Origin of the sequence: Rhizobium sp. BK538 (genome assembly GCF_014197575.1) — a bacterium.
GTDB lineage: Bacteria > Pseudomonadota > Alphaproteobacteria > Rhizobiales > Rhizobiaceae > Rhizobium.
The window spans coordinates 55,990-113,660 of the sequence record NZ_JACIFT010000019.1 but is presented as its reverse complement, the minus strand read 5'-3'; the positions used below and the strand labels follow the sequence as shown (position 1 = coordinate 113,660).

Annotated in this window: 51 protein-coding genes and 1 pseudogene (2 of these 52 only partly in view); 33 read left to right on the top strand and 19 right to left on the bottom strand. The window is 61.6% G+C overall.

Annotated features, from left to right (window positions below):
* Window positions 1-513 carry the 5' portion of a TetR/AcrR family transcriptional regulator gene (locus FHX09_RS22320; RefSeq protein WP_132590453.1) on the bottom strand. 174 nt of this gene lie to the left of the window's left edge, so only the first 513 of its 687 coding nucleotides appear in the window; its start codon is at window positions 511-513; its stop codon lies off the left edge, out of view.
* A gap of 142 nt (window positions 514-655) precedes the next feature.
* On the opposite strand from FHX09_RS22320, the gene FHX09_RS22315 reads away from it, so the two are divergent.
* The 11 genes from FHX09_RS22315 to FHX09_RS30050 all read left to right on the top strand — a co-directional run bounded on the left by FHX09_RS22315 (window position 656) and on the right by FHX09_RS30050 (window position 12,232).
* Window positions 656-1,381 carry a hypothetical protein gene (locus tag FHX09_RS22315; protein WP_184450649.1) on the top strand — a complete coding sequence of 242 codons (726 nt, stop codon included), beginning with the start codon at window positions 656-658 and terminating at the stop codon, window positions 1,379-1,381.
* Window positions 1,382-1,580: 199 nt separating this feature from the next.
* The gene (locus tag FHX09_RS22310; protein WP_184450648.1) at window positions 1,581-2,918 is read left to right on the top strand and encodes a Dyp-type peroxidase; all 1,338 of its coding nucleotides are present in this window, start codon (window positions 1,581-1,583) and stop codon (window positions 2,916-2,918) included.
* A gap of 24 nt (window positions 2,919-2,942) precedes the next feature.
* Complete coding sequence (locus tag FHX09_RS22305; RefSeq protein WP_132590458.1) at window positions 2,943-4,061, top strand: DUF4331 family protein; 1,119 nt, start codon at window positions 2,943-2,945, stop codon at window positions 4,059-4,061.
* A 2-nt stretch (window positions 4,062-4,063) separates the two neighbouring features.
* Entirely contained in the window at window positions 4,064-4,846 is a 783-nt protein-coding gene (locus tag FHX09_RS22300; RefSeq protein WP_245505474.1) for an acetoacetate decarboxylase, read from the top strand.
* 63 nt (window positions 4,847-4,909) lie between these two features.
* Window positions 4,910-5,698 carry an SDR family NAD(P)-dependent oxidoreductase gene (locus FHX09_RS22295; protein WP_132590462.1) on the top strand — a complete coding sequence of 263 codons (789 nt, stop codon included), beginning with the start codon at window positions 4,910-4,912 and terminating at the stop codon, window positions 5,696-5,698.
* Complete coding sequence (locus FHX09_RS22290) at window positions 5,695-6,726, top strand: tetratricopeptide repeat protein (RefSeq protein ID WP_132590464.1); 1,032 nt, start codon at window positions 5,695-5,697, stop codon at window positions 6,724-6,726. The genes FHX09_RS22295 and FHX09_RS22290 overlap by 4 nt, the downstream gene beginning before the upstream one ends.
* The gene (locus FHX09_RS22285) at window positions 6,723-8,084 is read left to right on the top strand and encodes an NAD(P)/FAD-dependent oxidoreductase (RefSeq protein WP_183721208.1); all 1,362 of its coding nucleotides are present in this window, start codon (window positions 6,723-6,725) and stop codon (window positions 8,082-8,084) included. Before FHX09_RS22290 ends, FHX09_RS22285 begins: the two co-directional genes overlap by 4 nt.
* Complete coding sequence (locus FHX09_RS22280) at window positions 8,085-9,434, top strand: NAD(P)/FAD-dependent oxidoreductase (RefSeq protein ID WP_184450647.1); 1,350 nt, start codon at window positions 8,085-8,087, stop codon at window positions 9,432-9,434.
* 9 nt (window positions 9,435-9,443) lie between these two features.
* Window positions 9,444-10,169, top strand: a complete 726-nt coding sequence (locus FHX09_RS22275; RefSeq protein ID WP_348649190.1) for a sulfite exporter TauE/SafE family protein — start codon at window positions 9,444-9,446, stop codon at window positions 10,167-10,169.
* A gap of 114 nt (window positions 10,170-10,283) precedes the next feature.
* Window positions 10,284-11,177 (top strand): DUF2092 domain-containing protein, encoded by an 894-nt coding sequence (locus FHX09_RS22270; protein WP_132590470.1) that lies wholly within the window; start codon window positions 10,284-10,286, stop codon window positions 11,175-11,177.
* The gene (locus FHX09_RS30050; protein WP_245505476.1) at window positions 11,177-12,232 is read left to right on the top strand and encodes a hypothetical protein; all 1,056 of its coding nucleotides are present in this window, start codon (window positions 11,177-11,179) and stop codon (window positions 12,230-12,232) included. Before FHX09_RS22270 ends, FHX09_RS30050 begins: the two co-directional genes overlap by 1 nt.
* A gap of 447 nt (window positions 12,233-12,679) precedes the next feature.
* On the opposite strand, the gene FHX09_RS30045 is transcribed toward FHX09_RS30050, so the two are convergent.
* On the bottom strand, window positions 12,680-12,928 hold the full coding sequence (locus tag FHX09_RS30045) for a TetR family transcriptional regulator (protein ID WP_245505482.1): 249 nt from the start codon (window positions 12,926-12,928) through the stop codon (window positions 12,680-12,682).
* A gap of 208 nt (window positions 12,929-13,136) precedes the next feature.
* Here FHX09_RS30045 and FHX09_RS22255 point away from each other — a divergent pair, with 208 nt between their 5' ends.
* The 5 genes from FHX09_RS22255 (at window position 13,137) to FHX09_RS22235 (ending at window position 20,432) form a co-directional block, all read left to right on the top strand.
* Window positions 13,137-14,201: an efflux RND transporter periplasmic adaptor subunit gene (locus FHX09_RS22255; protein ID WP_132590472.1), complete on the top strand. Its 1,065-nt coding sequence runs from the start codon at window positions 13,137-13,139 to the stop codon at window positions 14,199-14,201.
* 1 nt (window position 14,202) lies between these two features.
* A complete protein-coding gene (locus tag FHX09_RS22250) occupies window positions 14,203-15,300 on the top strand; it encodes an efflux RND transporter periplasmic adaptor subunit (RefSeq protein WP_165933110.1) in 1,098 nt (365 codons plus the stop codon).
* On the top strand, window positions 15,297-18,350 hold the full coding sequence (locus FHX09_RS22245) for an efflux RND transporter permease subunit (RefSeq protein WP_132590474.1): 3,054 nt from the start codon (window positions 15,297-15,299) through the stop codon (window positions 18,348-18,350). The genes FHX09_RS22250 and FHX09_RS22245 overlap by 4 nt, the downstream gene beginning before the upstream one ends.
* 1 nt (window position 18,351) lies before the next feature.
* On the top strand, window positions 18,352-19,641 hold the full coding sequence (locus FHX09_RS22240) for an alpha/beta hydrolase (protein WP_132590476.1): 1,290 nt from the start codon (window positions 18,352-18,354) through the stop codon (window positions 19,639-19,641).
* Between the two features lie 128 nt (window positions 19,642-19,769).
* Window positions 19,770-20,432 (top strand): TetR family transcriptional regulator, encoded by a 663-nt coding sequence (locus FHX09_RS22235; protein WP_132590478.1) that lies wholly within the window; start codon window positions 19,770-19,772, stop codon window positions 20,430-20,432.
* A gap of 243 nt (window positions 20,433-20,675) precedes the next feature.
* Here the strand turns inward: FHX09_RS22235 and FHX09_RS22230 are convergent, their stop codons facing one another.
* Window positions 20,676-22,742 carry an FUSC family protein gene (locus FHX09_RS22230; protein ID WP_184450646.1) on the bottom strand — a complete coding sequence of 689 codons (2,067 nt, stop codon included), beginning with the start codon at window positions 22,740-22,742 and terminating at the stop codon, window positions 20,676-20,678.
* Window positions 22,743-23,230: 488 nt separating this feature from the next.
* Between FHX09_RS22230 and FHX09_RS22225 the strand changes: the two genes are divergently transcribed.
* The 3 genes from FHX09_RS22225 (at window position 23,231) to FHX09_RS22215 (ending at window position 26,116) form a co-directional block, all read left to right on the top strand.
* Entirely contained in the window at window positions 23,231-24,115 is an 885-nt protein-coding gene (locus tag FHX09_RS22225; protein ID WP_132590482.1) for a LysR family transcriptional regulator, read from the top strand.
* Between the two features lie 161 nt (window positions 24,116-24,276).
* Entirely contained in the window at window positions 24,277-25,482 is a 1,206-nt protein-coding gene (lldD, locus tag FHX09_RS22220) for an FMN-dependent L-lactate dehydrogenase LldD (RefSeq protein WP_184450645.1), read from the top strand.
* Between the two features lie 148 nt (window positions 25,483-25,630).
* Window positions 25,631-26,116 carry an acetolactate decarboxylase gene (locus tag FHX09_RS22215; protein ID WP_132590486.1) on the top strand — a complete coding sequence of 162 codons (486 nt, stop codon included), beginning with the start codon at window positions 25,631-25,633 and terminating at the stop codon, window positions 26,114-26,116.
* A gap of 166 nt (window positions 26,117-26,282) precedes the next feature.
* Here the strand turns inward: FHX09_RS22215 and FHX09_RS22210 are convergent, their stop codons facing one another.
* Window positions 26,283-27,251 (bottom strand): GlxA family transcriptional regulator, encoded by a 969-nt coding sequence (locus tag FHX09_RS22210; RefSeq protein ID WP_132590636.1) that lies wholly within the window; start codon window positions 27,249-27,251, stop codon window positions 26,283-26,285.
* 134 nt (window positions 27,252-27,385) lie between these two features.
* On the opposite strand from FHX09_RS22210, the gene FHX09_RS22205 reads away from it, so the two are divergent.
* The 3 genes from FHX09_RS22205 (at window position 27,386) to FHX09_RS22195 (ending at window position 29,876) form a co-directional block, all read left to right on the top strand.
* Window positions 27,386-27,799 (top strand): organic hydroperoxide resistance protein, encoded by a 414-nt coding sequence (locus tag FHX09_RS22205; RefSeq protein ID WP_132590488.1) that lies wholly within the window; start codon window positions 27,386-27,388, stop codon window positions 27,797-27,799.
* 13 nt (window positions 27,800-27,812) lie between these two features.
* Window positions 27,813-29,096, top strand: coding sequence for an epoxide hydrolase family protein (locus tag FHX09_RS22200; RefSeq protein WP_132590490.1), 1,284 nt, complete (start codon window positions 27,813-27,815; stop codon window positions 29,094-29,096).
* 480 nt (window positions 29,097-29,576) lie between these two features.
* The gene (locus FHX09_RS22195) at window positions 29,577-29,876 is read left to right on the top strand and encodes a hypothetical protein (protein ID WP_210301578.1); all 300 of its coding nucleotides are present in this window, start codon (window positions 29,577-29,579) and stop codon (window positions 29,874-29,876) included.
* A 66-nt stretch (window positions 29,877-29,942) separates the two neighbouring features.
* Here the strand turns inward: FHX09_RS22195 and FHX09_RS22190 are convergent, their stop codons facing one another.
* The 10 genes and pseudogenes from FHX09_RS22190 to iolG all read right to left on the bottom strand — a co-directional run bounded on the left by FHX09_RS22190 (window position 29,943) and on the right by iolG (window position 41,788).
* A complete protein-coding gene (locus tag FHX09_RS22190; RefSeq protein ID WP_184450644.1) occupies window positions 29,943-31,268 on the bottom strand; it encodes a S8 family peptidase in 1,326 nt (441 codons plus the stop codon).
* The gene (locus FHX09_RS22185; RefSeq protein WP_184450643.1) at window positions 31,195-32,274 is read right to left on the bottom strand and encodes a S8 family serine peptidase; all 1,080 of its coding nucleotides are present in this window, start codon (window positions 32,272-32,274) and stop codon (window positions 31,195-31,197) included. The genes FHX09_RS22190 and FHX09_RS22185 overlap by 74 nt, the downstream gene beginning before the upstream one ends.
* Before the next feature lie 7 nt (window positions 32,275-32,281).
* On the bottom strand, window positions 32,282-33,256 hold the full coding sequence (locus FHX09_RS22180) for an ATP-binding protein (RefSeq protein ID WP_245505477.1): 975 nt from the start codon (window positions 33,254-33,256) through the stop codon (window positions 32,282-32,284).
* Between the two features lie 800 nt (window positions 33,257-34,056).
* Window positions 34,057-34,979: pseudogene (locus tag FHX09_RS22175) on the bottom strand (IS256 family transposase); the annotation flags it as partial.
* Between the two features lie 420 nt (window positions 34,980-35,399).
* Window positions 35,400-36,284, bottom strand: coding sequence for a MurR/RpiR family transcriptional regulator (locus FHX09_RS22170; protein WP_132590496.1), 885 nt, complete (start codon window positions 36,282-36,284; stop codon window positions 35,400-35,402).
* 161 nt (window positions 36,285-36,445) lie between these two features.
* Window positions 36,446-37,570, bottom strand: a complete 1,125-nt coding sequence (locus FHX09_RS22165) for a Gfo/Idh/MocA family oxidoreductase (RefSeq protein WP_132590498.1) — start codon at window positions 37,568-37,570, stop codon at window positions 36,446-36,448.
* Window positions 37,563-38,531 (bottom strand): hydroxyacid dehydrogenase, encoded by a 969-nt coding sequence (locus FHX09_RS22160; RefSeq protein ID WP_132590500.1) that lies wholly within the window; start codon window positions 38,529-38,531, stop codon window positions 37,563-37,565. The genes FHX09_RS22165 and FHX09_RS22160 overlap by 8 nt, the downstream gene beginning before the upstream one ends.
* A complete protein-coding gene (locus FHX09_RS22155) occupies window positions 38,531-39,337 on the bottom strand; it encodes an aldolase/citrate lyase family protein (RefSeq protein WP_132590502.1) in 807 nt (268 codons plus the stop codon). The genes FHX09_RS22160 and FHX09_RS22155 overlap by 1 nt, the downstream gene beginning before the upstream one ends.
* Before the next feature lie 9 nt (window positions 39,338-39,346).
* Window positions 39,347-40,777: an NAD-dependent succinate-semialdehyde dehydrogenase gene (locus FHX09_RS22150; RefSeq protein ID WP_184450642.1), complete on the bottom strand. Its 1,431-nt coding sequence runs from the start codon at window positions 40,775-40,777 to the stop codon at window positions 39,347-39,349.
* Window positions 40,778-40,780: 3 nt separating this feature from the next.
* Window positions 40,781-41,788: an inositol 2-dehydrogenase gene (gene iolG, locus FHX09_RS22145; RefSeq protein ID WP_132590506.1), complete on the bottom strand. Its 1,008-nt coding sequence runs from the start codon at window positions 41,786-41,788 to the stop codon at window positions 40,781-40,783.
* 103 nt (window positions 41,789-41,891) lie between these two features.
* On the opposite strand from iolG, the gene iolD reads away from it, so the two are divergent.
* Genes iolD through FHX09_RS22120 form a run of 5 tightly spaced genes read left to right on the top strand, consistent with a single transcriptional unit; the run spans window position 41,892 to window position 47,695 of the window.
* Window positions 41,892-43,763: a 3D-(3,5/4)-trihydroxycyclohexane-1,2-dione acylhydrolase (decyclizing) gene (gene iolD, locus FHX09_RS22140; RefSeq protein WP_132590508.1), complete on the top strand. Its 1,872-nt coding sequence runs from the start codon at window positions 41,892-41,894 to the stop codon at window positions 43,761-43,763.
* 1 nt (window position 43,764) lies between these two features.
* Window positions 43,765-44,658 (top strand): myo-inosose-2 dehydratase, encoded by an 894-nt coding sequence (iolE, locus tag FHX09_RS22135; protein ID WP_132590510.1) that lies wholly within the window; start codon window positions 43,765-43,767, stop codon window positions 44,656-44,658.
* On the top strand, window positions 44,655-45,470 hold the full coding sequence (locus tag FHX09_RS22130) for an SDR family oxidoreductase (RefSeq protein ID WP_132590512.1): 816 nt from the start codon (window positions 44,655-44,657) through the stop codon (window positions 45,468-45,470). The genes iolE and FHX09_RS22130 overlap by 4 nt, the downstream gene beginning before the upstream one ends.
* A 3-nt stretch (window positions 45,471-45,473) precedes the next feature.
* Complete coding sequence (locus FHX09_RS22125) at window positions 45,474-46,535, top strand: sugar phosphate isomerase/epimerase (protein WP_132590514.1); 1,062 nt, start codon at window positions 45,474-45,476, stop codon at window positions 46,533-46,535.
* Window positions 46,536-46,561: 26 nt separating this feature from the next.
* The gene (locus FHX09_RS22120; RefSeq protein WP_132590638.1) at window positions 46,562-47,695 is read left to right on the top strand and encodes a Gfo/Idh/MocA family oxidoreductase; all 1,134 of its coding nucleotides are present in this window, start codon (window positions 46,562-46,564) and stop codon (window positions 47,693-47,695) included.
* Window positions 47,696-47,756: 61 nt separating this feature from the next.
* On the opposite strand, the gene FHX09_RS22115 is transcribed toward FHX09_RS22120, so the two are convergent.
* On the bottom strand, window positions 47,757-48,794 hold the full coding sequence (locus FHX09_RS22115) for a LacI family DNA-binding transcriptional regulator (RefSeq protein ID WP_245505478.1): 1,038 nt from the start codon (window positions 48,792-48,794) through the stop codon (window positions 47,757-47,759).
* Between the two features lie 189 nt (window positions 48,795-48,983).
* Between FHX09_RS22115 and FHX09_RS22110 the strand changes: the two genes are divergently transcribed.
* The 6 genes from FHX09_RS22110 to FHX09_RS22085 all read left to right on the top strand — a co-directional run bounded on the left by FHX09_RS22110 (window position 48,984) and on the right by FHX09_RS22085 (window position 54,833).
* Complete coding sequence (locus tag FHX09_RS22110; RefSeq protein WP_132590518.1) at window positions 48,984-50,015, top strand: sugar ABC transporter substrate-binding protein; 1,032 nt, start codon at window positions 48,984-48,986, stop codon at window positions 50,013-50,015.
* A gap of 99 nt (window positions 50,016-50,114) precedes the next feature.
* Window positions 50,115-51,071: an ABC transporter permease gene (locus FHX09_RS22105; RefSeq protein ID WP_132590520.1), complete on the top strand. Its 957-nt coding sequence runs from the start codon at window positions 50,115-50,117 to the stop codon at window positions 51,069-51,071.
* Window positions 51,072-51,088: 17 nt separating this feature from the next.
* Window positions 51,089-51,865, top strand: coding sequence for an ATP-binding cassette domain-containing protein (locus FHX09_RS22100; protein WP_132590522.1), 777 nt, complete (start codon window positions 51,089-51,091; stop codon window positions 51,863-51,865).
* Window positions 51,865-52,839 (top strand): ABC transporter permease, encoded by a 975-nt coding sequence (locus FHX09_RS22095; RefSeq protein WP_132590524.1) that lies wholly within the window; start codon window positions 51,865-51,867, stop codon window positions 52,837-52,839. Before FHX09_RS22100 ends, FHX09_RS22095 begins: the two co-directional genes overlap by 1 nt.
* A 10-nt stretch (window positions 52,840-52,849) precedes the next feature.
* Window positions 52,850-53,860, top strand: coding sequence for a Gfo/Idh/MocA family oxidoreductase (locus FHX09_RS22090; RefSeq protein WP_184450640.1), 1,011 nt, complete (start codon window positions 52,850-52,852; stop codon window positions 53,858-53,860).
* Window positions 53,861-53,873: 13 nt separating this feature from the next.
* A complete protein-coding gene (locus FHX09_RS22085; RefSeq protein ID WP_132590528.1) occupies window positions 53,874-54,833 on the top strand; it encodes a sugar phosphate isomerase/epimerase in 960 nt (319 codons plus the stop codon).
* Between the two features lie 525 nt (window positions 54,834-55,358).
* Here the strand turns inward: FHX09_RS22085 and FHX09_RS30040 are convergent.
* The 4 genes from FHX09_RS30040 to FHX09_RS22065 all read right to left on the bottom strand — a co-directional run.
* Entirely contained in the window at window positions 55,359-55,613 is a 255-nt protein-coding gene (locus FHX09_RS30040; RefSeq protein WP_245505479.1) for a nuclear transport factor 2 family protein, read from the bottom strand.
* 106 nt (window positions 55,614-55,719) lie between these two features.
* Window positions 55,720-56,496 (bottom strand): SDR family oxidoreductase, encoded by a 777-nt coding sequence (locus FHX09_RS22075; RefSeq protein WP_132590530.1) that lies wholly within the window; start codon window positions 56,494-56,496, stop codon window positions 55,720-55,722.
* A gap of 120 nt (window positions 56,497-56,616) precedes the next feature.
* Window positions 56,617-57,510 carry an NmrA family NAD(P)-binding protein gene (locus FHX09_RS22070; RefSeq protein WP_132590532.1) on the bottom strand — a complete coding sequence of 298 codons (894 nt, stop codon included), beginning with the start codon at window positions 57,508-57,510 and terminating at the stop codon, window positions 56,617-56,619.
* Window positions 57,511-57,577: 67 nt separating this feature from the next.
* On the bottom strand, window positions 57,578-57,671 hold the final stretch of the coding sequence (locus tag FHX09_RS22065; protein ID WP_132590534.1) for a MarR family winged helix-turn-helix transcriptional regulator. It continues 332 nt past the right edge of the window; 94 of the gene's 426 nt are visible here — the last part of the coding sequence; its start codon lies off the right edge, out of view; its stop codon occupies window positions 57,578-57,580.

Below are 57,671 nucleotides of genomic sequence, written 5' to 3'. Positions count from 1 at the left end.
AATCAGTAAGGCGCCATTGATCTTACGCTCGTTTTCCGCGGTGTCCGGAATGAAGCAGCCAAGAGCGCCGCCGCTTATTGCCCCCGCGACCAGCGCCTTCATGTTCTCAGCCGCGTTTCTTTCGATAGCAGGACGTCGGTTGTCCTGATCCATAAGGTAGCCGCCGAACATCAGTCTGTAGAGCGCAGGATTGTTGACGCCGCCGCAAACATAGGCACGCGCCATGGCTGCCAGCCGCTCGCGCGGACCATTGAGTTCCTTCGTGGCATCGGTCATCCGCTTTGCCAGGAGCTCGAACCCTACCGCCGAGACGGCCGCCAGCAATTCACGCTTGTCGGCGAAGTGCTTGTACGGGGCGTTGTGGCTTACGCCCGCCCGCCGGGCGAGCTCCCGAAGCGAGAACTCCGTGCTTTGGGATTCGCTGAGGACATCGATGGCAGCATCGACGATCGCTCGTTGCAGGTCACCGTGGTGGTAGGGGCGTTGGTCTGTTGTGGAAATGTCCTGGGTCATATTTGTCTCATTTACGTTTCTAAGTTGCTTGTGTCAACATTTTTACTGGAATGATGTTGACATTGGCCACTCTAGCCTTTAAGTGGGCGTTGTCAACATCGGGCATGCCCCGTAACTCGCGCTCATATTTGGAGACTACAAAATGACCCATGAAGACCGCAGCCAAATGGATCTGTCGCAACACAGGACGAGCGCCAGCGGGTGGGGCCTGCGTTACCCGGGCCTTGTTATGGGCAAGGGCGGCAAGAACGAAGTCAAGGAGTTCACCGGCATGTGGGGGCTGAAGTCCGACGCCGACCTGGTGGCGTTCACGGACACGCTGAGCCGCGAGGTCCCTGTCTGGGGCGGACCTGGAAAGACCTTCTCGGAGGCGACGACGATGCTTGGCCTGATCCGGACGGCGCGTTGGTTCGTCGCCAGAACCCAGGACTTCGACGGTTACACTCTGTTCTTCATCTCTCAGTTCGACGGAACTCTCGAGAAGTACTTCGACGACTTCGTTCTCAACGGGAAGGAGAACCTGACGAAGATCTGGGGCCATTGCGTTGGGTGTCCGACGGGCCCGGATGCGACGGCACGTGACATCGTGGACTATATCGCACGTGGTCAGATCAAGACCCTGGCCTGTTACGATGTCGCTCCGAGCCTCAGTCTCGGCCAGATCTACAAGGCCGCCGACTGGTACGAGAAGACCCAGAAGTTCCAGCGTGCAGTCGCCAAAGGCGACGTCGATCTCGAGGACGCCGTGAACGCGTTCTTCGGGGAGCTGGCCGAATCCTACAAGCAAGTGCCAAGCGCCGCGATGATCGACACGGATGTGGCTCGCCAGTGGCAGTACGAGGACGTAGCCGAACACATCGGCAAATGATGACCGCGAACACCGTCAGAACCATCTGACTTCCAGAAGATGAGGTTGACCGCTGCTCCAGCCTGGGCGGCCTCATCTCCCGACGATTGCGTCGAACATACTGCGACAAGGATTGCCCACAATACCCACTCTAGGTTCTCAACCTGGCCTGACCTCTGCTGACCTAAAGGCCAACCTTCACGACATCCAGGACAATGTCGTGACGCCTATTCTCCTGCGATACGGGCGTCACATTTTCCTGAGGTTCAACGACGGGGCGAAGTCGCGAGCATGGCTGCGCAACATGTTCCAACGCGTGAATGCGCGACAGAGGGAGCATGGGACCGGGTTTACGATCAATATCGGGTTCACCCATGAAGGGCTGAAGGCGCTTGGACTCTCCGAGCGAGCGCTGAACACCTTCCCCGAGGCATTCCGAGTAGGCGCGCGGGGCCGTGCGAATGTTGTCGGCGATGTCGGACCGCACGCGCCGGAGCGCTGGGAAGGCGGCCTTGGGGGTCCTGACATACATGCCATGGTCTTGGTACGAACCGATTCCGATAAAGGTCGCGAAGAAGCAACGCGGATCCTTCAAGAGGAAATGGGTTCGGCCGGCGGGCTCGAAGTCCGGTTCATTCAAGATACGATGGCGACGAATGAAAGCGGAATCGGATCTGAGGGCGAGCATTTCGGTTTTGCCGATCCAATCTCGCAACCGCCGATCGAGGGCGCCGACACGCCCTCCTATCCCGGTGACGGCGTGCTGGAGCGCGACGGCACATGGCGCCCGCTGAAGCCGGGCGAGTTCCTGCTCGGTTACGAGGACGAGGTCGGGCCTGGCGGCACGCAAATGCCCGAACCGTTCGAACTGCGTGTGAACGGGACATTCGTGGTATTCCGCAAGCTCTATCAGGACGTGGCGGTCTTTCGCCGATATCTAGCGACGGCCGCCCGGTCGCTCTATGGCAGCGACGATCAGCATAATCGGGACCTGGTGGCGGCCAAGATCATGGGGCGCTGGCCCAGCGGCTGCCCGCTCGATCTGTCGCCCGACAAGGACGATCCGGCCATCGCCGCGGACCCTGACCGGCGCAACAACTTCACCTATGAAGGGGACGACGAGGGTTTGCGATGCCCGCTCGGCTCGCACCTGCGGCGCAGTAACCCGCGTGCCACTCCGCTGAAACGGGCGACTGCCGTGAGGCGGCACCGGCTGCTTCGGCGCGGCGTCGAATACGGCCCACATCTTAAGGATGACGCCCTTGATGACGACGGCGTCGATCGCGGCTTGATCAACCTGTTCATCCAGGCCGACATCGAACGGCAGTTCGAGTTCGTCCAGGCCGAATGGATGAAAGGCGGCGAATTCCTCGGGCTCGATCCCAGCGAGCAAGACCCGATCAATGGGGTCGGCGGCGAAGGCTCGCAAATGTCAGTGCCCGGTGCCAAGCGACCGTTCCTGTTCGACCTGCCGACCTTCGTCACGGTGAAGGGCGGGGAGTACCTGTTCGTGCCCGGGCTGAACGCGCTCCGCGGCATCATCGACCAGAAATACTGAACAACGGAAAGAGAGGTGAACGCAATGTCAGATCATTTCAGCGGTCCCGCAGTGATGGACGATCCCGCAGTGGACATCACCGATTTCTACGCTTTTCCCAGCCCGGAACACCCGGGAAATCTCGTCCTGATCATGAATGCGTTTCCAATGGCCACATCGCAGTCCTTCTTCAGCGATGCTGTGACCTATCGTTTCCGGTTGCGGCCGCTGACCCGCTCGGGCGGCAGCTTCATGCACGGCATGGCGCAACATACGATCGATGTCCGTTTCAATGACGTGGCGGACGGGATGTCGGTTCAGAAGGGCACCGTCGTCACATCGGACGGGTGCGAGACAGCCTTCGTTACCGGCGCGCCGTTGGAACTCGATGGCATGCGAGTCTATGCCGGACTGGTCAGCGACCCGTTCTTCATGGATGTCGAGGCAACTATCCGCACCGACATCTCCGGCAAGCTGTCCTTCGGAGCGACGGGCACGAATACCGTCCAGTTTCGCGACGTCTTGACGATCGTCGTCGAGGTGCCGTTCGCCCCAATCCTCGAACGCCTGGACGGTGTCACGCTGATCGCCGCCGTGGCGGAGACGCTGGTCGCGCGCCGCGGCAAGCCGATCCGGCTCGAACGCGTCGGCCGGCCGGAGATCAAGAACGTCATTCTGTCGAACGCGACACGCGATCCAAAGGGCGTCGAGCTGCGGGATCTTTACAACAGGGAGGACGCCTTCGCCCTCTCCAGGGAATATCGGCCGCTCTACGAGGCACGTGTCGACGCAACGCTTGCGTTCTTCGACGGTCTCGATGGCGAGATTGCCTGGCCGCCGGAAGCGGACGGACGGCATCCCATGCGCGATATGCTCATGGGCGACTACCTGGTCCTGGACCTCGCTCATCCCTTCGGAATAGGCAATTTCCTGGAGATCGAACGGGCAGTGCTCGAGGACCGTCCGCACACGAACGCGGGCGGTCGCTGGCTGGACGACGACATCCTGGACGAGATGCTCACGTTGCTGGTGAACGGCGGGCGTGGCGAGCGGCTGGGCGATGCGGTCGACGGTCCGACCCAGCCGGCCGCTCCTGTCTTTCCCTACGTGCGTCAAGCCAACCAGCGGACGGACCTTCCCGTGCCCGCATTTGTGGAGAAATGAACATGGACAACATGAAAGACAATGGAAGCGTCACTGACTGGTTCCTGGAATATCCGGTAATGTCGACGCTGAGGCCCAGCTACCCGCGCGGGCCGTGGCACTACAAGGACATGCACCAGCTCATCGTCACCTACGAGAGCACGGCAGAGGCCGTACGCGCGGTCGTCCCGCGACCTCTTCAACCCGCCGAGGGCAACCGCGTCACCATAGAGTGGCGGAACATGACAGAGGTCAGCGGATTCGGGCCGTACGTCGAGATCGGCCATTCGGTGGCCTGCACCTTCGAGGGCAAGCCAGTCATCTACGTGTTCCAGGCCTTCCTCAACAGCGAGTCGCCGACGCTCGCCGGGCGGGAGATCCTCGGCTTCCCGAAGCGACACGCCGAGCCCGAGCTTAAGGCCGTCCGGGAGGTGCTGACCGGCACGCTCTCCCATGGCGGCACCCAAGTCGCACTGGCGACCATGCCGTACCGCATGATCGACCTGTCTGATCGCCTGGCCGAGATCGAGCAGGAGCTGCAGACAACCCAGCTCGTGCTGAAGCTGCTTCCCGATGTCGACGGTCGCACGCCGAAGGTCGCCCAGCTCGTGAAGGTCAATCTCTACAATGTCCGGCTGAAGGGCGCATGGGGCGGACCCGCGGAGCTGTTCATGGTCCCGCATGCCGGCTGCCCGGTCGCAGCACTTCCGGTCGTGCGGGTGCTCGAAGGCCGCCAGCACCTATGGGACATGACGCTGAGCGACGGAGAGGTTGTCTACGACTACCTGGAAGCCCAGCGGCGCTAGGATTGATCAGCCAAGCTTATGCGGCGGCCAAACCATCCCACCACCATCAAAGGAGAAGAGAGCATGAATGAACTGAAGGGCAAGGGCGCCGTCGTGACCGGTGCCGCATCCGGCATAGGCAGGGCGATCGCGACGGCGTTCATCGAAGCGGGCGCGAGCGTGCTGTTCTGCGATCTCAATGCGAAAGCGCTTGACGATGTCACCCGCGAACTGGGTGATCGCGCCATCGGCCGGATCACCGACGTTTCCGATGAGGCACAGGTCGAGGGCGCACTGCACGCCGCACGCGATGCTTTCGGATCGCTGGACATAGTGGTCAACTGTGCCGGGTTCGGTGCGATCACGCCAATCACCGAACTGACTGCCGAAAAATGGCATTCCGTCCAGGCCGTGACGCTCGGCGGGGTCTTTTTTGGCGTCAAGCATGGCGCCCGGATCATGATCGAGCAAGGCCGTCCGGGTGTGATCATCAACATCTCCTCGGTGAACGCACGGCAGGCCGGCGAAGGCCAGGCCGCCTACTGCGCGGCGAAGGCCGGAGTGGACATGATCACACGCTGCGGTGCCCTGGAGCTGGGCAGTCGCGGCATTCGGGTCGTCGGCATCGCTCCGGGTCTGGTGGAGACGCCATTGACCCGGAAGGAGCTGGAAAATCCTGCGATGCGCGATCTCTTCCTGGGCGTCATCCCGATGAAGCGCGCCGTTGCAGCGGAAGAGATCGGCGCGGCCGCCGTGTTTCTCGCGTCCGACAAGGCAAGATCGATCAATGGCGACACGATTGCGATCGACGGTGGTTCGCTGACGCGCGGCTATCCGGCACTGCTGACGGGCATCAAGGACGCCGCCGCATGATGATCGATCCCCGGCGCTATACGAGCGGGCGGATCGCCGTCGCCAACCTGTCGGCGTCAATCGACAGCCTTGAGCGCGACCGCCGCGACGGTGCAAATCCGGACAGCCTGCTGTCGCTCTCGAAGCTCCTGTTCCTTCGTGGCGACTTGTTGGGCCGCATCGCCGACCACGACCGCGCCGAGACAATCGCCGGCGAGGCCGTCACTGCGCCGGGGTCCGCAAGAGCACTCTATGTTCGCGCCCAGATCGCCGGTCGTTTCCACCTGTTCGAGAAAGCAAAAGGGCTTCTCGCTCAGGCGTTCCTGGCTGGATATTCAAAACAGGAAATCGACGCGGAACGGGTGGCGCTGCTGCAGGCGACGGGGCACTACAACGAAGCGCTGGTCCTGCGTGAAAGGCTGGCCAAGCGCGATCCGGGTATTAACACGTTGGGAAGCCTCGCGACGCTCTTGGCGGAAATGAATGAATGGAGCGCGGCGGAAACCTCCTATGCCGCCGCGCTTGATGCCGACGAAGGTGTCTCGCCTTTTCCGTGCGGCCAACTCCTCTTCGAATGGGGCGTGAGCGCGATGCGTCGCGGCGACCTGGATCGTGCGGAGGGGATCTTGGCAGAACTCGAGGCGATCCTGCCGGCACATGTTCCAGGACGCGGACATCGTGCCGAAGTAGCGTTGGCGCGCGGAGAGCCGGATCTTGCGGAAGCTCTCGTCGCACCGCTGGTCGAAACCTCCGACGATCCCGAGTATCGCGCGGTTCATGCGGAGATCCTCGCCGCCCGCGGCGACGGCGATGCCGTAAGGGAAGCGGTACTTGCAGGCGAGGCATATGAGCGGCTCCTGGCGCGTCGGCCGGAAGCCTATGCGGACCATGCTTCTGCTTTCTTCATGGGAATCGGCAATCGACCGAAAAGGGCCCTCGAACTTGCCTTGGCCAATTTCAAAATCCGCGACACGCCGAGGTCGCGTAAGCTCCTTGCCAAGGCGAGCGCTGCCAAACAAGCCAATCTGGCCCGAGAGGTCGCCGTATGAACGCTCGCCTCACCGTCGCGACAAACCAGACATCGGGGTGCAAGATCGTTGTCATCGGCGCAGGTTTCGCCGGCCTGGCAGCCGTCCGCGCCCTGCGCGACAGCAACGCCGACATCACGCTCGTCGACCGCAACAATCATCACCTGTTTCAACCGTTCCTCTTCCAGGTCGCCACCTCGATCCTGGAGCCGGCGGAAATTGCGACGCCAATCCGATCACTTCTGCAGGAGATGCCGAACGTCCGGGTGGAAATGCGCGAGGCGACGCGTATCGACCTGTCCAGCCGGGTTGTCGTCATGAACGAAGGCGACGATCTGGCCTATGACATCCTGGTGGTCGCGACGGGAGCGCAGACGAGCTATTTTGGTCACGAGGCGGAATGGGCGCCGCACGCGCTTGGATTGAAATCGCTTGGCGACGCCGTCACCGCCCGCAATCGACTTTTGAAGGCGTTTGAGCGAGCCGAATTGGAGCCCGACCCTCGGAAACAGGCGCGCGATATGACAGTGGTCGTCGTCGGCGGTGGGCCGACGGGCGTCGCGATCACAGGCACGATCAGCGAGTTTACCCGAAGGACGCTCGCATCCGACTTTCGAAATATAGACCTCGGCAAGGCGCGCGTCGTACTCGTCCAGTCGGGACCAAGATTGCTGCCGGCATTCAGCGAACGACATTCAGCCTACGCGGCCCGCGCGCTGGAAGGCCAAGGGGTCGAGGTAAGGCTGGGCGTTCCCGTAACTCACGTGGACGCGGCGGGCGTCGCCATCGGTGGCGAGCGCATCGCGGCTGCGACCGTATTGTGGTGCACCGGCGTCCAGGGTGTGCCGCTGGCGCGCACGCTCGGCGCGCATGTCAAACCAGACGGAACGGTAGCGGTCCTGAAGGATTTATCAGTGCCGGGACATCCCGAGTGTTTTGTTGTCGGCGATGCGGCCCATGTCATCGGGCCCGACGGCCGGGCGATGCCGGGATTGGCGTCGGTTGCACAGGATCAAGGCAGATACGTCGGCAGGCTTATCGCCGCCCGGCTTGCAAACACCATTCATCCCAAGCCTTACGTGTCCTTCACGCCGAGCAAGCTGGCAACCATTTCTCGGAATGTCGGCGTCGCGGAATTTCGCGGGCGTTCGATTATCGGCTTTCCCGCCTGGTTGTTGTGGGGGCTGCTGCATCTTCGAACCTTGTCCGGCGGCGGTCATGCAAGGCTGTCGATCCTGGCGAACTGGGTGCGCCTTCTAACCACCTACCGCCGCAGCGGACGGCTGATCGTCGAGCCGTGCGAGCTGGCAGCCGGTCGGGGCGGGCACGCTCCGCCAATCAGCCAAATTCCCGAAGACACTGCGATCTGGAGAAGATAGATGTCGAAACCATCCACACCGTCCGACAAGCCCCAGAGATACGATCGCGACCACGCAGGCACGCCTTCAAGGCCCCACCGGATCGTGGTCGTCGGTGGCGGAATCGCCGGGCTTGAAATTGCCTCCAAATTGCCGGGAAGCATACGCAGAACCTCCATCGCCGTGACGCTGGTCGACCGGGAGCCTGCCTATGTATGGAAGCCGATGCTGCATACGATCGCTGCCGGAACCACGGACGTCTCCCAGCAGGAAACCTCCTACATCTCCCATGCCCGCAACCGACGTTTCGTGTTCGAGACGGGAGAACTCAAGGGCATCGACCGGAAAGAGCGGAAGGTCCATCTGAAGCCCTTGGAAATCGAGGGTCGCTCCATCTTGCCGGAGCGCGCGATCTCCTATGATACGCTAATCCTGGCGACGGGCAGCGAGGCGAACGACTTCGGAACGCCAGGCGTGCGCGATCACTGCCTGACGATCGACAGCCGTTCCCAGGCGATGAAATTCAATCGCGAGGTAATGAGGCACATGCTCGAAGCGCTCGCGGCCAACAGCACCTTGCACATCGCGGTGGTCGGAGGTGGTGCTACAGGAGTCGAACTCGCCGCAGAGCTTGTCCAGCTCGCCGATACCTCCGCCTGTTACGGCGCAGCAGGACTACGCGACCAGGTCAAGGTGACGCTGATCGAGAGCGGGCAAAATCTGTTGGGTGCGTTTCCCGACCGTGTGGCGATCGCCGCTCGCGAGCGTCTCGAGAGGCTTGGCGTCGCCGTCCTGACGGGCGCGCGGGTCGTCGCCGCCGAGGCAGATTGCCTTCGACTGGCGGACGGAAGACAGATCAACGCCAAGCTGAAGGTATGGGCGGCCGGTGTGAAGGCTTCGGACGCCTGTGCCTCGTTCGATGGCCTTGAGGTGACACGCAACAATCAGATCGTGGTGAGGCCCACTCTGCAGACGACGCTTGATCCCCGGATCTTTGCCGTCGGGGATTGTTCCAGTCTTTCTGTGGGAGACTCCGGCAAGCCGCTACCGCCGGCAGCACAGGTTGCTCATCAGCAGGCTTCGCATTTGATCCGCCATCTTCCTGGCTGGCTGGAAGGGAAGCTGCCCTCGTTCTCCTACAGGGACTTCGGTTCGATCGTATCGCTAGGCGGCTATGGCGCCTATGGCTCGCTCGGACAATTCGGACTGTTCACGGGCGGCTTCATACGCGGACGCGTGGCTCAGCTCGGGCACGTTCTCCTCTACCGCAGCCATCAACAGCGGTTGCACGGGTTCTGGCGCGGCGGGTTGATATGGCTTGCGGACATGATCAATTCCCACGTCCGAGCCCGCATTCGATTGCCCGACTGATGATGCGCCGTGGCCGAACAAACGCTTCGTGCCACGCTGGATCGCGCTGCCCGACCGCTAGGCGAATTCCACCGCCCCAAAGGCTACGACATGACCCCCTCCTTTCTGATGACCCTTCTGGCCTCCGGGCTCCTCGCAGGCATTGTGCACGTGGTTTCGGGCCCGGATCACCTTGCCGCCATCGCACCATATGCCGTCGACGCCAAAGCTCGGGCCTGGCGGACAGGGATTCGATGGGGGGTCGGACACAGCGCCGGCGTCGTTGGCGTGGGGTTGCTCGCGCTATTGCTGCGGGGCGCTCTGTCCATCGACATCGTATCCGCCTGGGGCGAGCGTTTCGTGGGCGTCATGCTCTGCGGCATCGGCATCTGGGGACTACGGGCAGCAGTTGCCGACAGGGCCGAAACTCATTCCGACGGGTATCGTGGGCATTTGCATGGGCACCGGCACAAGCATCCGGCCTTTGCTGTTGGCACGGTGCACGGACTCGCCGGGAGTTCGCACTTGCTCGGCATCGTGCCGGCGCTGGCATTGCCCACCAATACCGAAGCGGCAGCCTATCTCCTCGTGTTCGGTCTCGGCACCATCGCCGCGATGGCAACGTTTTCAACCTTCATCGGCTGGCTTGCGGGTCGGCCGGGCGCCCAAAGCGTCAAAGTGCAAAATGTCCTCATGGCCTCGTTTTCGATCCTCGCCATTGTCGTCGGAGGCGTGTGGTTCTGCCAGGGCATCTGAACATTCCAATCCTGGACGGCCGCAACGCTCCAGCACGCGAACGACATCTACTTGGCGGGAAGCCGCATTGGGCTGCCTGCCATCCATGAATCTATAATTGCAAAGGAAATGAAAATGGAAATGTGCACTGGCCCGAACCGGGGCCTATTGAAGGCCCTGCGCCGTTCGGTCGCCGGGAATCCCATTGTCGACGGCGCGAGCGGGGGAGGTTTGAATGCGATACTTCGGAATGCCGTCCATGCCGTCGCGCTTGTCGTGTGCGTAGGATTCGTCGCGCTGCCGACAGCGCGCGCGGATGAGCCGACCCCGCCGATCAAACCGGCGATTAGCGACGAGGCCGCCATCGCCGTTTCGCAGATGGGCAAGACGCTCATGGCCAGGGACCTATCGATTACGGCGAGAACGACCAGCGTTTACCTGGACCAGTCCGGACAACCGCTTCACATCTTCCATACGATGAAAATTGCCGTGCGCCGTCCCGATCGGATCGCCGTCGAGTTTATCGGCGATGACGGCAGGCACGATCTGTTCTATGACGGCAAGGCGGCCTCGGTCTTCTTTCCCGACAGCAAGAAATACGTGACGATCCCGGCATCGGGCGACATACCATCTGCTCTCAGCGAGGTCGCAACCAAGCTGGACGTCGATTTTCCGCTCGGCGCCCTTTTTGCAGACTTTCCGGACAAAGTGCTGCTAGGGGACGCCTTGGCCGCCTCGCAGGTAGGGACTGCCAATGTCGACGGTGTCGAGTGCCGGCATCTGCTTTTCTCTCAGAAGTCCGGCATCGATCTGGAATTGTGGGTCGAGAAGAATGATGAGGCGACGCCACATCGCCTGATCGTGACCTACCCGTTGCTGCAGGGCCAACCAAGTTTCGTTGCCGAATTCACGAGCTGGAAGACCCAGCCCCCTCTGTCGGATTCCGAATTCACCTTTGAACCTCCCGCCGGTGTGAAAAAGATCGTCCTGACACCCGCCGTCGCGCCGACAATGGAAGGGAGCAAGTGATGAACCGTCTGAAGCGCACCTGTCTTGCTTTTCTCGCGATAACGACCATTACATCGGACGCTGCCTTCGGTCAGTTTGCGCCGCCACCCGGCGGTCCACCGCCGCTGCCATCCGGAGGGCCGCCGCATCTCCCGTCGGGAGGGCCGGGAGGGCCGCCACGTCCGCAGATGGGCAGCATACGGCATCCGCCGACGGCCAGCCATGGCCGTCCGCCGATGAGCGTGCAGAACCGTCCGCCGGTGAACCCCCGTATGCCAAATGTCGGTGGCGCAAAGGGACGGTTGGCAGAAGGACCCGGCCGCGAAGGCAGCAACGTGTCCGGAAACATCCGCAACACGCTGAATTCGGGCGGTAACATCAACGGGAACCGCGCTTTCATGAACTCCGGAGGCAATATCGTCGCAAAGGACTCGGGCAACCTCACCGTCAACAACTCCGGTGATCTCAAGGTCTCGGGCAACGGTAACGGATACTTTGGCCGTGGATACTATCGTCGTGGAGACCACGGCGTCGGCGACTACGGTGACGGAGAGTATGGCGGTGGAGACTATGGGCGTGGATACTATCGCCGCGGAGCCTACGTTCTGGGCGGGTATGCGGCAGGCGTCGTCGTCGGTGCGGCAGCCGCCTCGAGCACCGGCGGAACAACATATTCTTCCTATAGAGATCAGTCTGGATCCGCTGCGGGCTCCTCTGGCGCAGCGTCCTCGGGTTCGTCCCACGGGGGCTCTTCAGGTTTGTCCCACGCCAGTTCTTCAGGCTCTTCTGGCGAGGTATATGCAAGCTCTTCCGATCAGAGCCGCTCCGGCCCGGCCGTTGCAGGCGGGATGAACCGGAGCGGCGGCAACAGCAGCTCCCAGTCTGTGAATCCTCTGATCGCCGGCCTGTTTGAGAGCCTTCCACCGGAAGGCACGGCATGGACGTCGGAAGAGGCGGTCGGCTGGCTTCAGGCCGCGGCCGCCAATTTACGGATCGTCTACAGGATCCAGGGAAACATCGTGGTCTCGGGCGAAACGCCGCCGTCGGATTACAATCGCGCACCTGGTGGGAACTAGATTGAGCTCAGCATGAGGAAAAGGTTCAGGCCGGACGTCGCACGACCCATCCGGCCTTTGCCATGCGCAGAAAACCACACGGCTCTGTCGGCTCTGACCTACCTGCTCAAATCGCGCGGCTCGTCCCGAATGCTGCAGACCGACCCATAACGAGGTCGATGTGCCCTCCATAAGCGCCTTGCCGTCGATCGGCTTTCGATCCGCAAACATCAGACGCCAGACGCCAGACGGCAACGTGAAAAATCGAAGTCGCGAGCACGTCCGGCGTGTCGGCCGCCGCATCCTGTATAAACTCTCGCGATGCCTTGCTCGACCAAGCCCGTAAGGGCTGCAAGCGTCGGTGCGATGAATTGCTCATGAAGGCAATCGACCATTTCGGGAAAACGAGTTCCTTCGGCGATGGACAAGCGCAGGAGTTCTCTCGTCTTTCCCTCGTTGGCCGTGTTTTCATAAGCGATCAGCAGCAGGTCGCGAATTCGGTCGGCGCGGGATCCCCGAAGGCTGCCGATGGCGGTCAACAGGTGCGGGATGAAGCCGACATGTGGCGAAACATCTCCTTGCGACGTCTTCTACTCGCGTTGCCGCGTAACCGTTTGCCGCAAACTCCTCGAACGCGGCCTCCAGTATTTGATGGGGACGCCGCGCCTTCAATTCCGCTCGCGATATTTTCTCACAGCTAAATTCATAACATCCCATTGAAATTGCTTGATATCCAGCGGCTGTCCGCATCTGGTCACCTGTCTCCATGTTGTATGTGTCAACATTTTTTGGCCAACCAAGTTGACATCGCCCACTTTAGACACTAAGTGGGCGATGTCAACATCAGGCGATCGCCTGGTCCAAGTAGAAGATCGAAGCTGGCCGCTCAACAACGCGTCTCTTCGCAACCATACCGGAGCAAAACATGCAGTCCTTTCGATTGCTGGGAATTGGTCTCGCCTGCGCAGTTCTGGCTGCCTGCGAGGAGAAAGCTGAAGTGGCGCCGCCGCCGCAGCAGGTTCGCGCCGTCTCGGCCGCGGAGGCGCAGTATCAACCCGGTGCGGAAATCACCGGCGAGGTGAAGGCAAGGGTCCAGACTGAACTTTCCTTTCGCGTCAGCGGTAGAGTTCTCGAGAGAAAGGTCGATGTCGGGTCGCATGTCCACGCCGGCGACGTCCTGGCCCAGCTCAACGACACGGAGCAACAGGCCGACGTCAGTGTCGCCCGCGCAGCACTGGAGTCGGCGCAGGCGGTCCTCGCGCAAAAGACGCTCGCCTTCAACCGGGCGACGTCACTCCTGCAGTCACAGGCGGTCCCGCGGGCGATCTTTGACGATGCCCAGAAAGAGCTTCTGAGTGCGCAGGCTTCCCTCGAGGCCGCCGAGGCCGCGCTCGCGACGGCGAAGGACGCGCTGTCCTACACCGAGTTGAGAGCGGCCGCGGACGGCATCATCACCGCGCGCAGCATTGAAGCCGGGCAGGTCGTCTCAGCGGCGCAATCGGCCTTCACGATCGCCCACGACGGTCCAAGAGATGCGGTGTTTGATGTCTTTGAAGCATTCTTTTTGGACGGCCGTCCTTTGAACGACGTCGTCGTCGCACCGGTTTCGGACCCCACGCGAGACGTCCACGCCAACATCCGCGAGGTCTCGCCGGTCATAGACGCAAAAGCAGGCACCATCCGGATCAAGGTGGGGCTCCAGGAGAGCACGCCGTGGCCGCTTGGAACGCCCGTCGTGGGCAAGCTGCGCGCCGCGCCGCGGGACGGTATCGTGCTGCCCTACACCGCGATCGCATCAGCCGACGGCGAACCCGCCGTCTGGCTCGTCAACACCCAAAACCGTTCCGTTTCGCTCCGCAAGATTTCGGTCGGCCGATACCGCCAGAGCGACTTCATCGTCACCAGCGGCGTCGCCCCACAAGACCTGGTTGTCACCGAAGGCGGAAAGTTTCTCAAGGAAGGCCAGGCAATCGCCTGGGAAGGCAAGTGAGATGACACTCGTGCGCATAGGTACCTCTCTTCCATTTCTCTTGTCGATTTCTCTGCTTGTTGGCTGCGATCAAAGGTCGGAGGCAGGAGAGCAGGCAACGCCCCGTCTGGTCAAAGTGGTCATGGCTGAGGTCGAACAGAACAAAGCGACAAGCTTGCCCGGCGTCGTGCGAGCCCGCATCGAGACCGATCTGGCGTTCCGGACTCTTGGGCGGATGGTGTCTCGCAAGGTCGATGTTGGCGATCTGGTGCACAAGGGCGATGTCCTAGCGGAGATCGATCCGCTCACGCTGCAGCTCGCCGTCAAGAGCGCCGAAGCCGATCTGCGCAACGCTCAGGCACAGTTGGAGAACGCCGCGACGACCGAGACGCGAAAGAGAAAGCTGATGCAGAGCAATGCGGCAAGCGTTGCCGATCACGATCTTGCCGAACAGCAGCTCAAATCGGCTACCGCCAATGCTGCCAAAGCAGCGGCCAGCCTTGCGAAGGCGCACGAGCAACTTGGCTACGCCGAACTGAGGGCCGAATTCGATGGCGTCGTCACGGCCACGTCCGCAGAAACGGGCCAGACCGTCTCGGCCGGCCAGCCGGTCTTGAGCCTCGCACGCCTCGAACAGCGCGACGTGGTCGTCGACGTTCCGGAGGCGCAGCTCAGCAACGTTCGCCAGGACGACCGCTTCAATGTGGCCCTCCAGCTCGACAGCAAAATTCAAGCCATTGGCGTCGTTCGTGAGATCGCGCCGCAGGCCGATCCGAATACCCGCACCTATCGACTGAAGATCGCCATCGATCAGGCGCCCGACATCTTCCGCCTCGGCGCCGTGGTCACCGCGACGCCGCTTGTCGGAGAAAGGAAGCAGGCGATCGCGCTGCCGCTCTCCGCCATCCGCCATGAAGGCGGTGCCAGCCAGGTCTGGGTGGTGGATCGCTCGACAGCCACGGTGGTTCCGAGAGCGGTTGAACTCGACGGCCCGGAATCTGGCGCCCGTTCCGTCAGGGTTCTATCGGGCCTGCGGGAAGGCGAAGCGATCGTCGTCGCCGGAATCGATGAACTCGTCGATGGACAGAAAGTGAAACTCGGACAGGAGCAACGCCCGTGAATAAATTCAACCTTTCGGACTGGGCACTCGAGCATCGCTCTCTCGTCTGGTATTTCATGATCATGTTTGCGCTAGCGGGCGCCTTTGCCTATCTCGGCTTAGGTCGCGAGGAGGATCCGTCCTTCACGATCAAGACGATGGTGATCCAGGCCCAGTGGCCTGGTGCATCCGCCGAGGAGGTGACGCAGCAGGTTACCGACCGCATCGAAAAGAAGCTGCAGGAACTCGACAACCTCGAACATACCCGCAGCATCACGACAGCCGGTCAGACGATCGTCTTCGTTGACCTGCTGCCGGATACAAATGCACGGGACGTGAAGCCCACCTGGTCGCGGGTCCGCAACCTGATCGACGACATCAGGCACGAGTTTCCACAGGGCGTTGTCGGACCCTTCTTCGACGACCAGTTCGGCGACGTCTATGGCAATATCTTTGCCTTTACGGGCGACAGCGGACTGAGCCAGAGGGAGCTGCGCGACTACGCCGAGACCGCCCGAACGCAGATCCTCAAGATCCCCGACGTCGGCAAGGTCGATATCGTCGGAGCGCAGGATGAGGTGATCTACCTCGAATTCTCCACCCGCAAGATCGCCGCCCTCGGCATCGACCGCTCCGCGATCATTGCCACGCTGCAGGCGCAAAACGCCGTCACGCAGTCCGGCTTCGTGGAAACCGGGCCCGAGCGCGTCGCTTTGCGGGTCGGCGGGCGCTTCATCTCCGAAGACACCTTGCGTGGGATCAATCTTCGGGTCAACGACCGCTTCTTCCCGCTGACGGACGTCGCAACGATCACCCGCGGCTACGTCGACCCGCCGACGTCGCTTTTCCGCTTCAACGGAAAGCCGGCCATCGGCCTCGCGATCGGCATGAAGACGGGCGGCAACCTGCTCGCGTTTGGGGAAACGCTCGAAAAGACGATGGGCAACATCGTCCAGGAGCTTCCGGTCGGCGTCTCCGTCGAAAAAGTCTCCGATCAGCCGAAAGTGGTCGACGAGGCGGTTGGGGGCTTCACCAAGGCCCTGTTCGAGGCGGTCGCGATCGTGCTCGCGATCAGCTTCATCAGCCTCGGGATGAGGGCCGGCCTGGTGGTGGCAATCGCGATCCCGCTGGTGCTCGCCATCACCTTCCTGGTGATGCTCTACACGGGCATCTCGCTGCAGCGCATCTCGCTCGGAGCGCTGATCATCGCGCTCGGCCTCCTCGTCGACGACGCCATGATCGCCGTCGAGATGATGGTCGCACGGCTGGAAGCGGGCGACAGTCTCACGAAGGCCGCCACCTACGTCTACACATCGACTGCGTTTCCGATGTTGACCGGCACGCTGGTAACGGTCGCGGGCTTCATCCCCGTCGCTTTCAACAAGAGCAACGCCGGCGAGTTCACCTTCACGCTCTTTGTCGTCATCGCGGTTTCGCTCGTCGTTTCATGGGTCGTCGCGGTCGTGTTCACGCCGCTGATCGGGGTGACCATTCTACCGAAGACCATGAAGAAGCACGCCGAGCACAAGGGGCGCGTTGCCAGGGTGTTTTCAAGCCTGCTGCAGTTCTGCCTGCGCTGGCGCTGGATGACGATCGTCGCGACGGTTCTTCTCTTCGCCGGATCGATCGTCGGCCTGTCGATGGTGCAGCAGCAGTTCTTCCCGAGTTCCGATCGTCCGGAACTGATCGTCGACTGGAACCTGCCGCAGAACAGTTCGATCGCCGAAACAAGCCGCCAGATGGCCCAGTTCGAGCATGAGATGCTGGCCGACAATCCTGGCGTCGAGCATTGGTCGACATACGTCGGCAGGGGTGCGCCGCGCTTCGTCCTGTCCTTCGACGTGCAGCCGGCCGACGTGTCCTTTGGCCAGACTGTCATCGTCACCAAAGGCCTCGACGTCCGCGACAAGCTGAAGCAGCAGATGGAGGCCTACCTTCAGAAGACCTTTCCGGGAACGGACGCCTACGTGAAGCTTTTGGACATCGGACCCCCGGTTGGCAAGCCGATCCAGTACCGTGTGTCCGGCGAAAATCTGCAGAGGGTGCGCGACCTGGCACAGAAGCTGGGCTCGATCGTCGGCACCCATCCCTCGCTCAGAAACCTCGCCTTCAATTGGAACGAACCGGCCCGTGTCGTGAAGATAGACGTGCTGCAGGACAAGGCCAGGCAGCTCGGTGTCTCGTCGCAGGACATCGCAATGGCGCTCAACACCGTCGTACAAGGAAATGCCGTAACCCAGGTCCGGGACGACATCTATCTGGTCGATGTCATCGGCCGTGCCGCAGAAAAGGAGCGCGGCTCGATCGACACCCTGCTTGACCTGCAACTGCAGAGCAGCAGCGGCCAGTCCGTGCCGCTGTCATCGGTGGCAACCTTCCACTATGAGCTTGAACAGCCGACAATCTGGCGGCGCGACAGAATTCCGACCATCACGATCAAGGCCGGAATCGGCGATGCGACGCAGCCGGCGACGGTCGTGAAGGCGCTGTCCGACAAGGTCGCAGCCTTCGAAAAGACGCTGCCGGCCGGGTATACTGTCAAGGTCGGCGGCGCGGTCGAGGAAAGCGCCAAGTCGCAGGGTCCGATCGCGAAGGTGGCGCCGGCCATGTTCGTCATCATGGCGACGCTCTTGATGATCCAGCTTCAGAGCTTCCACAGGCTGTTTCTGGTCTTCTCGGTGGCGCCGCTGGCGCTCATCGGCGTCGTCGTGGCGCTGCTCGCCAGCAACTCGCCGCTCGGGTTCGTCGCACTCCTGGGCGTCCTCGCGCTCGTCGGGATCCTCATCCGCAACTCCGTAATCCTGATCGTCCAGATCGAGGAGCTGCGTGCAGAGGGACTGTCGGCATGGAAGGCGGTGGTGGAGGCGACCGAGCACCGCATGCGGCCGATCATGCTCACTGCCGCGGCCGCAACGCTCGCCCTGATCCCGATCTCGCACGAGATTTTCTGGGGTCCCATGGCCTACGCGATGATGGGTGGGATCGTCGTCGGCACGGCGCTCACACTTCTCTTCCTGCCGGCGCTCTACGTCGCCTGGTTCCGGATCCCTCGCGAAGTCGAGCAGCACTGAGATGACCACATCGCTCTCGTTCCCTGGGCGAATTGCCCAGGGTCTCACCGGGTTTGGTTTTGGGTTCGCCAAGGCGATCGCCGCCCGCCTGGGCCGAGCCGTCCCGGTCCTTGTGGCCCTCGCTCTCGCTGTATCGGGTTGCGCCAACCGGGCGCAGGACGTCCTTCGGCCTCTCGCTGCGGCCCCGACCGGCACAAGCCGGGTCACCATGCTCGTCGCTACAACCCGCAAGCCATCGGACGATCCTGGCAGTCTCTTTTCCGGCGACCGCGGGACGGCGATTTCCCTTAACAGCATCGACATATCCATCCCGCCCGATCGGAACCGCAAGATCGGAGAGGTGCAGTGGCCGTCCCGCATGCCGCCCAACCCGCAAAAGGAGTTCGCGGTCACTGATGTCGCCAAGGTGCAATCCGAAGGCAAGGCCCTGGACTGGTACCGAAGGAACCGAAACAAGAGGCATCAGGTCATCATCTTCGTGCATGGCTTCAACAACACCTATGCCGACGCAGTCTTCCGCTTCGCGCAGATCGTCCATGATTCGGGAACCGACGCCGCGCCGATCCTCTTTACCTGGCCCTCAAGAGGCCGCGTCTTCGATTACCTCTATGACAAGGAGAGCGCCAACTATTCACGCCGTGCCCTCGAGGATCTGATCCTCCAGGCTGTGAAAAGCCCCGACGTCGACGACGTGACGATCCTGGCTCACTCCATGGGCGGCTGGCTTGCCGCAGAGGCCCTGCGCGGCGTCGCCATGCGCGAAAAATCGATTCCGGTAAAGGTCAAGAATGTGGTTCTGGCGTCGCCGGATATCGACATCGACGTATTTCGCCGTCAGTTCATGGAGATGGGACCCAAGCGCCCGCATTTCGCCATCCTGACATCGACCCGCGACAAGGCACTGGAGGTCTCCGGCTGGCTTTCGGGTGGCGTCAATCGAGTCGGCGGGTCCGATCTCAGGCCCTACGCGCCCCTCCTCAAAGAACTCGGTGTTTCCGTCATCGACACGAGCGCAATCGCGACCAATGATCCCCTCGGCCACAACACCTTCGCCGACAGTCCGGAGATCGTGCGCCTGCTTGGACAGCGGCTGGCGGGGCAAAGCCTTGAGGGAGGAACGACGAATGTTGCGGACCAAATCGGGATGACTGCGGCCGATTTCGCGGGTTCGGCGGCGCGCGTAGCTGTCGCGGCCCCGGTTGCTGTCATCAGCCCGGAGGCGCGTGATGTTCTCAAGCGAGAGCTCTCGTCAGACAGCGGGCGGATGGTGAACGGTCAGATCTCTTACTGAAGAATGAGCACCTTCAGACCGCCATCTGATGAAGCCTGGCCCTCAATGCCATTCGGCTTTGGCCTTTATCAACGGATCTTCGAAGGCAGGGCAAAGGACATCGCTGGAGGAATTCGGCGGGATTGCAAATGGAAGTTGGCATGATTGCAAGGAACCAGCCACGACCGGAATTCACAATTCAGATCGTTGAAGCCGGCACGGCGGCGTGCCGGCTTTACGGCCCTGCAAAGACAAACGTCGCTGATATTGCCAAACTTCTCGGGAAGTCACCGGCGAGCATATATAAAATCTTTCCTTCGAAGGCGTCGATATGGGATGCGATTGCGGAGGATTTTTTCGAAAGCGATCTCTGCTTTACCGCCTGGGCCGACGGCGATTTGGCGAGTGTGGCGGACCGCCTGAAAGACACCGCGCTAGGATATCATCGGTTAATACTGAACGCCCTTCGCAACGACAGCCAGATGTTCAAACTTACTGTTCTTGCGGCAGAAGGCGATTGGCCGTCATTCCGGAATTATCTGAAGCGACTTCATAACGGCGTGGGAGAACTCATTCGCGCCGGCATCGCAGCGGAAGAGTTCCTTCCAACGAAAGTCGATTTGGCAGCTGCCTGTTTTTGCGCCTCCATCGGCGTTCTACTGGATCCCAGAATTATCGGAGCACTGCCGTCGAGTCACTATGAGTTTTCCGCTGAGGAGCTTGTCTGCTATTCGGTATCAGCATTGAAAGGCATACAGCCTAATCGCCGCGCTATACCGATTTCCCAAAGACCTGGCCAACGATCTCCTTGAGGGTAGCGCGGGTGACAGCGCGCCCCAGCTTCCAAGTTGCGAGAACCTCGTCCGACAGATCTATACAAGACTTGGTGATGAACGAACGCATGCGGAAGACTACGCGCGCTCACTCGGCCGCTTCGAAAAGCATTTGCGGCTTTGGCGCAGCGCTCGTTCGCGCTGAATGGTATCGTTCACCTTCATGGACGTCTTGCGCAAGGGATTGGACGCAGTTCCAATTCTGCAGCAAATGGCCACGCCTCACACCAAAGCCCTCAGGTAGACCGAAAGCTGTGCGCCGAGGCTATGCAGGCTCTCGGCGAGGTCATCGGTCGTGAATCCGTTAGTCGGTATCGACTGTTCAGGCACGAAAAACTTCGGCGTTGCGCTGCGCCAATGGCGAAGGCGATCGATCGCCTCAAGCAGCGTCTTGTTGCTGCCGCCAGGTCTGTCGGCTTCGAGCCATTCAGAGGTTGCGGCGCCGGCTAGATTGCGGAGTGCAGCGAGCACGTCGGCGGCTTCGTCAAGATGCGAGCTGTATCGCCGTCCCTCGAGCACGAGGCGTTGCCGGCAGGTTTCGGCAGCAGTGCTGGCGATGCCGGCGGCACGCCGAGCGTCGCGTATCGCGCTATCTGCCGAGCCAGCCTGACCGGCAACCAGTTCGGCATAAGCGAGATTGGCGTCAATGGCTTTCGACAAGGCGGCTTCCATCGCGTCCCGCACGCGTTCTGGCCAGAGCGAACTGATGCCGACGCCGATGAGCGCTCCGACGACGTTGTCGAGCGCGCGCGTCCAGGCGAGGCTATGGCCGGGCTGGAGCAGCTCGGAAACGAAGATGAAGAGCGGGGTCAGAAACGCCACGAACAGAGTATAGCTGACCGACCGCAGCGCGATCGTCGCGGCGGCGACCGGGAAGATGACGAGAAGCAGCGCTCCTTGGGTCGAGAGAAGCTCTGCGCCCGCGGCCGCGATGACAGCGCCTGTGACGCTTCCGAGGATGCGCTCCAGGCTCCTGCGCCAGGTCGCGGACGCGCCTGGCTGCATGCAGACCACGGTTGCCATAGTCGCCCAGTAGGAATAGTCGAGGCGAAGGAACTGCGCGGCGGCATAGGCGACCATCACGGCGATCGCCGCGCGAACGGCATGCCTGACGATCGGCGGGGCGAACAGGCCGCTGCCTGACTGTGCCGGCTTGCACGATGCGATGGGATTACGCCTTGGCGCAAGCGCGACGGGCGGCCATTGCCGGATGAGCGAATCGAGCGCGGCCGCGCTTTGCGCGCTCAGCTTCGCGAACAAAGTTCCTTTGGCGAGCGGCTCGCTCTTCAGGCACTTGGCGATCGCGACCAGCGCACTGCCATCGGGCATGCGGCGCCCGGATTGATGGTTCAACTCGGCAAGCGCCTCGGCCAGAATGCCGATTGTCTCGCGATACGCGGCCCCATCCGATGGCGCAAAGCCGTTCCTCCCACGGTGCTCGATGGCGATCAGGGTAGCGAATAGTTGGTCGGCGACATCCAGACCCGCACGAATATAGTCGCGCTCGACGTCGCCCTCACATGGCAACCGGGCGAGAAGCGCGTGGCCATGTTCGATGGCATTGCGTACCGCGCGGCGGTGGTCGGCGGCCAGGGTGACGGATTTTTTTGAGCTGGACGTTCCAGACTCTCCAGGCAGCAGATCTGCGAGCATGTCCTGGAGGCGCGCATAGGCGGCGGCGACCGCACGGCGCGCGGGTCCATGAGGATGGATCCGACAGATCAGCAGGCAGAGCGTCGTCGCCCAGATCGAGCCTGAGAAGAATGTAATCCCCAGTTCAGCGGCGGCGAGGGGCGGGCGCGGAAAGCTGATGGCCACCACCGCGACGACGCTTGCCATCAGGCCGGCAGGGGCGGCGGCTGGACCCCAGCCGCGGCTGAGCGAGTATAGGAACACGGTTGCCAAAAGGAAGAGCGCAGCGATCAGGGGGCCGAACTCGGCAAGCGTGGCGGCAAGCGGCGCGGTGATCGCTCCGGCGATCGCAAGACCGCCCATGGCAAGGAACCGCTCGCGGTCCGGGCCGCCGGGATCAGCCAGGCAGGTCCAGAAGGCGCCGAAAGCCGCCCAGCCAAGCGTCGGGGCGTCCAGCACCCACGCGATCGCCACCACCACCGCTACTGCCGTGGCGGCACGAAGGCCCTCCATGAATCCGATCTGTTCAGGGGTCAGCGCGACCGAATTCTTTTCGAGGAAGCGCACGAGGGCGCTCAGCAGCGGCGCGTGCCCGGCTCTGTGTCGCCGCGAAAGCAGGCACTTGGCACTCTCATTCCTGGTGTCGATCGTCGCCATTCGGATTTACGCCTTCGTATGCCCCTGGCGGGGCCTGCCCACATTGTTTGAGATATCTGCATGATAACTTGGGTAGTTCTATTCGTTAAATGACTTATAGGACTAACAATAAGTCCATTTTGGAATGTTTGGCTTGCGCGCAAGAACGCGATCGCACCGGTTCATCTCGCGGCTGGTTTTGGCGCGCGGCGGGTGGAGGGCTACAGATGGCTTCGTAGTCGGGACCGACAGGTCAGCGTCTCCTCAAGGTAGAGTTCGACGCTGTCGGCATGGTGGCTCAGATAGTCGATCGAAACGTGCTGGCCACGGTGCGAAGACGATGGCATTCGCAGAAGATCTTGTCCGGTTCGAGGGCCATCAAGCCGCCCGCATCTCCGGTGAATGCATTCTCAAAACGACTTTCGTGACCTAATCGAATTCTGGTATTGAATGGCAGTCCGTTGGGACAGCTGCATCGCCACGAAACGCCGCCCAATGAGGAATGGAAGATGGAACTTCGGACCCTGCGCGCCTTTGTCGAAGTCATTCGCTGCGGCGGGTTCACCGAAGCCGGAAAGACGATCTTCGCCACGCAATCGACGGTGAGCAAGATGGTGAAGCAGCTCGAGGAGGATGTCGGCGTCCAGTTGATCGACCGGTCCGCACCACGCCCGCGCCCGACCGAGCCAGGCCTCCTGGTCTACCAGCGCGCGCTCGACATGCTCGCCATGCGGGACGAACTGCTGATGCAGATCGGCGAGCTACACAGCTTCAAGCGCGGTGTCCTGCGCGTCGGCGTGCCGACAGTGGGGGGCGACACGCTGTTCGCCCCCGTGATTGCAGAATATCGCCGGCGGTTTCCGCTCATACAGATTAATCTCATCGAGCATGGCAGCGCGCGTCTACATGAGTTGCTTCGGGGCGGCGATCTCGATGTCGCCGGCATCCTGCTCCCGGTCGAAAGCGATCTTGAATATCGCAAGGTCCGGCGCGAGCCCGTGGTCGTCCTCACCCCAGAAGGCGCATACCCGGCGCGAAAAACCTCGATCTCGTTGGCCGAATTGCAGGACCAGTCCTTCCTTCTGTTCCAGCAGGGCTTTGCGTTGAACGAGATGATCCTCGCCGCCTGCCGCCGTCAGGGCTTCGTGCCGAATGTCGCCATGCAGTCGGCCCAGACGCGGTTCATCGCCAAACTCGTCGAGGCGCGGCTGGGCGTGGCGTTCATGCCGCGCATGGTCGCGATGGCCGACCGGCCGGACAGCGTCGCCATCCTCGAGCTCGATAATCCGGACATTGTCTGGGATATGTCCCTCGCCTGGCGGCGCGATGGTTATCTGCCGAAAGCGGCGACCGCGTTCATTGATCTCGTCCAGGAAATCGTCGCGGATCAATAACCGGCCCTGCCAAAAAGGCAGCTTAAAAGGCGCGACGCATTCCAAATTCGACTGACATGAAGTCGAACGTTTCATTTTGCGAATGGCAAGATGCGCCATACCTTCCTCGTAGAAACTTCGAAGCAGCCAGCAACCGAAGTGAACCACGAAAGGAAAGTAAAATGATCGTCTCGGCTCCTACAGACTTTCGCGAAGCTGCCCGTCGTCGGCTGCCGCGTTTTCTCTTCGACTATATTGACGGTGGCGCTGTCACCGAAAACACGATGAAGTCCAATTCGGCTGAGCTCGCCTCGGTCGCGCTGCGTCAGCGTGTGCTCTGCGGCGTCGGCGAACCGACGCTCCATACCGAGATCCTCGGGTCGAAATGGTCGATGCCCGTGGCACTCGGCCCGGTCGGCGCGACCGGCATGTATGCGCGTCGCGGCGAGGTCCAGGCCGCGCGTGCCGCCTCGAAGGTCGGCATTCCGTATACGCTGTCGACCGTGTCGGTCTGCCCGATCGAGGAAGTGGCGCACGGCGCCGACGGCGAACTCTGGTCGCAGCTCTACGTGCTGAAGGACCGCGGCTATATGCGCAATGCGCTCGAACGCTCCTGGGCGGCTGGCATGAAGTCGCTGGTCTTTACCGTCGACATGCCGGTGCCGGGCTCGCGCTATCGCGACAACCGCTCGGGAATGTCAGGCCCGCGCGCTACGCTCCGCCAATATCTGCAGGCGATCACGCATCCACACTGGGCTCTGAATGTCGGCCTCCTGGGACGACCTTTGTCATTCGGCAACATTGACACCTATTCCGGCCGCAAGATGAGTATGAACGACTATATGGGCTTCATTGGCTCGAACTTCGATCCGTCGATTGGCTGGAGCGATCTTGAATGGATCCGCGAGAGCTGGAAGGGCAAGCTTATCATCAAGGGCTTGCTCGACCCCGAGAACGCTCGCGATGCCGTGCGGCTTGGCGCCGATGGCATCATCGTTTCCAATCATGGCGGCCGCCAGCTCGACGGCGCGATTCCGACCGCGCGGGCTCTCCCGCGGGTGGCCGAGGCGGTAGGCGACGAGCTGACGATCCTCGCGGACTCTGGCGTCCGCTCCGGCCTCGACGTCGTCCGCATGCTGGCGCTCGGCGCCAAGGGCGTCATGCTCGGACGCGCCTATATTTACGCACTCGCCGGTCAAGGCGAGGCCGGCGTCGCGCGTCTGCTCTCGCTGTTCGCCGCCGACATGAAGGTGACCATGACGCTGACTGGCGCCAAGTCGCCGAGCCAGATCGGCTCGGACTGCCTCGAGAAGATCGAACAGCACATCCGGGCGGAGCGGGAGCCGGTGAAGGCCACCGGCGCGCCTGCCTTGCCACACGCCGCCTGACAGCACCGAAGATGGGCGACGCATAACCGCGTCGCCCCTCGTTAGCACACACCACAGCTCATCAACTCCAGGGCCGCTCGCGAGACGCGCGAGCGGTAACGGCGAGGCTTTGCCCGTATGCGGATCCGCCGATCAGAAGGAAGCAGTCATGCCGAGTTATGTCGTCAATCTGCCCGCCTTGCTTCGAGATACGCTCGAACGCGAGGCGGCCCGGGTGAAGGACAGCCCGTCGAAAGTCGTCGCCGCGGCGATCGGCCAGTATCTCGGTACGCCGGCGCACACCGTGTTCCAGGTGTCGACCTCGGGCGCGTTGGTCGCTGGCGTCTATGCCGGCGTCGTGAGCGTCAGGACCATCCTCAATCACGGCGATTTCGGGCTCGGGACCTTCGCCAATCTCGACGGCGAGATGGTCGTGCTCGACGGCCTCGCCTATCAGGTCCGGGGCACCGGCCGCGTCAGCGTCGCCGACCGTGCGGCCCGGATCCGAACTGGTTGGGCGCGGCGCAATAGCGGATCCCCATTGGACGTGGAGCGGATGACGCCGGTACAGCTGTCCGGACAACCATCCTCGGCGCTGGTGACTAATGGCCGATGGATAAACCCGGAACAGGATCTCCGTCTTTCTGGGCAGTAAGACCAGGGCACCTGGGAGCTTTTGTCGATCTCCGTCATCATTGCGTTCATGCGCTTGGATACCCAGCGCTGCAGATCGGGACGCACGGGATGGTCCCTCGCCGCCAGAAACATGCCAGCTGGCTAGGCCTTCCAGGCGACTTGTTCCGCGAGGTGGTGAACAATAGCTACGCCTCGACGGCGCTCTCGGTGATATCGATCGGATCGCTTCGTCCGCTTCGTCTGATGGCCTGTGGCGGTTGCCCGAAAGCGCGCAGGAAGGCTCGTCGCATGCGGTCCCGATCGGCGAATCCCGTCTGGCGGGCGATGACGTCGATCGGGTGGCGGCTCTGTTCCATCAAGAGTCGCGCCGCCTCGACACGCAGGCGTTCAACGACTTTGGCGGGCGGCTGCCCCGTCTCCGCTAGAAATGCCCGGCTGAACTGGCGCGGACTGAGGCTTGCCACCTTGGCCAATTCGGTCACTGACAATTGCGTTTGCAGGTTCCGCCGTGCGTATGTCAACGCGCGCTGGATGCGATCCGATCTCGGTGCGAGGTCCAGAAGCTCCGAGAACTGCGACTGTCCCCCAGGTCGGCGATGATAGACCACCAGCTTGCGCGCGACCGCACGCGCGATTTCAACGCCATGATCCTGCTCCACGAGCGCGATCGCCAGATCGATCGCAGCGCTCGCGCCCGCGGACGTCCAGATTGGGCCGTCGGCAATGAAGATACGGTCCTGCTCGACTTTGACATTGGCAAAGCGGTCGGCCAGGTCGCGCGCGTAGAACCAGTGCGTCGTTGCCCGCTTGCCATCAAGGAGCCCTGCCTCGGCAAGGACAAAAGCTCCAGTGCAGGTCGAAACCACTCGGCGATGGCGGTCGGTCGCATCTCGCAGTTTCTCTATGAGCTCCGGCGGCGGCGGAACGATCGTCGGACCTCCGGCGATCATGAGCGTATCGAAGCGCTGCTCACGCAGTTCGACCGTGTCGATGCAGACACCGATCGAACTGCGCACGAGCCCGCCGGTCATTGATACGGTCACGACCTCGTAGGCCGGTTCCGGCAAAGAGCGGTTGGCAAATTCGAACGCCGACAGCGCACCCAGAGAAAGCATGTGGAAGCTTGGATAGACCAGGAAGCCGATGGTTTGCACCGTTCTCATCACGAATGTCCTAAATCGCCGTATATATGACATTTATGCCGCCGTACCGCAACCCCACATTCAATTCACTGACGTGCAATCCATCAAAACCGCAGGCACGTCCTCAAGCGAAAGGATTCGAAGTCATGTCTATGAAGACCCTCTACACCGCTCAGGTGCATACTGTCGGCGGCCGCGAAGGTGCGGCTCGCAGTTCCGACGGGCGGATCGACATCCAGCTCGCCACGCCAGGCTCCAAGCGCCCGGGCACCAATCCCGAACAACTGTTCGCCGCCGGATGGTCGGCCTGCTTCGAAGGCGCCTTGGCACGTGCGGCCGCAGAGAATGGCCTGGCGCTGCCATCCGATACGGCTGTCGATGCCGAGGTCAACCTCAACATCGACGAAATCGAAGGGTTCTCGATCAGCGCTCGGCTCGCCGTCAGTTTGCCTGGACTTGGAAGGGAAGCGGCGCAGGCGCTGATCGACCGCGCACACGCAATCTGCCCTTATTCAAAAATGGTGCGCGGCGGGATCGAAGCCGTTGTCGCCCTGGCTTGATTGGAGACAGACAATGTCTATCATCGAAACCACAATCGATCGCCGCAGCTTTCTTTCTTCCTCCCTGGTTGGCGCAGTCGCTCTGAGCGTTCCGTTTGCCGCGCAGGCGGGCGTCATAGCGGGCGATGGGGAAATTCGCCCCTTCATCTTCCGCGCATCGAACGAAGCGCTCGTCGACCTCAAGGGACGCATTCGCGCGACGAGATGGCCCGAACGCGAGACCGTTCGCGACGCGACCCAAGGCGTGAACCTCGCCACGATGCAGAAGCTTGCCGATCATTGGGCCAATCACCACGATTGGCGCAGAGCCGAGAAGGCGATCAATGCTCGACCGAACTTCATTACCGAGATCGATGGGCTCGATATCCACTTCATCCACGTGAAGTCGAAGCATCCCGGCGCACTTCCGATCATCATCACCCACGGCTGGCCGGGTTCGATCATCGAGCAGCTCAAGATCATCGAGCCGCTCACAGATCCGACCGCCTATGGCGGCACCGAGGCGGATGCGTTTCACGTCGTCATCCCGTCGCTCCCCGGTTACGGCTTCTCCGGCAAGCCGACCGGGACGGGCTGGGATCCCCAGCATGTCGCGCGGGCATGGGTGGAGCTGATGCGCCGCCTCGGCTATGACAGATATGTCGCCCAGGGTGGTGACTGGGGCAATGCGATTACTGAGCAGATGGCGCTCCTCAAGCCCAAGGGATTGATCGGTGTCCACACCAACATGCCCGCCACGATTCCCGACGAGATCGCCAAGACGCTCCCAGACGGTCCCGCACCGGTCAGTCTCTCGACCGACGAACGTTACGCATGGGACCAACTTTCGTTCTTCTACAAGCATGGCCTCGGCTACGCTCAGGAAATGGCAAACCGACCGCAAACGCTCTATGCGCTCGCGGATTCGCCAATTGGGTTGGCCGCTTGGATGCTCGATCATGACGACCGCAGCCGTGATCTCATCACCCGGGTCTTTGACGGCGCAAAGGAAGGGCTGACGCGGGATGATATCCTCGACAACATCAGCCTCTATTGGCTGACGAACACCGCCGTCTCCTCGGCCCGTCTCTATTGGGAGAGCAAGCTCGCCTTCTTTCAGCCGAAGGGCGTCGAGCTGCCGATGGGCGTCAGCGCCTTCCCCGATGAAATCTACACCGCGCCGGAGAGCTGGGCCCGCAAGGCCTATCCGAACCTCGTCCACTACAGTCGCCTGCCCAAGGGCGGCCATTTCGCCGCCTGGGAGCAGCCGCAGCTTCTGAGCGAGGAACTGCGGGCGACCTTCCAATCGCTGCGTTAACGCGGTGCATGCTCTCGCCCAACAGGATCTTATGAAGGCCTCACATGAGGTCTTCATGAATCAAATTGCACAAATTGCGAACGCGGGGCTTCTTTCGAAACTCGAGCTGATCTGCAAAGCGGCGAACAAATTGATCCAAACGGCAATACTAAATCTTGCCGTTTGGATGCGGTTCAGTCACCGGACGGCAGGGTCCTTCAAGAGTGCGGTTTCCCGAGCCGTTGATCCGAAAGAATGCTAGGACGACAGGATTTCCTTTGTTCAATGAGGTAGGTGTTCACTTCCAAAATCGCTTTGCATCGATGACCTCGCCCAGTGCGATCTGGGCGGCATCAATCAGTCTTGACTTGTCCGCATGCGAAACCACGCTGTCCCGAGCCGGATGATCGGAAAGACCGCGCTTGTCATCGAACAAAGCCCGGGGAGGTCTATCCCGGCGCGTCGGGCCTGGTAGTACGCGAAGAGGACGGCGCGCGCGTGATGCAGTCGACGAACGATCAGCTGCGGGTCCATGAGCTCTCGAATCTGGCGACCGCCGCCCGCGTGCCGACGGTCGTCACCAATGACGTGCTGTTTCATGTCCCCGAGCGGCGCATCCTGCAGGACGTCGTCACCTGTATTCGTCACAACGTCACCATCGATGACGCCGGCTTTACTCGCAACTCGGAAACCCGGAGTCGCTTGTGCTCAGTGATGACAGTGTTACCGACCGTATCCTGGCCGAGCGACGCCGCGCCAAAGATCCTGGGCAGTTCCCGGGCCAACATGCGTAGGCCGTAGCGGGCCTGATAAAGGAACATCTGGAAAAGAGGGTGCGACATCGCAGATCTCTGCGCTTTGCAACGACTAGGTTCGAATTCTCTGGCGAACCCTTTCATAAAGCCTGACGTCTGCGCGCTGCAAGAGCTCGACGACGATCGCAAAGTGCTGCCGGTCAACATAGCTCGCCCAACCGCTCTCGCATCGGACTACGAGGTAATAACTGTCCCCGTAGGCCTCTATACCGCGCTTGTACGTAACGCTGGCGCGCTGAACCGAGCTCCTCTCTCGCGCTTTGGGTCCCGGCTCCAGCTTGCAGTTGAAGCGATCGGCCAGTTCGGGAAAAGGGCCTTCTGCCTCGGCTCGTTTGCGGTAGTGTTCGAAGATGAAATCCGGCTTGCATCCCCGAACCAGTCGAAAGCTCATACCGACTCCGGCGTAGTCGTTGCGGGTGTGGCGAACCGGTGGATCGTAGGCGAGGGTGACGCGGATTGTCCGGTCGGAATTGCCTTCTTGAAATGCATCGGGGATCGGGATCCGATAGACTGCAAAATGATCGAGCTGAAGGGCGTCTTCTGCAAAGAGTGTCACTCGTGCATCGTCGGAGAATGCTGCCCGTTCCAGATCGATCACGCCGTGGCCGCAGATCGACCTGATGGCTTCGTGTCCGAGGGGACGGAGCCGCTCGCTGACAGCTTCAGGGATTTCTGCAGAGTTCAGCAAGAGCGCTCGAACCAAGTTGGCTGAAGCTTGCGGGAACCGAGCAAGAATTTGCCCTGCGCTGAACCCGACGCGAGGCGCTGAATATGATGTCCCGGAGCCGGCCGTGAAAAGACGATTCAGATAGTTGTGATTCAAGGTCAGAACGCCGGCGCTTGGGCGATCCTCACCGCCGCGAAGCCGTGCCACAACCGGATCGAAGATCAGCGTTCCACCCACGTCCACAAGGTCGGGTTTCGTCCCGCCTCCGAGGCCGGGGCCAACCCGCGAAAACGGCGACGGTTCGTTCGCGCGCGTGATGGGGCGCACCCGGACATCGTCCGCCATGTCGGCATCCAGGCCTTCCCCTTGCGCGATCGAGCCGACCGTAATCACGTTCATCGCGCCCGCGGGCTCGAGCAGCCGATTGGCTGCTTCGAGGAGATAGTTCGGATATTCGGTTACCCCCTGTTCGACGCGACTGCCGGTCCGCGGGCCACGGTTGCCGGCCGAGACGATGATGACGACATTCAGCTCGCGTGCCAGTTCGTCGAGAGTTGCCGCCCACGTCCCGACCTTGCTCCCATCGAACACGCGTTTCTTGTCTCCGAGAGAGATGACGAAGATCCGGCATCCGAATTCACGTTTGAGCCGCGTGATCGCTTCCCGCATTTGCGACGGGACCAGCGCGATCGTCAAAGCCGCCGGCGTCATTGGTGACCTTCGCACTGCAAATCCTCGATCCTCGCCGCAGCTCGCCCGTCGCGAGTTGGGCGCGCAGATCGCCAAAGGCTGCTATTCCCGCGACGCGCGTGCCATGCCCCCAGACGTCCGCCGTTCCGAGATTGTCAGGAACAGCAATGCTTCCCGCGACGATCCCCTCGAGGAAAGGGTGAGCATTGAGACCGCTATCGATGATGCCGATCACGGGTGCGTCGCCGTCGATGGCATTCAGGGGAGGAGCCTCAGCCAGCACCATGTCCATGGCTTCGGACGTGACCAGGTCCGGGGCCGGGGGAAGATCGACCGATGCGACATCCTCGATGGTCAGCAACGTCCGTACCAGCTCACCCGTCAGCCGGGCGCGAAGCATGGTGATGGATGGTCCGACGTATCGATCGAAGATCTCGCCGGCCCGAGCTTCCAGGTAGCGAACAATCTCCTCTAGCTTGCGCTCGCGAAGGCGCCGCTCACCCAGATCCCAGATCTCGATATCAACGAGGTAGACATGGCCATCCTGGAAGTCCGCTGTTTCGACCAGCCCCTCTTCTCGGAAGCGAATTCCAATCCTGTCCCTCGGCTCGATCGATCCGATCGTCTCGATACCGCCTATGAAATTGTTGTAGGGGGCATTTTTCTGACCAGCAGGTGCCCCGCGCTGATACGCGTCGAGCCTCGCCCTGAACTCGCCCATCTCGTCATTGGACGCAAACAGTACAAGCGTTCTATCCGCGTCACTGGACAAGACCGTCAGGCCGAGCTGCTCCCAATCTGCTTCTTGCAATGCGCCGGTCATCTGAACGCGCAGAATGAGTGACGGATCGACGAATTCCGGCTTGCGTCGGCGGCGTTGTTCTTCGCGCGCCGCGTCCAATTCGTCTCTCAGTTTGGCGCTATGTCGCGGGCCGTCGCGATCGGGTGGCGGTGCACCGCCGCCGTGCTTGCGCCGCTCGAGCTGCTCTGGAAGGCGGACAAGCTCGAGATGATCGTACTGGGCCACGGCGACCTCAGCTCATAGGCGCTAGGCGCGCCTGTCCGGCGCGACGGCGCGCCTCGTCCTGGAGGGCCCGGTTGAAGTCACGCTCCTGGACCTGCTTGCGGCGTTCAATGATCATGGCTTTGATTGCCTGAGTGCAGATCCGCTCGATTTCCGCAAAGGAATAGCCTTCCAGCGCTGCGGCGTGCCGCGCAGGATCGAAGGCCGTCGGGACGTTCTTGAATTTTAGCTTGAGAAACCGTCCGATCATCATCGACTCCGGCTTGTCCAACCAGAGGACTTCATCGAAGCGTCTCCAGATAGCAGGGTCCAAGGAGCGATCGAGATTTGTCGCCGCGATCAGGAATCCCTTCGGCTGCATATTGTCGATGAAGAGCAGGAGACTGTTGACGACGCGGCGAAGCTCATTGTGCTCACCACTGTCGTCACGGGTTCGAGCAAGCGCATCGAACTCGTCGAAGAACAGCACGCAGGGCTGTTTGCGGGCAAATTCGAACGTCTTTCTAATATTCGTCGCCGTCTCACCGAGATAGGAAGAGATCAACCGGTCCAACTTCACCCGAAACAACGGAAGGCCCAGTTCAGCTGCGAAAATCTCGGCGCAGAGGGTCTTTCCGCAGCCGGGTGGTCCGCAGAATAGCATTTTCGAGCGTACCTTCAGGCCATGCCGACGGATCTCGTCCGCGCGACGGAACTCCTTGACCAGTCCTAGGAGAACCCTGACGTTCGCGGCGCTCAGGACGATATCGTTGCGATTATGCTCCGGCTCGATACGCTCGACAAAGTCAGCGGCCGCTTCGGGGAACGGGATGAGAGGTGCAAGAGCTTTCGGAGCGGACTGCGGCCGTTGAGGTCCGGCCTCGAGGGTTTTTCTCAAGGTTCGAGCCAAGGCACGGTTGTTCTTTTTCTCCTCCTCGTCGATGATCTGCTCGGCCACAGCGCGAAAATCGTCATCGCGCCCGTAACTCGCCAGCAATTTCTTCATCAACTCGCCGCGTGCCATTTGTCGCCCGTCTTATCCCCTGCGCTCGAATCACAGCCCAGTATCATTTTTTCAAGGTGAAGTTACCATCCGATTTAGACAATAACCTTCGTACGGATTTAGTTTCAGCACAGCGAATTTGAAGAGAGGTGAGGCATTGTCCACTTCCTACAGCGGCCAGCTCGAGTGATTCTGACGAATTTCCTCGTCGTCGACGACTTGACCGGCGGAGCGCAAGGCAGGGGAGCAGTCGGTCCCGCATGTCATTCGGATCATTGTGTTGGTGCACCTGCGGCTGCTCTGACCCCAACCCGAGCGTGGCGCGAATTCCCGCTTTCCCGCGCGGGCGCATCGCTATACTGAAAGCTCCGATATGTTTCGTCGTTTCTGTGATGCGTGCGCCCGTCGCACGCGGGCGATCTTTGCCGTATTCGCCGTCATGACGATTTCCAGTTTAGGATCCGACTTTCTACCTCGATGGTCATCCAGTCATAGATTGGATCGGCGCTATCGCCCTCAAGGTGCGGGGGAGGCCGGCCGCCCGCTAAAGTCAGCTTGTTATACGTCAGGTGCGCGAGGTCGGTCGCATCTTTTCTGGGCCACCATTCCCGCAGGGTGGTTTCGATATCGACATGCGGGCCGCTTTGTTCTCCGACGAGGGAAAAGAGGACGCGAGCGATATTGGCCAGACGCCCATCGCCGGAAGCAAACAGGTACCGACGTGAGGGTTCCTGCACAATGGCATCCTGCACCCTCCTCGTAAAATCGCTGAGATGCGTTTCGTTTTTCGCCGGCAGTTGTTTGGTTTCGTCGACCCAATCGGTAAGCCTGGGATACTTGCCCTGCCATTTTCCCAGCCACTGGGCGAGATCGGCACGTGCCTCGGCGAGATCCCGGCGATCGTAGATCCAGCGTAGTTCCTGCAGGCAGTCGTCGTCGGCCTTGCACGGCAGATCATCGAGCGCATTCCTGAGGAAATGCACGTAGCAGCGCTGATGGGCAGCTGCGTTGAGCACTTCGCGAATGGCGGCGCGCAAGCCGGCATGATCGTCGGCGACAACAGACTCAACGCCGTGAAGGCCTCGCGTCGTCAGGCCAAGCAGGAAGTCCTTCCATGACGAGCTGCTCTCGCGATTGGCCATCTCGACAGCCAGGACCTGACAGCGGCCGTCCCAGTCGATCCCGATCGCAATCAGCACCGCTTGGCTCCTGACTACGCCAGCTTCGCGCACCTTCTCATAGCGGGCATCGTGGATGAGGTAAGGGAAAGGCTCGGGAAGCAGTCGCTTGGCAAAAGCCTTGAGGCTTTCGTCCAGCCGCTTGCTGATCGCCGAAATCGCCGAAGCGGAGAAGGCATGCCCACACAGTTCTTCCGTGATCGCCTTCACCTTCCGTGTCGAGACACCCTGGACGTACATCTCCACCAAGGTCGAAACGAGGGCCTGTTCAGAACGCTGATAGCGCTCGAACAGCTCGGTGGAAAAGCGGCCCGAACGATCCTGCGGCACGCGCAGTTCCAGCTTGCCGACGCGGGTGATCAGCGTGCGGCCATAGCCCCCGAACGGTAGCCCAGCCGCTCCGAGGTGCGTACGCTCTTCGAAGCGCCCAAAGCCTGCTCCATCTCGGCTTCCAGCACTACCTGCATCATCACGCGGATGATCTCCCGCGGGCCATCGGGATTGGAAGGAATGTCTTTGACTGCGGCGCTGACTGTCGTCTTGGTCATGGCGACGTTCCTCATCAGGGAATCAGGTGGCTTGAACATCACCAGCTTGCCATGACCGCCCTCATTTCGGAATTTGCAGAACTTTCAGCACACTACCTGACCCTCGCCCTCGCGAACCGGCTACAGCGGACCACCATAAGTGCGGGGCGGTTTGGGGGCGGCGGCTTATTTTATGGGGTCGTAAGTTCTGATCCCTTCAAGATCATCACGGCAACGCGCATACCTAATTGTGAAACCATCACCTAAAGGTCACAGAAAACCTCTTTGTGAGCTGAGCAGAACCGCGCGTTCGCGGCCGAGATGCCGTTAGTGGATCGACATTCTTCTACAATTGGTGGTGCACTCAATTGTCGAATTTTTTCCGGAGCATTTACGAACGGCCTGATCAACCAGCCGGGCCAGCCGAAGCGAGCTTCCTGCTCAGGTTCCAGTAACGGTTGGAATGCGCGGCGCTGTTTCGTTCTGCTGGACGCGAGCGGCCACAGCAACCGTCAGCGCCTGCGCCAAACACATAGGCGCCGCGAGCGAACGCGAGAAGGTATAATCGTGCTCGGGTACGGCAAACAGGATCTTCGCCGATTTGGCGAGCGGGGAGAGCGTGCTGTCGGAGATGGCGACAATCGGCACACCAGTCTTTGCCGCCTCCTCGACGATGTTGACGACTTCAGTCGCGTAAAAGCGGAAAGAAACGGCGATGAGGACATCCTCCGTCCGCATCGTGCGCGCCATGTGAGTGGCCAGCCCGCCGCCCGGATCGAGCAGGATGCAGCGCTTGCCGAGCATGGTCAGGATATAACGCAGAAGATCGACCACCGGGGAAGACCGCAGCTGGCCTATCATATAAACCGTCTCGGCCCCTTCGATCGCATCTGCAGCAATCGCAAGATCCTCAGCGCTGATGCGCGCCAGCAATTCTTGCAGGGAGGCGATGTCGCGCACCACAAGGTCGTGCAGGAAACCATATTCGGACCGGTCCTCGCGGTTCTGCAACTCGTCTCCGAGCGCGCGAACCCTGGCTTCGAAGCCCGGCGCGGCTGTCGTCAGGCGCTTCTGGAACAGAAGCTGCAGTTCCTTGAAACCCTTGTAGCCGAGCGCCTGTGCGAAACGCACGAAACTCGATGCGTGCATGCCGCAACGCTCGGCGATCGTGTTGACCGATTGCACCGCGACTTCATTCGGGTTCTGTGTCAGGTAGACGGAAATCGCTTGGTATGTCTTGCTCATCTGAGCATGACGTTCATGGATCAGACGTATCAGCTCTTCATAATCTTTGGGGGCGTCGTCTGGCTGCGTCTGGTGCTTCATGGCCGGATCTTGCAATAATTGTTGCAAAACGCAAACAAAATGAATGGACGCATCGGATTGCCGAGGCTGGCGACGAGGATTTTCCGAGACATCAAGGTCCTCATGAGCGGGTAGACGTCCGGGAGAAAGCCGGACGCCCCGACGGCAGGGCGGCGGCACAGTCAGGCGAGAACGCTCGTCCACTGACGCATGGATGACGAACGCTGGATCGTCTCGACCAGTTGCTGGATGCGCAGGCCGGCGCCAAAGCCGAAGGGTTCGGGGATCTCGCCGGCGATGGCGCGCATATATCCCTCGATCTCGATTGCCTTCAGGTCGTTGAAGCCGAGCTGATGCCCGGAGGCGACGCAGAAACGGCCATAGGGCGGATGGTCGGGCGAGGCTTCGATCCTGCGGAAGCCACGACGGCCCGACGGGTCGGCGTTCGAATAGAAATGCAGCTCGTTGAAGCGTTCCTGTGTAAAGGCCAGCGCCCCCTTCGTGCCGTAGACCTCGAAATCATGCTGCATCTTGCGGCCGGTAGCGATCCAGTTGCCCTCGATGGAGCCTTGTGCGCCGTTGGCAAAGCGCAGGAAGGCACGGCCGACGTCATCGACTTCCACCGTGCGTGTGCCGCCCCTGCCGTCGGGCCGCTCGCTGATCATGGTGACGCAGTCGCCCATGACTTCGCTGATCGGGCCGAGCAGGAATTCAGCAGTTGCAAGCGCATGGCTGCCGATGTCGGCCAGCGCTCCGCCGCCTGCAGGATCGTGGCGGAAGGTGAAAGCGCCGGACGCATCCGCCATATAGTCTTCAGCATGAAGCCCGCGATAGCCACGGATGTCGCCCAGTTCGCCGGTGGCGATCATTTCACGGGCAAGGCGCAGCATCGGATTGCACAAATAGTTGAAGCCGACCTGCGTCTTGACGCCTTTCGCTTTCGCCGCCGCGGCCATCTCGCGTGCGTCGGCAGAAAGCGGCGCCAGCGGCTTTTCGCAATAGACATGCTTGCCGGCGGCAATGGCGGCGAGCGCCATCTCCTTGTGCAGCGCATTCGGCGCGGTGATGTCGATGATATCGATCTCGGGGTTGGACACCAGCGTTCGCCAGTCGGCGCTGGCATGAACGAAGCCGAAATCGGCCGCCGCGCGGGCGGCCGCCTCTTCGGTGATATCGGCGACGGTGTGCATCTCCAGCCGGTAAGGCAGGTCGAAGACCTTTTGCGCCGAAGCAAAGCCGAAGACGTGGGCCTTGCCCATGAAGCCGGTGCCGATCAGGCCGATACGGAGGAGGGGTTTTTCAGACACGTGCGAAATCCGGATTGACGACAAGCTGCGGGTCGATGGTGCCCGCAAGAAAATTGACAGCGTTCTCGATCGCAGCGATGGCCATGCGTTCGCCGCATTCGGCTGTCAGCCCGGCGATATGCGGCGACAGGATTGCGTTAGGATGGGCAAAAAGCGGAGAGCCGTTCACGGGCGGCTCGTCGTCAAACACGTCCACGCCGGCAGCACCCACCTGGCCGGAGGCGAGCGCGTCGGCAAGCGCCTGTTCGCTAACGACGCCGCCGCGCGCGGTGTTGACGAGGACGACCCCCCGCTTCATGCGGGCGATCTCGGCTGCGCCGATGGCGGGCTTGTCTGCTTTCGGGATATGGACCGAGATGCAGTCAGCCCAGGCCATTCCCTCGTCGAGCGGAACGGGCCTGACCATTCCGTCCGGCCAGCCGGCCTTTTCCAGGAAGGGATCATAGGCGCGGATCTGCATCCCGAACCCCGATGCCATGCGGGCAAGATGACGCCCGATCCGGCCATAGCCGATGATCAGCAGGTTCTTGCCCGAGATTTCCTGCTGCTCCAGTCTGTTTCGCCAGCCCCATTGGCCCGGCTCGCGCACGGCCCGGTCGGCGAGTAGCACGCGTTTTGCTCCGGCCAGCAGCTGCATCATGGCGTGCTCGGCGACCGACACGGAGTTCACGTCGCCGACAATTGTCAAAGCGATCCCGCGCCTGTTGAGGGCGGGAAGGTCGACCGAGTCGTAGCCGACGCCATGACGTGAAACGACCTTCAGCCGCTCCGCCTGGGCAATCGTCGCCACCGACAGCGGCTGCGTGCGGATCACCAGCGCGTCCGCCTTGGCGATCAGCGGCGCATAGGACGGTTCGGAGACCTCCTCGATATAATCCACGGAGAAGCCTCGCGTCTTAAGGTCGCTCAGCAGGGCCTCGCCAGAGGGATGGAGTTTCCCGGCGGCCAGAAGGTGCGGCATCAATAGGCTCCTTTCGTGGCCTCGGCAGGAGTGGAACCAGTCAAGTCGCGCCATGTTTTGACCGAGGCGGCCGCCGCGGCGGCCAGAAGGCGGCTGTCGCCCGAAACGGTGGTGAGGTCGAAGCCCCAGCCGATGGCGCGGGCCGCATAGTCCGGCGTACCGCAATGCAGACAGGCGCGGATGCTGTTCGCCTTGCAGGCCGCAAGAATGCGCTTGATGAGGTCGATCATCTCCGGTTCCTCGCGGTCGAAGCCGGGCGGCAGCCTGCCTTCCTGCGTGCCGAGGGTGAGATCGGCGGGGCCGACATAGATGCCGTCGAGGCCGGGCGTCGCCGCGATGGAGTCCAGATTGTCGACGCCCTGCTGCGTCTCGATCATCGCAAGCGCCAAGACCTCGCCGTTTGCGGCAGGCCCGTAGCTGCCATAAGCGAAGGCCGCGCGCGTCGGGCCGAAGCTGCGTTGTCCCTGCGGCGGGTACCGCAGGTAGCTGACGAACTCCGCGGCCTCTTCTGCAGAGTTCACCATCGGGCAGATGATCCCCTGCGCGCCGGCGTCCAATGCCTTCATGATGATGCCCGGCTCGCGCCACGGCACACGCGCCATCGGCGTGACGCCAGAGGCCCGCATGGCCTGAAACATCGGCAGTACGGACGAATAATCCAGAGCGCCGTGCTGGATATCGATGGTCACGGCATCATAGCCCTGCGCGGCCATGATCTCTGCGGTGAAAGGGTTGCCGATCGACAGCCAGCCGTTGATGGCTGGCCGGCCTTCGGACCATTGCTGCTTCAGCCTGTTGGTGAACATGTCAGATCCTCAGAAGACCATCTGGGCGAGCTTGGTGTCGAGGTAATCATCGATCCCCTCGATGCCGCCCTCTCTGCCCATGCCCGAATGGTTGGTACCGCCGAACGGCGCCTCGGAGGCGGCCAAGGCAAAGCTGTTGATGCCGACCATGCCCGATTTCAGCGCCGCCACCGTGCGCCTGGCGCGATCGGGCGAGCGGGTGAAGGCATAAGCGGAAAGCCCCATGTCGGAGGCGTTGGCGCGTGTCAGCGCCTCGTCCTCACTGGAAAACCGGGTAATCGCCGCGATCGGTCCGAAATTCTCCTCGGCGAAGACCTTCATGTCGTCAGTGACGCCGACGAGAATGGTGGGCTCGAAGAAGAAGCCGCTGTTGAGATGGGCGGGACGATTGCCGCCGTGGACGATCGTAGCACCAGCGCGAACCGCGTCTTGAACGATGCCGTCGATCTCCTGAAGCCGGCCGGCGTTGATCAGCGGCCCCATGCCGGTCTCGGGATCGAGCCCGTCGCCGAGTTTGATTTTCGCTGTGCGGGCGACGAAACCATCGACGAACGCGTCATGCAGGCTATCATGGACGAAGATCCGGTCGGGCGTGACGCAGACCTGGCCACAATTGGCGAATTTTGTCGGCACGGTCAGGTCCAGCGCCGTCTCCAGGTCCGCGTCGTCATAGACGATCAGCGGCGCATTGCCTCCGAGCTCCATCGAGACTTTCTTGACCGTATCGGCGGCATCGCGGATCATCTGCTGGCCGACGCGGGTCGAGCCGGTCAGCGACACCTTACGCACGCGGGTGTCGGCCATGATCGGTGCATAGGTGTTGCCGGTCGAGCCAACGACGAGGTTAACGGCCCCATCCGGCAGGTTGGTGGCCCTGAGGCAATCGACCATCACCATCGCCACGCCCGGCGTCTGCGAGGAGGGCCTCAGCACAACCGGGCAGCCTGCCGCAAGGGCGGGGGCCAACTTGCGCGCCGGCAGGGCTGCAGGGAAATTCCAAGCGGTAAAGGCGCCGACGATGCCGATCGGCTCGCGGCTGACCTCGAACCGTCCCCCAGGCACGCGGCTGTCGATGATACGGCCATAGATGCGGCGCGCCTCCTCGGCGAACCAGCGAAACTGATCGCAGGCCAGCCCCCATTCCCGGCCCGCCTGGGCGAGCGGCTTGCCGGTCTCGGCGGAGATCATCCTTGCCGCCTCGTCGGCCCGACGGACCATCTCGTCGGAGGCCTTGTGCAACGCGTCGGCCCGCGCAAAACCGCCCATGGCGCGCAATTTCGGCAGGGCAGTCGCGGCGGCGTCGAGCGCGGTGCGAGTTTCTTCAGTGGTGGCCAAGGGCACGGTGCCCAATGCCTTTTCAGTAACAGGAGAGATGACTGCTCCCGTTGCGGTGCCGGGCATCCAGCGACCGTTTATGAAAAGTCCGAATTGCGCGTACATGGTTCACCCGATTTCGCTGGTGTTTACGGTCCGCCCTTCGGCAATGGAGCGCAGTGCCGCTTCGGCAAGGATCAGCGCCTGACGGCCGTCCTCGAAACTGACCTCAGGCGGCGTTTTCTGTTCGACCGCATCGACGAAGGCGCCGATTTCGGCAGCAAATGCTGCGCCGTATCGCTCGATGAAGAAATTCATCAGCGGCGCGCCTTGATCGGTTTGGCTGTCGGTATAAAGGCGCAGATTGTTGAGCGTGTGGTTTTCCGAAATCGCCATGCCGCCGCTGCCAAATGCCTCCACGCGCTGGTCATAGCCGTAGACTGCGCGCCGCGAGTTGTTGATGATCGCTTGCTTTCCCGATGTGGTTTTCAGCACCACGGTCACCGTGTCGTAATCATTGCAACGCTCCATCAGCGCCGGATCGACCAGACGCGAACCGGTCGCGAAGACCTCGGTCACTTTTTCGTCGAGAATGAACCGCGCCAGATCGAAGTCGTGGATCGTCATGTCGCGGAAGATGCCACCCGAGACTTCGATATAGGCGTCCGGCGCCATGCCGGGATCGCGGGAGGTGATGATGACTTGATGCAGATGGCCTAGCTTGCCAGTCTTGACGGCCTGGCGCAATGCGCTGTGTCCGGCGTCGAAGCGGCGTACGAAGCCGAGCATGACCGGCACATTGCTCCCCGCAATTCTTGTTGCGCAGGCATGGACGCGATCGAGCGACAGGTCGATCGGCTTTTCGCACAAAACGGGTTTTCCGGCCGCCACGGCCTGTTCGATCAGATCGGCATGCGTTGCGGTCGAGGTGGCGATCAGCACTGCATCGACGTCGGCCGACGCGAATATCGCATCGGCCGAATCGAAGCGGGGAACGCCCAATTTTTCCGATATTTCCACGGCCGCCGGCACATGCACATCGAAGATGCCGGCAAGCGCTGCGCGCGGATGAGCGGCGATGTTTTCCGCATGCATGCGACCGATGCGGCCCACGCCAAGCACTGCAATTTTCAGCATTCAATTTCCTCCCGAGGTGTTATGCAATAATCATTGCAAACTGTTCTATTTGTCAATATGTATTCCGGAACAACATAACATTCCATCCGCAGGAGGAGGCGAGATGACCCGCAAGACTGTGCGCCTGACCATGGCTCAGGCCCTTGTCCGTTACCTTTGCAATCAGTTCACCGATATCGAGGGCGAGCGCGTACCGCTTTTTGCCGGCGTCTTTGCGATCTTTGGCCATGGTAACGTCACCTGCCTGTCCGAGGCGCTGGAAACCGTGCAGGACAGGCTGCCGACGTGGCGCGGCCAGAACGAACAGTCGATGGCGCTCGCCGCCATCGGCTTTGCCAAGGCGAAACGTCGCCGACAGATCATGGTCGCGGCAACCTCGATCGGACCGGGTGCGCTCAACATGGTGACCGCGGCCGGCGTCGCCATGGCCAACCGTCTGCCGGTGCTGTTGCTTGCGGGCGATACCTTCGCCAGCCGCCTGCCCGATCCCGTGCTGCAGCAGGTCGAACACTTCGGCGACCCGACGATCACCGCCAACGATGCCTTCAAGTCGGTCGTGCGCTATTGGGACCGGATCGTGTTGCCGGAACAGATCCTGCAATCGCTGCCGCAGGCGGTCGCAACGATGCTCGACCCAGCCGATTGCGGCCCTGCCTTCATCGGTCTGGCGCAGGACACCCAGGAAGTTGCCTTCGACTATCCGGAAGTGTTTTTCGAGCCGAAGGTCTGGAAGATCCCACGCCCGCGACCCGACCGCGATACGGTCATCGCGGCGGCCGAACTGCTGAAGACCGCGAACCGTCCGCTGATCATCTCGGGCGGCGGCGTGCGCTATTCGCTTGCTGAGGAAAAGGTCGCCGAATTCGCCGCGAAACGGGGAATTCCCGTGGTCGAGACGATCGCCGGCAAGGGCGCGCTGACTCATGACCATCCGGTGCATGCCGGGCCGATCGGCATCGTGGGCTCGACCTCCGCTAACGCGCTTGCGAAAGACGCGGATGTGATCCTGGCGATCGGCACGCGCCTGCAGGACTTCACCACCGGTTCGTGGACGGCCTTTTCGCAAGAAGCGCAGTTCATCTCGATCAATGCGGCGCGCTTCGATGCGGTCAAGCATCGGTCGCTGTCAGTGGTCGGCGATGCGTTGGAAACCGTGGCCGAGCTCGACGTCGCACTCGGCGACTATAAGGCCGCGGCGGACCTGATGCCGCGCGCCAAGGCATTGTTTGCCGAATGGGACAAGCTCCTCGATGAGCATCAATTCCCGACCAATGCGCCGGTTCCCTCCTATGCGCAGGTGGTTGGTGTGCTGAACAAGGTAGCCCGCCCGGAGGATACGCTGATCGCCGCCGCCGGCGGCACGCCGGGCGAGGTGGTCAAGGGCTGGCGGGTCAAGAACCCGAACACCTTCGATTGCGAGTTCGGCTTCTCCTGCATGGGTTATGAAATCCCTGCAGGCTGGGGCTCAGCCATGGCCCAGGAAGGGCCTGGTGGCACTGGCGGCACACCGATCGTCATGATCGGCGACGGCACGTACATGATGATGAACTCGGACATCTATTCGGCGGCGCTGACGGGACACAAGCTGATCGTCGTCGTCTGCGACAATGGCGGCTTTGCGGTCATCAATCGTCTGCAGCAGGCCAAAGGCGTTCCGGGTTTCAACAATCTGCTCACCGATTCCCGTGTCCAAAACCGGGAAAACCCGCTCCACGTCGATTTCGTCAAGCATGCGGAGGCCATGGGCGCAAAGGCCCGCAAGGCCGAAAGCCTCGCCGACCTCGAGGACGCAATGAAGTGGGCGCAGGGCAATGACGGCATCACCGTGATCTCGATCGTTTCGGACGCTCGGAAATGGGTGCCGGGCGACGCCGACTGGGACGTCGGCGTTCCCGCCGTATCAAGCTTTGAAACCGTCCGCGCTGCCCGCGCGGCACAAGAGAAAATCCGCGAAGCGCAGCGTTTGGGTGTCTGAGATGAAGGCAAGATTGGGAATTGCGCCGATTGCATGGTGGAACGACGACCTCGCGGAACTCTCCGATGACGTCAGCCTCGAGGAATGCCTGCGGCAGGCTTCCGAAGCCGGCTTCACCGGCATGGAGACCGGCCGCCGGTTTCCGATGGACATGGAGGAACTGGGGCCGATCCTGTCCCGCTATGGAATATCCGTCTGCGGCGGCTGGTTCTCCGGCCTGCTGCTCGACGGCGACATCGAGGCCGAGAAGGAGCGCATCGCGCAGCAGATGGCCTTCTTCATCGCCGCGGGCGCGCCCTGCATCGTCTATGGCGAGACCGCGCGCTCCATCCAGGGCATCCGCTCCGCGCCGCTTGCGACGAAGCCAAAGCTTTCCGAGACGGAGATGGCGGCCTATGGCCGCAAGATTTCGGACTTCGCCGACTGGTGCGCCAGGCAGGGAATGCCGATTTGCTACCATCACCATATGGCGGCGGCGGTCGAGACCGAGGCGGAACTCGATCTGTTGATGAGGCACTCTTCAGTGCCGCTTTTGTTCGACGCCGGGCACATGGCCTTTGCCGGCGGCGATGTCATGCGGGTCATCGACAACCACCACGCCCGGATCACCCATGTCCACACCAAGGACATCCGCCGCGCGGTCGTGGATGGGCTGGATCGCAGCAAGGAGAGCTTCCTCGATGCGGTCATCAAGGGTGCCTTCACAGTGCCGGGCGACGGCAGCCTCGATTTCGAGGCAATCGTCAAGGCGCTGGCCGCCAAGGGCTACGAGGGCTGGTTCGTGGTCGAGGCCGAACAGGATCCGGTCAAGAACCCGCCGCTCGCGATGGCTCGCAAGGGCCACAAGGAATTGCTGCGCGTCATGGACGCCGCCGGTTATGAGGTCGTGAAATGAACCGTATCGATGGAAAGATCGCCGTCATCACCGGCGGCACGCAGGGGCTGGGTGCTGCGATCGCCCGAATTTTCGCGCAAGCCGGTGCCGCCGGCCTGGTGATCGTTGGACGCGACGGCGCCAAGGGCGCCAAGGTGGCGGACCAGATCGCCGCCGAGCACGGAATACCCGTGCTGGTCGTGGCGGCCGATCTGGGTGACATCCCAGACGTCCGGCGCGTGCTGGCCGAAACCGACGAACGGTTCGGCCGGGTGGATATCCTGGTCAATGCCGCCGCGCTGACCGACCGGGGCAATCTGCTGAACACTACGCCTGACCTTTTCGACCGGATCTTCGCCGTGAACGTGCGCGCGCCGTTCTTCCTGATGCAGGACGCTGTGCAGATCATGATCCGGGAAGGGATCGAGGGAACGATCGTCAACATCGGCTCGGCGTCGGAACACGCCGGCCAGCCGTTCATCGCACCCTATTGCGCTTCGAAAGGTGCGCTTGCGACGCTGACGCGCAATTCCGGCTTTGCGCTGATGCGCAACCGCATCCGGGTCAACCAGCTCGACATCGGCTGGATGAACTCCGACCACGAGCGCGCGCTGCAGGCGGCGGAAACCGGAGATCCGCAAGCGATCGACCGGGCCGCAGCGGAACTGCCTTTCGGACGCCTGCTCGATCCGGCCGAGGTTGCACTTGCTGTCCTCTGGGCGGCTTCCGGCGACAGCGGGATGATGACGGGATCGGTGATCCACTACGACCAGTCCGTCTGGGGCGGCTATGACGGCCAGGCTCCGGCACCTGCCAAGCGGCTCGGGGAGTAAGCGATGCGCACGATCAAGGGACCAGGCGTTTTTCTCGCTCAGTTCGCGGCCGACGACGCGCCCTACAACTCCTTGCCGAGCCTTGCGAAATGGGCAGCGGACAAGGGCTTCAAGGGCGTGCAGATCCCGACCTGGGATACCCGTCTCATCGACATGAAAAAGGCTGCGACAAGCGACGCCTATTGCGACGAACTGAAGGGCATGCTGGCCGACTACGGGCTCGAGATCACCGAATTCGCCTCGCATATCACCGGGCAACTGGTGGCGGTGCATCCAGCTCATGACACGATCATGGACAGTTTCGCACCGGAGCATGTGCGCGGCAATCCGGCCGGACGGCGGGCCTGGGCCGAGGAGCAGCTTGGATATGCCGCCCGCGCCTCGAAGCGGCTCGGGATCGACCGGCACGTGACGTTTTCCGGCGCTCTTCTGTGGCCCTATCTCTATCCCTATCCGCAATGGCCGGAGGGACTGGTCGAGGAGGGGTTCGAAGAGCTTGCGAAGCGCTGGACGCCGATTCTCAACGACTTCGACGCACATGGCGTCGATGTCTGCTACGAGATCCACCCCTGCGAAGACCTGCACGACGGCCATAGCTGGGAAATGTTCCTCGACAAGGTGAAGGAGCACCCACGCGCCAGCCTGATGTATGATCCGTCGCATTTCGTGCTGCAGGCGCTCGACTATCTCGCCTTCATCGACCACTACCATGAACGTATCAGGGCCTTCCATGTGAAGGACGCCGAGTTTCGCCCTGACGGCAAGTCGGGCGCCTACGGCGGATATCAGCCATGGTCGAAGCGGGCCGGGCGCTTTCGCAGTCCCGGTGACGGACAGGTCGATTTCGGTGCGATCTTCACCAAGCTCACCACCTACGGCTTCGATGGCTGGGCAGTGCTCGAATGGGAGTGCTTCGTGAAGAACCCCGAGGACGGTGCCGCCGAGGGCGCGCGCTTCATCGCCGATCATATCATCCGCGTCTCGGACCGGGCTTTTGATGATTTCGTCAAATCCGGCGCCAATCGCAATGCCAACCGGGCGATGCTCGGGCTGGAGGCGAAATGAGTACCCAACAACCCTTGCGGCTCGGCATGGTGGGTGGCGGGCAGGGCGCCTATATCGGCAACATCCATCGGCTCGCATCGCGGCTCGACGGACAATGGCAACTTGTGGCCGGTGCTTTTGACGTGGATCCGCAGCGAAGCCGCGAATTCGCGATCGGGCAGGGCCTCGATCCCTCGCGCAGTTATGGCTCTTATCAGGATCTCATCTCAGGCGAGGTCGGGCGCGCGGACCGCGTGGATGCGGTGGCGATCTGCACGCCGAATTACACCCACTATCCAATCGCCAGGGCGCTGATCGAGGCAGGCTTCGACGTGATCTGCGAGAAGCCGCTGACGGCAACGCTTGAAGACGCTGTGGCACTTGAAAAACTCGCCCGCGCATCCGGCCGGTTTGTCGGTGTGACCTACACCTACTCGGGCTATCCGATGGTCCATGAGGCGCGCGTGCGCGTTGCACGGGGCGAGATCGGGACGATCCGCTCCGTACAGGTCGAATATCCGCTCGAATGGATGGCGACGGCGATCGAGCAGAAGGGCAACGCCCAAGCGGCATGGCGCACCGACCCGAAGAAGAACGGCCGGGGCGGTTCGATAGGCGATATCGGCACCCATGCCTATCATCTGGCGGGTTTTGTGACGGGATTGAAGTTGGATGCTCTCACTGCCGACCTTGCGACCTTCGTTGAGGGCCGGGCTCTCGACGACAATGCGCATGTGATGATGCGCTATCAGGGCGGGGCGCGAGGCCTGTTGTGGTCTTCTCAGGTCGCTTTGGGGAACTCGAACGGCGTGCGGCTGCGCGTCTTCGGCTCCAGCGGATCGTTTCAATGGTTCCAGGAGCAGCCGAACGAATTGATCTATGCGCCGCTGGAAGGCCGCGTCCAGATCATCAAGCGCGGCGCCGACGACTTGTCGGAAGACGCGAAGGTCCGCAGCCGGACCCCGCCCGGTCATCCGGAAGGTTATCTGGAAGCCTTCGCGAACTTGTATGCAGGCTTCGCCGAAGCGATCCGCGCACAGAAGGAAAATCGCGAGCCAGGTGCGGTCGGTCGGAATGTGCCGCTCGCCTATGACGGCTTGAAGGGCGTCGCCTTCGTTGAGGCCGTGGTCGACAGCGCGGAAGCAACGATCCAACCGTGGATTCGACCGGTCGTGGTCTGACAGACACCGTCGCCGCCGGCGACGATGCCCTTGGAGGGCGATCCATTGAAGGGTCGCCTTTTCAAAGACCGCAATTATAGCGCGTATGAAGAAGGATTTGCGAATGAGGCGGTTCAGTCGATACCCCGTTCAGATTGTCTCTTATCCATCGCGCCGCCGAGGTCAGCTCACCGGCAAAGTCGTGCGATATGACGTAATCCATGCTGCCCGATTCCAGCAACGCGCGGGAATGGTTGGAGAGTTCGTGCCCGACGAACACGGTCTCCTGAGCCTTGCCTATGTGTTCGAGAGCCTTGGCAACGCCGCGATTGGCGCCGGCAACATTGTAGATCGCCGCCGGATGGCCGTTCGCCTCGAAATAGCGAAGCAACTGCTCACATGTGTTCTCGGGCCGCTCGTCGGAGATCACACGCTCCTCAATCTTGAGATGCGGGAAGTCGGAGCGGAGGACCCTGCGGAACCCCATTTCACGCTCCTGTTGGCAGCGGAAGGGAACGCTCATCACGATCAGGATGCTGTTGCGCTCTTTCGGCAGGGCGTTGCCGATCAAAAGCGCAGCGACGCTTCCGGCCGCATACTGGTCGTTGCCGACGAAGGCGCTCCGGCGCGAACTCGGCAAATCGGTCGTCAGGCAAACCACAGGAATCCCGGCTGTTCGCAGTTTGCGTATGGCACGGTTGACGGCGGGATGTTCTCGCGAAATGACCACGACGCCGTCGGCGTCGCCGCCCTCCTGCTCGATGCCGCGTGCAAAAGCGACGGGGTCGAGTTCGCTCGTCGCCACATAGAGGCCCTCGATCTTGATGCCCGGAAGCGTCCGGTTCACGTCGGTCACGGCGCCCGCCATCGCCGCGTTGAAGGTCTCGCCGGACTCGCAGAAGAGACGGATCTGCAGCGGCATATCCTTGTCCGTATTTTCGTTTCTGAGCTTTTCCAGGGCAGCGAGAATGCGCGCTCTGGTTTTATCGCGAACGCCGCTGCGGTTGTTGAGAACTCTGTCCACTGTCGCCACGCCGACGCCTGCGAGACGAGCAATTTCGTGGACTGTCGGACCTTTCCAGGCGCCGTTCGAGGAACGCTTGCTCAGGACTACCTCCATTCGTGATGTAATTGCCATCATATCGTAGAAGAATTAGGCATATAAGCCGTTAGATTCCAGTAAATTAAGATTTATCTGTGCAGTGCAGCATAATTGATGTTTATACCATCATAAAACAGCCATCGTAAAGCTTGAATGATGGAAAATCAATCCGGATAATCGCACCGTCCAACTGAGGAGGAGGAACCTATGAAACTGAAAAAATTGATGATGCTTTCGAGCTTATTGGTTGCAACCGCATTGAGCAGCGCAAGCAACGCTCAGGAGAGCGGGAAGCAATATCGTTTCGTCATGGTCTCTCATATCGGATCAAACGATCCGAATATGAACTGGCTGACGACATCGCTGAAGGAGTTCGAGAAGAGGTATCCGAACGTCAAGACCGAGTATATTTCAACCAACAACTATTCGGTCCAGGAGCACGTTCGTCTTCTCGAGCAGGCGATCGCCACCCACCCCGATGGCATTGCCGTGCCGATCGTCAGCTCCGACGCCTTCGAAGGCCCTCTGCGCAAAGCAATCGAGGAAGGCATCCCGGTCGTCGCCTTCAACATTCCTGACAGCCGGCCGGCCGGGGAGCGCATTCCCTATCTGACCTATGTCGGCGGTGACGAATACCTGACGGGCAAGAAACTCGGCGAATACGCGATCGAGCAGGCCAAGGAAGGCAAGATCCCGACGCCGAAGCATGTGGTTTGCGCCAGCCACGATTCGGCTCACCAAGGTCTGAAAGCACGCTGCAAGGGCATGCAGGACGCCATGGCGACGGTTGGTGCCAAGTTCGATGAGTTGTTCATCGGCGCGGAGCCGGCAACGGCGCGCAACACATTGCAATCCTTCCTGCAGGCCAATCCGGACACCAACTACATCTTTACGGTTGCCGGCTGGTCGTCACCCTGGGCCTGGGGCGTCGCCAACGACATGAAGCTCGATCCCGATGTCGACGACAAAGGCATGACGATCCTCACGGTTGACGAGGGTCCGGTCTCGATCGAAGGCGTGCGCGCGGGACATATACTCGCGACCAATAGCCAGGGCTTCTGGCTGCAGGGCTACGCACCTATGGAATGGCTCCTGTGGAACAAGGAGTTCGGATACGCGCCCCAGAGCGATATCCTGACCGGCCCGATCATCATCGACAAGGACAACGCCGATCAATGGGCCAAGCAGGTTGGCGGCGTGTTCGGTGACAAGGCCTACAACGAGCAGAACACCTGGTAGGAGTTCCTCCCGAAGCCGGGCAGCCGAGCCTATTGAAGGTTCGGCTGCCCTCATTCGATTGCGCCTCAAGCGCAGTTCTAATCAGCGAGTCCAAGCCTCATGAAGCATCTTCTGCGAAACCAGGGCCTCGGCGCAATTGTCGGTGTCGTCGTCATGTTTGCCGCCTTCACGGTGATCGATTTCTCGGGTTGGTGGACCGTTCAGACGATATCGAACGTCACCCAATTCACAGCGATTCTTGCCTTCGTGGCCATGGGCCAGGCGCTGATCATCATGACCAGGGAGATCGACCTTTCGGTCGGTTCCGTCTATGGCCTCACCGGGGTCGCCTTCATCACCATGGAGCCGGCGCTCGGCGTTCCCGGCTCCCTTGTCCTGGCGCTGGTCATTGCGGTGGTGGCGGGCCTCATCCAGGGTATCGCGGTCGTCAAGGGACAGTTGCCATCGATGATCGTCACGCTCGGCGGTCTCTTCACGGCGCGCGGTATCATCTATGTGTGGACCGGCGGCTCGGTCCATAATTTCTCGCCTGATGCGCGCAGCCATGCGCTGACGCTGCTTCTGGGCGGCAGCCTCTTCGGCGTCGAAGCTGCGATCTACTGGCTGATCCTGGTCGCTGCGGTTCTTGCCTTTGTGTTGTGGGCGACGCCGTTCGGTAACCGTCTTCTGGCGACGGGCGGCAGCCGGGAGAGCGCGGAATCGCGCGGCGTCCAGACCGATCGCATCAAGATCGCAACGTTCATCCTCTGCTCCCTGCTGGCGGGCTTCGCCGGCATCTTGACCCTGTGCAACCAACCGCAGACCCACGTAACGCTCGGCGAAAACATGGAGCTCGAGGCGATCGCCGCCGCGGTCATCGGCGGCTGCCTGTTGACCGGCGGACGCGGCTCGATCCTTGGCGCCATACTCGGGGCGCTCATCGTCGTCAGCCTGCGCTACGAACTGATCGCGCTCGGCGCGCCATCGTCCTGGTACATCACCTTCGTCGGCGCCGTGCTCATCATCGCAATCATCTTCAACCAGAAACTGGCCCGCTTCCTCGGGCACAGCGTTTGATGCGGGAGGACGCTCAAATGACAAACAATCACCCGCTCATTCAGGTCAAGAACCTCGACCTCTATTTCGGCGCCTTCCATGCCCTGAAGAATGTCTCGGTCGATTTTCACGCCGGCGAACTGGTCGGTCTGGTCGGCGACAACGGCGCCGGCAAGACGACGCTGATCCGCGTTCTGTGCGGGATTCATGCTCCGACATCCGGAGAGGTCTTCTTCGACGGTAAGAAAGTCGAGAGGTTTCACCCGAAGCTTGCCATCGACCAGGGGATCGAGACGATCCAGCAATCCGTCGGACTTTGCGACAACCTCTCGATTGCACGCAATTTCTACCTTGGACGGGAACCCGTCAAACGCATCCTCGGCATCCCCTTTCTCGATTTCGGCAAGATGCGCGAAAAGTCCACCCGGGTCATCCGGCAGTTCGGCCTTCGCGAGAATGTGTCGGCCGACGACGAGGTGGAGCGCCTCTCCGGCGGCGAGCGCCAGTCGGTCAAGATCGGTCGTGCCGTCGAGTTTAAAAACCGGGTCATCATCATGGACGAGCCGACCAACCATCTGTCGGTGCGCGAGCGCGAGCATGTCAACGAGATTGCCGTGCAGCTCAAGGAGCAGGGGTTGCTCGTCATCTATATCACCCATGACATCTTCCAGGTCCACAAGCTGGCGGACCGTATCGTCATCATGGAAAACGGCGAGAAAGTCGCTGATGCGTCAACCGACGCCATGACCGCCGAAGCGCTTGAGGACGTCATCCGCCAGGGCGGTCGCGTCGTCGAAAAGAAGGAGACGGTCTGATGGCACTATCGTCTGCAAAACCGCTCATTCGGCGTCACGCGGAGATCGGCATTTTGCTGATCGGCGTCGTTTTGGTCGCCATATTCGCCGCGACCTCGAACGGTAACTGGGCCAATCTCTACAATATCGGGACGATCCTGCAGGTGACCGCAACTTTGGGCTTGATGAGCCTTGGCGTCGCGCTGGTGATCGGAACCGGGGAGATCGATATTTCGGTCGGGTCGACCTTCGGGATGGGGGCGCTGGCTTATCTCTGGCTTGCGGCGCGGGTCGATCCATCGGTCGCCGTCATCGCCGCGATGCTGGTCGGCGCAGCGATCGGCCTGATCAACGGTCTGCTCGTCACGCGCAGTGGTACGCCGTCCCTCATCATCACGCTCGGCACTCTGATGATCTTTCGTGGCATTGCCATCGCGCTGACGGAAGGTTTCTCGTTCTCCATTCCCTATGCGGCCCGCAAGGGTTGGACCTACGTCGTGCTCGGCGGGGGTGACGTCTTCAACTTCAACACGGCGCTCTGCTGGCTCATCGCAGTGTTCATTGTTCTCTGGGTAATCCTGAAGGCAATGCCGTTTGGCAACCGGCTTCTCGCTGTCGGCGGCTCCGCCGAGAGCGCCCATTCCCGCGGCGTCCGGGTGGGCCGCATCAAACTGTCCGCCTTCGTCATCTGCGGCATGCTCGCTGCCTTCGGCGGAGCGCTGGAAGCCGGCAAGCTTGGCTTTGCGGATGGCTCGATGGGGCGGCTCATGGAACTCCAGGCGATCGCCTCCTGTGTGCTGGGCGGCTGTTTGCTTGCCGGCGGACGCATTTCCTTGATCGGCGCGCTGATGGGCGCATTCGTGCTGTCTTCCATCCAATCCTATCTCGTCGTCATGGGTGTGCAGCCGCAGTGGTTCATCCTGATATTGGGGGTGATCGTAGTGCTCGCGGCCTATGGCGACCGGTCCCTCCGCCAATGGGCTCTCAAGAAATAAGGATATCGGAATGTCAATCAGAATAGCGATCATCGGTGCCGGCATCATGGGGGCGGACCATGCCCGGATCGTCGCCGAAGATCTGCCGGGAGCAACCTTGCAGGTGGTGTGCGATGCCGCCCCGGAGCGCGCCCGAAAGATAGCGGAAGAATGCGGCGCTGCCGATGTCGCTGCCGATCCGGTCGAGACCATAAGGCGAAGCGACGTCGATGCCATCCTGATCGCGAGCCCCGATGAAACGCATGCGCCGCTGTCGCTTGCCGCGATCGAGGCTGGGAAGCCGGCTCTGTGCGAGAAGCCACTGTCACAGAGCGCGAAGGAGTGCCTGGACGTGATCGACGCCGAAGTGTCGCGCGGTCGTCAATTCGTTCAGCTCGGTTTCATGCGTCGCTTCGATCCCGCCTATCGCAATATGAAAGCGATGCTTGACGATGGCGCGCTTGGTCGCGCGCTCATGATGCACAACTTCCACCGCAACGTCGAAGCGCCGCCGAACTTCACCGGACAGATGGCGATTACCAACTCCGCGCCCCACGAATTCGATGTCGCGCGCTTTGTGCTGGGCGCCGACTACACGGCAATTTCAGTCTTCCAGCCGGCGGGCGTCGACGCCTCAAGGACCGGAGCACCGGTATTCATGGTGCTCGAGACTGACAAAGGTCAGCTTGTGAACATCGAAATCAACAACAATGCGGCCTATGGCTACGACGTACGGGGTGAGCTTGTCGGCGAGAAGGGATCGATCCTTCTCAATTCTCCTACCCCCACGCGCCAGAACGGCCAAATGATGGCCTATGAGCGCTATGCGCCCGATTGGCGTTCTCGCTTCGCGGAAGCGTACCGGTTGCAGAACAAGGCGTTCTTGAACTTCGTTCGCACCGGCGTGTTCCCGGCCATCGCTTCCAATGCCTGGGACGGCTATTGCGCCGCCCTTATCGCGGAAGCCGGCGTCGAGGCGCTCCGGGCGGGTGAGCGCGCCACAATAGCGAAGACGAACAAACCGCCTCTCTATAACCGATAAAAGGGATCCACTCATGAAACTCGGCTTCGTCTCCGACAGCCTCGGCGGCATGTCCTTTGAAGCGCTTCTCGACAACGCGGCTCGACTTGGTGTCTCGGGGGTCGAGGTCAATACGGGCGGCTGGTCGACCGCGCCGCATTTCGATCTGCAATCTATGAAGGCGAGCGCTGATGCGCGTCGCGACTTCGCGAAGGCGTTCGAAAATCGTGGTCTGGAGATCATCGCCCTCAACGCCAACGGCAACCCCTTGCATCCGGCCCAGCCGGAACAGGCTGAATGCCTCAAGGATACGATCCGTATCGCCGGCGACATGGGAATCAAGACGGTGTGCGCCATGTCCGGCCTGCCCGCCGGCCGTGAAGGCGATCTCATGCCGAACTGGGTCATTTCCTCTTGGCCACCGGAAACGCAGGCTATCCTCCGTTACCAGTGGCAGGAAAAGCTTTTGCCGTTTTGGACGGAGATCGCTGCTCTCGCGAAAGAGAACGGCGTCGAGCGCATCGCACTGGAATTGCATGGCAACCAGTATGTCTACAATGTGCCGTCGCTCCTGAAACTGCGCGCGGCGGTCGGTCCCGTCATTGGCGCTAATCTCGATCCATCGCACCTGTTCTGGATGGGGGCCGACCCGCTGATGGCTGCCGAAGCACTGGGCGAGGCGATCCATCATGTGCATGCGAAGGATACGATGCTCAACGGCCCGGTTCAGGCCACGACATCCCTGCTTGAAAATGGCTCGTTGATGAACCTTCCAGCGCGCAGCTGGTCCTATATCACTCTTGGCTTCGGCCATGGCGAGGAATGGTGGAGGCAGTTCTGCTACCGGTTGAAGATGGCGGGCTATGACGGTTGGCTGTCGGTCGAGCACGAGGATGTGGTACTCAATAGTGTCGAAGGGTTGGAAAAGTCTATCGCACTCCTCAAGGGCGTGATGCCCGTAGCCGCGAGCGACTTCAAGCCTCAAGCGATATGATCAGCGACAGACGATACCGTGTCGACACAAGATTTGGGGTCGCGCCAAAAAGAGAACATGTCTACTTAAACGCAATAAAATCGTTTAAATGAAGCGCTTTGTAACATGCTCTTATCAAAAGCATGGAGATCGCGGGTCCCTGGTTCGAGTCTCTTCAAGGCGGGGTTCCGCATCCCCTTTTGGGGTCCGAACTTTTTTGAATCCTTGCTTGCCTCGTGACGATGCCCATCGTCGAGCGCTTGTCCCGCGCGCCTGAGGATCGGTAGGTCGGAGATCCATCACGCTTCTAGAAATGAAACGCTTTGTCTTCGGCAACGTTCTCGACCCGCTTGTGGCGCACGCGCCAGTCGCCAGCTTCCGTCCTGGTGAGCCATGGCGTAGGAGATCAGCTTTGGCAGATGCTCGTCATATTCCATGATTTCCATAGGCGCGCGGACTTGAGTTTGCTTGCCTCGCTCGACGGAGCGATGCGCATAAGCAGGATGTAGTAGGTGACGATGATGTCATCGCCCGGTCCGGCGTCGATTACGTGGTTGCAGTTGTGCAGCCGATGGTGATGGGCTCGTAGCCCTTCAGGAACGCCACCAATTCGTCCTTGCCGGCGCTTCGGCCAAGCGGATGATCAACGACCACGTCGTCCGAGAACGCCGCAAGCAGTTCCTCCGGTTGCCAGCGGTCGAACAGGAAATTGACCCGGTTCACAAAATCGATAGCCTCGAACCGGGTGACGGCGTGGATGCGCCGCTTCGGTTGGGCGAGCGGCATGGCACTGGTGCTCATGGAAAATTCCTTTCGCAGAGGTTGGAGGGCAATACGTCGCCGCGGCCTAGAGAGGTGAGGGGTTTAAGGAGCTGGAGAACTGACGGACGAGCCTTTGGAGGGAGCGCTAGACGAGCGAATCCACGACGCCCCCGTCGACTCTCAGCGCCGCACCGGTCGTTGCGGAGGCGAGGGGGGAGGCGACATAGACCACCATGTTCGCGACTTCCTCGACCGTTGCCGGCCGCTCGATGATGGAGGTCGGACGATGCGTCTTGACGAAGTCGATGCCGACTTGCTCGATGGACCGCTCGGCCGTGACGTGCTCTTTGAGCATCTCGGCGGCGCCTTCGGACATGGTCGGGCCCGGCAGCACCGAATTCACCGTCACTCCCGTGCCAGCCATGCGCTTGGCGAGACCGCGCGCAACCGCCACGTCTGCGGTCTTGCTGACGCCGTAGTGGATCATCTCGACAGGAATATTGAAGGCGGATTCTGATCCGAGGAAGATGAAGCGCCCCCACGATTTGGCAGCCATTTTCGGGAGGTAGGCGCGCGCCAGGCGCACGCCGGCCATGACGTTGACCTGCCAGTGGCGGTCCCAGATCGCATTGTCGGTCTCGAAGAAATCCAGCGGCTGAAAAATCCCGAGGTTGCTGACGACGATGTCCGGCTCGGGTTCGGCCCGGATCATGGCCTCACATCCCTCGGCGCTGGCGAGGTCGAGCGCATGACCGCGCGCACGGCCGCCGAGGCGCGCCACCGCCACATCGACCTTTTGCCGGGTGCGGCCGTTGATAATGACTGCTGCGCCCGCCTCATGGAGTCCACGGGCGATCGCAAATCCGATGCCTTCGGTGGATCCTGTAACGAGGGCGACTTTACCTGAAAGGTCGATGTTCACTTGCTTCTCCTGAAAGATCGGCCGGGCGGCGCGATCATCGCGCCGCCACCAGCGTCTTGGTCAGAGCCGGCGCTTCCGACCCGGTGATTCCGATGTTCCGTGGGTCCGCGCCGGAGCGGCTTACGCCGCCGCGTCCAGCGTATTGAAGGCGGCCCGGTGCGACGTGACGAAGTCCTGAACGGTCATCGGCGGCACGCCCGTCACTTCGGCGATGATCGTGTCGGCGCCCGAGAAGATGCCGTTCTGGTAATCGAGGGCGATCGCGCAGAAATGCTGGATCAAAAATTCCGGCAGGCCGAGTTTTTCAAGGCGATCACGATAGGCGGGGATGGTTAGCGGCTGGTATCTGATCTTGCGGCCGAGCACCTCGCTGATGGCTGCGGCGATGCCCGGCTGGTCGAGCTCGGTCGGTCCATGAAGCGTGTAGGTCTTGCCGATATGCGCGGCCGGCTCGACCAGCAGCGCTGCAATCAGGCGGGCCTGGTCCTCGGCAGCGATGGGAGCATGACGGCCAGCGCCATAGGGCAGGTCGATGATGCTCTGTTCGACGATCGTCTTGCGCGCAAACGGGTAGAGCAGCCATTGCGAGAAGAAGGTTGGCCGCAGGTGGATGGTGGGAACGCCCGACCAGTCGAAGACCCGCTCGGCGATCCAGTGATCGCGCGCCGCATGACTTTTGGAGTCCTCGCGCGCGGAGATCTGCGACATGTTGATTACGGCCTTGAGGCCGGCGCGCCTGGCCGCATCGGCGAAATATGCTGTGGTCTGGATGATGCCGGGACGGACGGGATAGCAGAAATAGGCGGCAGTGGTGCCGGCGGCGGCGCGGATCACGTCGTCATGCTCGAAGAGGTCGCCGACCACGACCTCGGCGCCTGCGCTGCGAAGCGCTTCGGCTCGCTCGTCTTCCCTGTGGACCATCGCGCGGACAGCGTGGCCCTTCTCGATCAGCCGTTGGACGGTGTAGCGGCCGGTCTCACCGGTCGCGCCGGTAACGAGGAACTTGTCAGTCATTTTTATCTCCTTGTGTTCGGTTGCGTCAGCATGTGTGTAATTGCACACTTCCGGGTAAAAAAGGGAGCTACTCGCCGAGGTTCAGCTCCAGGATCTCGTCTCGCATGCGCACGGCACGGTCCTGTCCGACCTCCCGCTCAAACGCGGCCTGGGCGTTTTCC

Bases quoted from the DNA above. Each gene is read 5' to 3' on its own strand.
- FHX09_RS22315 (WP_184450649.1), top strand. From the start codon at position 656: ATGACCCATGAAGACCGCAGCCAAATGGATCTGTCGCAACACAGGACG.
- FHX09_RS22305 (WP_132590458.1), top strand. From the start codon at position 2,943: ATGTCAGATCATTTCAGCGGTCCCGCAGTGATGGACGATCCCGCAGTG.
- FHX09_RS22300 (WP_245505474.1), top strand. From the start codon at position 4,064: ATGGACAACATGAAAGACAATGGAAGCGTCACTGACTGGTTCCTGGAA.
- FHX09_RS22295 (WP_132590462.1), top strand. From the start codon at position 4,910: ATGAATGAACTGAAGGGCAAGGGCGCCGTCGTGACCGGTGCCGCATCC.
- FHX09_RS22290 (WP_132590464.1), top strand. From the start codon at position 5,695: ATGATGATCGATCCCCGGCGCTATACGAGCGGGCGGATCGCCGTCGCC.
- FHX09_RS22285 (WP_183721208.1), top strand. From the start codon at position 6,723: ATGAACGCTCGCCTCACCGTCGCGACAAACCAGACATCGGGGTGCAAG.
- FHX09_RS22280 (WP_184450647.1), top strand. From the start codon at position 8,085: ATGTCGAAACCATCCACACCGTCCGACAAGCCCCAGAGATACGATCGC.
- FHX09_RS22270 (WP_132590470.1), top strand. From the start codon at position 10,284: ATGGAAATGTGCACTGGCCCGAACCGGGGCCTATTGAAGGCCCTGCGC.
- FHX09_RS30050 (WP_245505476.1), top strand. From the start codon at position 11,177: ATGAACCGTCTGAAGCGCACCTGTCTTGCTTTTCTCGCGATAACGACC.
- FHX09_RS30045 (WP_245505482.1), bottom strand. From the start codon at position 12,928: ATGGGATGTTATGAATTTAGCTGTGAGAAAATATCGCGAGCGGAATTG.
- FHX09_RS22255 (WP_132590472.1), top strand. From the start codon at position 13,137: ATGCAGTCCTTTCGATTGCTGGGAATTGGTCTCGCCTGCGCAGTTCTG.
- FHX09_RS22250 (WP_165933110.1), top strand. From the start codon at position 14,203: ATGACACTCGTGCGCATAGGTACCTCTCTTCCATTTCTCTTGTCGATT.
- FHX09_RS22240 (WP_132590476.1), top strand. From the start codon at position 18,352: ATGACCACATCGCTCTCGTTCCCTGGGCGAATTGCCCAGGGTCTCACC.
- FHX09_RS22235 (WP_132590478.1), top strand. From the start codon at position 19,770: ATGGAAGTTGGCATGATTGCAAGGAACCAGCCACGACCGGAATTCACA.
- FHX09_RS22230 (WP_184450646.1), bottom strand. From the start codon at position 22,742: ATGGCGACGATCGACACCAGGAATGAGAGTGCCAAGTGCCTGCTTTCG.
- FHX09_RS22225 (WP_132590482.1), top strand. From the start codon at position 23,231: ATGGAACTTCGGACCCTGCGCGCCTTTGTCGAAGTCATTCGCTGCGGC.
- lldD (WP_184450645.1), top strand. From the start codon at position 24,277: ATGATCGTCTCGGCTCCTACAGACTTTCGCGAAGCTGCCCGTCGTCGG.
- FHX09_RS22215 (WP_132590486.1), top strand. From the start codon at position 25,631: ATGCCGAGTTATGTCGTCAATCTGCCCGCCTTGCTTCGAGATACGCTC.
- FHX09_RS22205 (WP_132590488.1), top strand. From the start codon at position 27,386: ATGTCTATGAAGACCCTCTACACCGCTCAGGTGCATACTGTCGGCGGC.
- FHX09_RS22200 (WP_132590490.1), top strand. From the start codon at position 27,813: ATGTCTATCATCGAAACCACAATCGATCGCCGCAGCTTTCTTTCTTCC.
- FHX09_RS22195 (WP_210301578.1), top strand. From the start codon at position 29,577: ATGCAGTCGACGAACGATCAGCTGCGGGTCCATGAGCTCTCGAATCTG.
- FHX09_RS22190 (WP_184450644.1), bottom strand. From the start codon at position 31,268: ATGACGCCGGCGGCTTTGACGATCGCGCTGGTCCCGTCGCAAATGCGG.
- FHX09_RS22180 (WP_245505477.1), bottom strand. From the start codon at position 33,256: ATGAAGAAATTGCTGGCGAGTTACGGGCGCGATGACGATTTTCGCGCT.
- FHX09_RS22170 (WP_132590496.1), bottom strand. From the start codon at position 36,284: ATGAAGCACCAGACGCAGCCAGACGACGCCCCCAAAGATTATGAAGAG.
- FHX09_RS22160 (WP_132590500.1), bottom strand. From the start codon at position 38,531: ATGCCGCACCTTCTGGCCGCCGGGAAACTCCATCCCTCTGGCGAGGCC.
- FHX09_RS22155 (WP_132590502.1), bottom strand. From the start codon at position 39,337: ATGTTCACCAACAGGCTGAAGCAGCAATGGTCCGAAGGCCGGCCAGCC.
- FHX09_RS22150 (WP_184450642.1), bottom strand. From the start codon at position 40,777: ATGTACGCGCAATTCGGACTTTTCATAAACGGTCGCTGGATGCCCGGC.
- iolG (WP_132590506.1), bottom strand. From the start codon at position 41,788: ATGCTGAAAATTGCAGTGCTTGGCGTGGGCCGCATCGGTCGCATGCAT.
- iolD (WP_132590508.1), top strand. From the start codon at position 41,892: ATGACCCGCAAGACTGTGCGCCTGACCATGGCTCAGGCCCTTGTCCGT.
- iolE (WP_132590510.1), top strand. From the start codon at position 43,765: ATGAAGGCAAGATTGGGAATTGCGCCGATTGCATGGTGGAACGACGAC.
- FHX09_RS22130 (WP_132590512.1), top strand. From the start codon at position 44,655: ATGAACCGTATCGATGGAAAGATCGCCGTCATCACCGGCGGCACGCAG.
- FHX09_RS22125 (WP_132590514.1), top strand. From the start codon at position 45,474: ATGCGCACGATCAAGGGACCAGGCGTTTTTCTCGCTCAGTTCGCGGCC.
- FHX09_RS22120 (WP_132590638.1), top strand. From the start codon at position 46,562: ATGGTGGGTGGCGGGCAGGGCGCCTATATCGGCAACATCCATCGGCTC.
- FHX09_RS22115 (WP_245505478.1), bottom strand. From the start codon at position 48,794: ATGGAGGTAGTCCTGAGCAAGCGTTCCTCGAACGGCGCCTGGAAAGGT.
- FHX09_RS22110 (WP_132590518.1), top strand. From the start codon at position 48,984: ATGAAACTGAAAAAATTGATGATGCTTTCGAGCTTATTGGTTGCAACC.
- FHX09_RS22105 (WP_132590520.1), top strand. From the start codon at position 50,115: ATGAAGCATCTTCTGCGAAACCAGGGCCTCGGCGCAATTGTCGGTGTC.
- FHX09_RS22100 (WP_132590522.1), top strand. From the start codon at position 51,089: ATGACAAACAATCACCCGCTCATTCAGGTCAAGAACCTCGACCTCTAT.
- FHX09_RS22095 (WP_132590524.1), top strand. From the start codon at position 51,865: ATGGCACTATCGTCTGCAAAACCGCTCATTCGGCGTCACGCGGAGATC.
- FHX09_RS22090 (WP_184450640.1), top strand. From the start codon at position 52,850: ATGTCAATCAGAATAGCGATCATCGGTGCCGGCATCATGGGGGCGGAC.
- FHX09_RS22085 (WP_132590528.1), top strand. From the start codon at position 53,874: ATGAAACTCGGCTTCGTCTCCGACAGCCTCGGCGGCATGTCCTTTGAA.
- FHX09_RS30040 (WP_245505479.1), bottom strand. From the start codon at position 55,613: ATGAGCACCAGTGCCATGCCGCTCGCCCAACCGAAGCGGCGCATCCAC.
- FHX09_RS22070 (WP_132590532.1), bottom strand. From the start codon at position 57,510: ATGACTGACAAGTTCCTCGTTACCGGCGCGACCGGTGAGACCGGCCGC.